At 70.7% G+C, this 42,178-nt stretch carries 49 protein-coding genes (1 of these 49 running past the window's edge); 4 read left to right on the top strand and 45 right to left on the bottom strand.

The features are described 5' to 3' along the window. Positions 1-470: 470 nt before the first annotated feature. From truA to rpsJ, 36 genes are all read right to left on the bottom strand, one after another. Positions 471-1,316 (bottom strand): tRNA pseudouridine(38-40) synthase TruA, encoded by an 846-nt coding sequence (truA, locus tag J3473_RS17800; RefSeq protein ID WP_207025167.1) that lies wholly within the window; start codon positions 1,314-1,316, stop codon positions 471-473. Between the two features lie 92 nt (positions 1,317-1,408). Beyond that, the gene (gene rplQ, locus J3473_RS17795) at positions 1,409-2,107 is read right to left on the bottom strand and encodes a 50S ribosomal protein L17 (protein ID WP_207025161.1); all 699 of its coding nucleotides are present in this window, start codon (positions 2,105-2,107) and stop codon (positions 1,409-1,411) included. A 38-nt stretch (positions 2,108-2,145) separates the two neighbouring features. After that, the gene (locus J3473_RS17790) at positions 2,146-3,180 is read right to left on the bottom strand and encodes a DNA-directed RNA polymerase subunit alpha (RefSeq protein ID WP_030526859.1); all 1,035 of its coding nucleotides are present in this window, start codon (positions 3,178-3,180) and stop codon (positions 2,146-2,148) included. A 152-nt stretch (positions 3,181-3,332) separates the two neighbouring features. Further along, positions 3,333-3,941, bottom strand: a complete 609-nt coding sequence (gene rpsD / locus J3473_RS17785) for a 30S ribosomal protein S4 (protein WP_030526858.1) — start codon at positions 3,939-3,941, stop codon at positions 3,333-3,335. A gap of 35 nt (positions 3,942-3,976) precedes the next feature. Continuing rightward, entirely contained in the window at positions 3,977-4,381 is a 405-nt protein-coding gene (rpsK, locus tag J3473_RS17780; RefSeq protein WP_030526857.1) for a 30S ribosomal protein S11, read from the bottom strand. 58 nt (positions 4,382-4,439) lie between these two features. Continuing rightward, positions 4,440-4,817, bottom strand: coding sequence for a 30S ribosomal protein S13 (gene rpsM / locus J3473_RS17775; protein ID WP_030526856.1), 378 nt, complete (start codon positions 4,815-4,817; stop codon positions 4,440-4,442). A gap of 214 nt (positions 4,818-5,031) precedes the next feature. After that, on the bottom strand, positions 5,032-5,145 hold the full coding sequence (rpmJ, locus tag J3473_RS17770) for a 50S ribosomal protein L36 (RefSeq protein WP_006592630.1): 114 nt from the start codon (positions 5,143-5,145) through the stop codon (positions 5,032-5,034). Positions 5,146-5,173: 28 nt separating this feature from the next. Continuing rightward, positions 5,174-5,395 carry a translation initiation factor IF-1 gene (gene infA, locus J3473_RS17765; protein ID WP_006946284.1) on the bottom strand — a complete coding sequence of 74 codons (222 nt, stop codon included), beginning with the start codon at positions 5,393-5,395 and terminating at the stop codon, positions 5,174-5,176. A 412-nt stretch (positions 5,396-5,807) separates the two neighbouring features. Then, positions 5,808-6,833 carry a methylmalonyl Co-A mutase-associated GTPase MeaB gene (meaB, locus tag J3473_RS17760; RefSeq protein WP_207025160.1) on the bottom strand — a complete coding sequence of 342 codons (1,026 nt, stop codon included), beginning with the start codon at positions 6,831-6,833 and terminating at the stop codon, positions 5,808-5,810. After that, the gene (gene scpA, locus J3473_RS17755) at positions 6,830-8,998 is read right to left on the bottom strand and encodes a methylmalonyl-CoA mutase (protein ID WP_207025159.1); all 2,169 of its coding nucleotides are present in this window, start codon (positions 8,996-8,998) and stop codon (positions 6,830-6,832) included. Before scpA ends, meaB begins: the two co-directional genes overlap by 4 nt. Further along, complete coding sequence (locus J3473_RS17750) at positions 8,995-10,812, bottom strand: methylmalonyl-CoA mutase family protein (protein ID WP_207025158.1); 1,818 nt, start codon at positions 10,810-10,812, stop codon at positions 8,995-8,997. Before J3473_RS17750 ends, scpA begins: the two co-directional genes overlap by 4 nt. A 102-nt stretch (positions 10,813-10,914) precedes the next feature. After that, positions 10,915-11,769, bottom strand: a complete 855-nt coding sequence (gene map, locus J3473_RS17745) for a type I methionyl aminopeptidase (protein ID WP_207025157.1) — start codon at positions 11,767-11,769, stop codon at positions 10,915-10,917. A 119-nt stretch (positions 11,770-11,888) separates the two neighbouring features. After that, positions 11,889-12,830 (bottom strand): DUF559 domain-containing protein, encoded by a 942-nt coding sequence (locus J3473_RS17740; RefSeq protein WP_207025156.1) that lies wholly within the window; start codon positions 12,828-12,830, stop codon positions 11,889-11,891. A gap of 212 nt (positions 12,831-13,042) precedes the next feature. Further along, positions 13,043-13,603: an adenylate kinase gene (locus tag J3473_RS17735; protein ID WP_207025166.1), complete on the bottom strand. Its 561-nt coding sequence runs from the start codon at positions 13,601-13,603 to the stop codon at positions 13,043-13,045. A 64-nt stretch (positions 13,604-13,667) separates the two neighbouring features. Further along, complete coding sequence (gene secY / locus J3473_RS17730; RefSeq protein WP_207025155.1) at positions 13,668-14,981, bottom strand: preprotein translocase subunit SecY; 1,314 nt, start codon at positions 14,979-14,981, stop codon at positions 13,668-13,670. 175 nt (positions 14,982-15,156) lie between these two features. Beyond that, positions 15,157-15,648: a 50S ribosomal protein L15 gene (gene rplO, locus J3473_RS17725; RefSeq protein ID WP_051750200.1), complete on the bottom strand. Its 492-nt coding sequence runs from the start codon at positions 15,646-15,648 to the stop codon at positions 15,157-15,159. A gap of 2 nt (positions 15,649-15,650) precedes the next feature. Beyond that, positions 15,651-15,833, bottom strand: a complete 183-nt coding sequence (gene rpmD / locus J3473_RS17720) for a 50S ribosomal protein L30 (protein WP_030526847.1) — start codon at positions 15,831-15,833, stop codon at positions 15,651-15,653. Continuing rightward, positions 15,833-16,474, bottom strand: a complete 642-nt coding sequence (rpsE, locus tag J3473_RS17715; protein WP_030526846.1) for a 30S ribosomal protein S5 — start codon at positions 16,472-16,474, stop codon at positions 15,833-15,835. Before rpsE ends, rpmD begins: the two co-directional genes overlap by 1 nt. 46 nt (positions 16,475-16,520) lie before the next feature. Continuing rightward, a complete protein-coding gene (rplR, locus tag J3473_RS17710) occupies positions 16,521-16,895 on the bottom strand; it encodes a 50S ribosomal protein L18 (RefSeq protein WP_030526845.1) in 375 nt (124 codons plus the stop codon). A 3-nt stretch (positions 16,896-16,898) separates the two neighbouring features. Continuing rightward, a complete protein-coding gene (rplF, locus tag J3473_RS17705) occupies positions 16,899-17,435 on the bottom strand; it encodes a 50S ribosomal protein L6 (protein ID WP_030526844.1) in 537 nt (178 codons plus the stop codon). Positions 17,436-17,447: 12 nt separating this feature from the next. Beyond that, a complete protein-coding gene (gene rpsH, locus J3473_RS17700; protein ID WP_030526843.1) occupies positions 17,448-17,846 on the bottom strand; it encodes a 30S ribosomal protein S8 in 399 nt (132 codons plus the stop codon). Between the two features lie 109 nt (positions 17,847-17,955). Further along, the gene (locus J3473_RS17695; protein WP_030526842.1) at positions 17,956-18,141 is read right to left on the bottom strand and encodes a type Z 30S ribosomal protein S14; all 186 of its coding nucleotides are present in this window, start codon (positions 18,139-18,141) and stop codon (positions 17,956-17,958) included. Position 18,142: 1 nt separating this feature from the next. Continuing rightward, complete coding sequence (gene rplE / locus J3473_RS17690; RefSeq protein ID WP_207025154.1) at positions 18,143-18,703, bottom strand: 50S ribosomal protein L5; 561 nt, start codon at positions 18,701-18,703, stop codon at positions 18,143-18,145. Positions 18,704-18,708: 5 nt separating this feature from the next. Beyond that, positions 18,709-19,053: a 50S ribosomal protein L24 gene (gene rplX / locus J3473_RS17685; RefSeq protein WP_030526840.1), complete on the bottom strand. Its 345-nt coding sequence runs from the start codon at positions 19,051-19,053 to the stop codon at positions 18,709-18,711. 3 nt (positions 19,054-19,056) lie between these two features. Next, positions 19,057-19,425: a 50S ribosomal protein L14 gene (rplN, locus tag J3473_RS17680; protein ID WP_030526839.1), complete on the bottom strand. Its 369-nt coding sequence runs from the start codon at positions 19,423-19,425 to the stop codon at positions 19,057-19,059. An 80-nt stretch (positions 19,426-19,505) separates the two neighbouring features. Beyond that, positions 19,506-19,793 (bottom strand): 30S ribosomal protein S17, encoded by a 288-nt coding sequence (rpsQ, locus tag J3473_RS17675; protein ID WP_051750125.1) that lies wholly within the window; start codon positions 19,791-19,793, stop codon positions 19,506-19,508. Beyond that, positions 19,790-20,026, bottom strand: coding sequence for a 50S ribosomal protein L29 (gene rpmC / locus J3473_RS17670; RefSeq protein WP_030526837.1), 237 nt, complete (start codon positions 20,024-20,026; stop codon positions 19,790-19,792). Before rpmC ends, rpsQ begins: the two co-directional genes overlap by 4 nt. After that, positions 20,026-20,445, bottom strand: coding sequence for a 50S ribosomal protein L16 (gene rplP / locus J3473_RS17665; RefSeq protein WP_030526836.1), 420 nt, complete (start codon positions 20,443-20,445; stop codon positions 20,026-20,028). The genes rpmC and rplP overlap by 1 nt, the downstream gene beginning before the upstream one ends. Positions 20,446-20,448: 3 nt before the next feature. Beyond that, on the bottom strand, positions 20,449-21,246 hold the full coding sequence (gene rpsC, locus J3473_RS17660) for a 30S ribosomal protein S3 (protein ID WP_207025153.1): 798 nt from the start codon (positions 21,244-21,246) through the stop codon (positions 20,449-20,451). After that, positions 21,246-21,623, bottom strand: coding sequence for a 50S ribosomal protein L22 (rplV, locus tag J3473_RS17655; RefSeq protein WP_084696563.1), 378 nt, complete (start codon positions 21,621-21,623; stop codon positions 21,246-21,248). Before rplV ends, rpsC begins: the two co-directional genes overlap by 1 nt. Before the next feature lie 20 nt (positions 21,624-21,643). Continuing rightward, on the bottom strand, positions 21,644-21,925 hold the full coding sequence (gene rpsS / locus J3473_RS17650; RefSeq protein WP_030526833.1) for a 30S ribosomal protein S19: 282 nt from the start codon (positions 21,923-21,925) through the stop codon (positions 21,644-21,646). Positions 21,926-21,940: 15 nt separating this feature from the next. Then, complete coding sequence (gene rplB / locus J3473_RS17645) at positions 21,941-22,777, bottom strand: 50S ribosomal protein L2 (RefSeq protein ID WP_030526832.1); 837 nt, start codon at positions 22,775-22,777, stop codon at positions 21,941-21,943. Between the two features lie 20 nt (positions 22,778-22,797). Beyond that, positions 22,798-23,097 (bottom strand): 50S ribosomal protein L23, encoded by a 300-nt coding sequence (gene rplW / locus J3473_RS17640; RefSeq protein ID WP_030526831.1) that lies wholly within the window; start codon positions 23,095-23,097, stop codon positions 22,798-22,800. Next, a complete protein-coding gene (gene rplD, locus J3473_RS17635) occupies positions 23,094-23,777 on the bottom strand; it encodes a 50S ribosomal protein L4 (protein ID WP_051750122.1) in 684 nt (227 codons plus the stop codon). Before rplD ends, rplW begins: the two co-directional genes overlap by 4 nt. Before the next feature lie 2 nt (positions 23,778-23,779). Further along, entirely contained in the window at positions 23,780-24,433 is a 654-nt protein-coding gene (gene rplC, locus J3473_RS17630; RefSeq protein WP_030526830.1) for a 50S ribosomal protein L3, read from the bottom strand. 8 nt (positions 24,434-24,441) lie between these two features. Further along, entirely contained in the window at positions 24,442-24,750 is a 309-nt protein-coding gene (rpsJ, locus tag J3473_RS17625; RefSeq protein ID WP_012867945.1) for a 30S ribosomal protein S10, read from the bottom strand. Between the two features lie 424 nt (positions 24,751-25,174). On the opposite strand from rpsJ, the gene J3473_RS17620 reads away from it, so the two are divergent. Both J3473_RS17620 and J3473_RS17615 read left to right on the top strand, forming a co-directional pair. Continuing rightward, positions 25,175-25,699, top strand: coding sequence for a helix-turn-helix transcriptional regulator (locus J3473_RS17620; protein ID WP_207025152.1), 525 nt, complete (start codon positions 25,175-25,177; stop codon positions 25,697-25,699). Continuing rightward, positions 25,696-26,961, top strand: coding sequence for an MFS transporter (locus J3473_RS17615; protein ID WP_207025151.1), 1,266 nt, complete (start codon positions 25,696-25,698; stop codon positions 26,959-26,961). Before J3473_RS17620 ends, J3473_RS17615 begins: the two co-directional genes overlap by 4 nt. On the opposite strand, the gene J3473_RS17610 is transcribed toward J3473_RS17615, so the two are convergent. After that, positions 26,861-27,793, bottom strand: a complete 933-nt coding sequence (locus J3473_RS17610; protein ID WP_207025150.1) for an EamA family transporter — start codon at positions 27,791-27,793, stop codon at positions 26,861-26,863. The genes J3473_RS17615 and J3473_RS17610 overlap by 101 nt on opposite strands. 73 nt (positions 27,794-27,866) lie before the next feature. On the opposite strand from J3473_RS17610, the gene J3473_RS17605 reads away from it, so the two are divergent. Together J3473_RS17605 and J3473_RS17600 are read left to right on the top strand one after the other, a co-directional pair. Further along, entirely contained in the window at positions 27,867-28,784 is a 918-nt protein-coding gene (locus tag J3473_RS17605; protein ID WP_030526826.1) for a LysR family transcriptional regulator, read from the top strand. A 102-nt stretch (positions 28,785-28,886) separates the two neighbouring features. Beyond that, on the top strand, positions 28,887-29,729 hold the full coding sequence (locus J3473_RS17600; RefSeq protein WP_207025149.1) for a hypothetical protein: 843 nt from the start codon (positions 28,887-28,889) through the stop codon (positions 29,727-29,729). Positions 29,730-29,818: 89 nt separating this feature from the next. Here the strand turns inward: J3473_RS17600 and tuf are convergent, their stop codons facing one another. From tuf to rpoB, 8 genes are all read right to left on the bottom strand, one after another. Then, on the bottom strand, positions 29,819-31,015 hold the full coding sequence (tuf, locus tag J3473_RS17595; RefSeq protein ID WP_030526824.1) for an elongation factor Tu: 1,197 nt from the start codon (positions 31,013-31,015) through the stop codon (positions 29,819-29,821). Between the two features lie 120 nt (positions 31,016-31,135). Further along, positions 31,136-33,250 (bottom strand): elongation factor G, encoded by a 2,115-nt coding sequence (fusA, locus tag J3473_RS17590; protein WP_030526823.1) that lies wholly within the window; start codon positions 33,248-33,250, stop codon positions 31,136-31,138. 106 nt (positions 33,251-33,356) lie between these two features. Next, complete coding sequence (gene rpsG / locus J3473_RS17585) at positions 33,357-33,827, bottom strand: 30S ribosomal protein S7 (RefSeq protein WP_030526822.1); 471 nt, start codon at positions 33,825-33,827, stop codon at positions 33,357-33,359. After that, the gene (rpsL, locus tag J3473_RS17580) at positions 33,827-34,201 is read right to left on the bottom strand and encodes a 30S ribosomal protein S12 (protein WP_030526821.1); all 375 of its coding nucleotides are present in this window, start codon (positions 34,199-34,201) and stop codon (positions 33,827-33,829) included. The genes rpsG and rpsL overlap by 1 nt, the downstream gene beginning before the upstream one ends. A gap of 301 nt (positions 34,202-34,502) precedes the next feature. Then, positions 34,503-35,030 (bottom strand): GNAT family N-acetyltransferase, encoded by a 528-nt coding sequence (locus J3473_RS17575; RefSeq protein ID WP_207025148.1) that lies wholly within the window; start codon positions 35,028-35,030, stop codon positions 34,503-34,505. 4 nt (positions 35,031-35,034) lie between these two features. Beyond that, positions 35,035-35,730 (bottom strand): spermidine synthase, encoded by a 696-nt coding sequence (locus J3473_RS17570; RefSeq protein ID WP_207025147.1) that lies wholly within the window; start codon positions 35,728-35,730, stop codon positions 35,035-35,037. A 92-nt stretch (positions 35,731-35,822) separates the two neighbouring features. Beyond that, positions 35,823-39,710: a DNA-directed RNA polymerase subunit beta' gene (locus tag J3473_RS17565; RefSeq protein WP_207025146.1), complete on the bottom strand. Its 3,888-nt coding sequence runs from the start codon at positions 39,708-39,710 to the stop codon at positions 35,823-35,825. 101 nt (positions 39,711-39,811) lie between these two features. Beyond that, positions 39,812-42,178 carry the 3' portion of a DNA-directed RNA polymerase subunit beta gene (gene rpoB / locus J3473_RS17560; protein WP_207025145.1) on the bottom strand. The gene runs 1,119 nt beyond the window's last position, so 2,367 of the gene's 3,486 nt are visible here — the last part of the coding sequence; its start codon lies off the right edge, out of view — the gene reads right to left on this strand; the stop codon is at positions 39,812-39,814.

The following is a 42,178-nucleotide window of genomic DNA, read 5'->3' as shown; positions in this document are numbered from 1 at the left end:
GCGATGCGACGAGGTAAAAATTGGCATCGATTCTTGACACGCTGTTGAGTTCTCAAGGTCCGGACGCGCACCCACGATCTGTTCTGCGAACATCTCGCCGGGGCTGTTCCGTGTTGTCCCAGTCGCGCTGGGGCAACTATTCAAACTTACCCGCGTCCATGCTTGGGCGTCAAATCCGTGACCCGCTCTTGGAGCGGCCGGCGTTGATCGCGCTTGGATCTCTGCGGTGTGTCCCACACACTCTAGCACCCGTTCCGGGCCCTTCTCCACTCACCCCGGTCCGTGCGGACCTCGTGCGGGTGGAGCTGGTGGGAGCCAACCCCGGGACCGGCCTCCGCGAGGTCTCCCTGCGGTGTCCGTTCCTCCCTCTCGGGCTGACGTCGAGAACAGTAGATGACTCCTCGCGCAGAACACAAATCCGCTCCTCGGTCCCCGGCCGCCGGGGCGCTCCTCCAGGTCGTCCGTGCAGGTCAGCCGGCCTGACCCGGCAGCACCCGTACCGCGCGGGCCTCCTCCGCCCGCGCCGCGAGCCCGTCGTCGTCGGGGTAGGTGACCTCCTCGAGCGAGAGGCCGTGCGCCGGCATCACCTTCACCCGCGGGTCCCGCACCCCCGCGAGCAGCACCTCGCGCGGCCACGCCGCGTGGTGGCGCCCCTCCCCCACGGGCACGACCGCGCCCACGAGCGCCCGCACCATCGAGTGGCAGAACGCGTCGGCCACGACCGTCGCCTCCAGGACGCCGTCCGCCCCGCGCTCCCAGGCGTAGTGGAGCAGCGTGCGCACGGTGCTCGCCCCCTCCCTCCGCTTGCAGAACGCGGCGAAGTCGTGCAGCCCGACGAGCGAGCCGGCGGCGGCGTCCATCGCGGCCACGTCGAGCCGGTCGCGGACGAGCACGGTGTCGCGCCGCCGGAGCGGGTCCATCCCCCCGGGGTCGTCGCACACCCGGTAGCGGTAGCGCCGCTGCAGTGCGGAGAAGCGCGCGTCGAACCCCTCGGGCGCGACCCGGACGTGCTGCACGACGACGTCCGCCGGCAGCACTCCCCCGAGCCGGGTCCGCGCCGCCTCCTCCGGCGAGCGGTCCGAGCGCCCCGGCAGCCGCTCGAAGGCCTCCCGGTCGACGTCGGCGTGCACCACCTGCCCCCGCGCGTGCACCCCCGCGTCCGTCCGTCCCGCCACGGTGACGCGCACCGGCGCGTCGGCGCGCAGGACCGTGGTGAGCGCGGCCGACAGCTCCCCCTCGACGGTTCGCAGCCCCGGCTGCGCCGCCCATCCCGAGAAGTCGGTGCCGTCGTAGGCGAGGTCGATCCGCAGGCGCACCGTCACGCCGTCCAGCGTACGGGCGCCCGGGACACGACGAGGGCCGCCTCCCTCACGGGAGACGGCCCTCGTCGGTTAAGTCTTGGGGAGGCTCAGGCCTCGTCCTCGACCTGCTGCTTCGCGGCGCCACCGGCCGGCTCGAAGCCGGCGGCCTCGGCGGCCGCGGCGTCCTTGAACCAGAACTCGGCGACGGTCTGCTCGAACCACTGCGAGCCCTCGACGTGGTACTTGCCCGAGTCGGCGTTGCCCTTGACGGTGTAGCCCTCGGGGCCGGAGCCGTCCTCGTTGGCCGCGACGGCACCCTCGGGGAGCTCGGCCGCAGCGGTCTCCTCGGTGGTGGTCTCCCCGACGGGAGCCTCCTCGGCCTTCGCCGCGTCCTTGGCCGCACGCTTGGTGGCGGCCTCGGCCTCCTTGACGGTGGCCTTCTTGGCGACGGGCTCGCGGACGAGCTCGATGACCGCCATCGGGGCGTTGTCGCCCTTGCGCGGGCCGACCTTGGTGATGCGGGTGTAGCCGCCGTTGCGCTCCGCCATGTCGGGGGCGATCTCGACGAAGAGGCGGTGGACGACGCCCTTGTCGCGGACGACGGTCAGCACGCGACGGCGGGCCGAGAGGTCACCGCGCTTGGCGAAGGTGACGAGGCGCTCGGCGAGGGGGCGCAGGCGCTTGGCCTTGGCCTCCGTCGTCGTGATGCGGTCGTGCTCGAAGAGCGACGTCGCGAGGTTGGCGAGGATGAGCCGCTCGTGAGCGGGACCGCCTCCGAGACGGGGACCCTTGGTGGGGGTAGGCATTGCTGTTCTCCTTGAGTGACGTGCCGGGAGGCGTTAGGTCAGAGCTGCTCGTCCTCGGCGAACGCCGAGTCGTCCTCGCCCTCACCGAAGGTGAAGTCGTCATAGCGGTCGGCGATCATGCTCGGGTCGAACCCGGGGGGGCTGTCCTTGAGCGCCAGGCTCATGCCGGCGAGCTTGGCCTTGACCTCGTCGATCGACTTCGCACCGAAGTTGCGGATGTCGAGCAGGTCGGCCTCGCTGCGGCCCACGAGCTCACCCACGGTGTGGATGCCCTCGCGCTTGAGGCAGTTGTAGGACCGGACGGTGAGGTCGAGGTCCTCGATCGGCAGCGCGAGGTCGGCGGCCAGGGCGGCGTCGGTCGGCGACGGGCCCATGTCGATGCCCTCGGCCTCGACGTTGAGCTCACGGGCCAGGCCGAAGAGCTCGACGAGGGTCTTGCCCGCCGAGGCGAGCGCGTCGCGCGGGGCCATCGAGGACTTGGTCTCGACGTCGACCACGAGGCGGTCGAAGTCGGTGCGCTGCTCGACACGGGTGGCCTCGACCTTGTAGGTCACGGTGAGGACCGGGCTGTAGATGGAGTCGACCGGGATGCGGCCGATCTCCTGGTCGCCGGCCTTGTTCTGCACGGCGGAGACGTAGCCGCGGCCGCGCTCGACCGTCAGCTCCATCTCGACGGTGCCCTTGTCGTTGAGCGTCGCGATGTGCAGGTCGGGGTTGTGCACCTCGACACCGGCCGGCGGCGCGATGTCCGCGGCGGTGACGGCGCCCGCACCCTGCTTGCGCAGGTACATGACGACCGGCTCGTCGTGCTCCGAGGAGACGACGAGGCTCTTGACGTTGAGGATGATCTCGGTGACGTCCTCCTTGACCCCGGGGATCGTGGAGAACTCGTGGAGCACGCCGTCGATGCGGATGCTCGTGACCGCGGCACCCGGGATGCTCGAGAGCAGGGTGCGACGGAGGCTGTTGCCGAGCGTGTAGCCGAAGCCGGGCTCGAGGGGCTCGATGCTGAAACGGCTCCGGTACTCGGAGACGACGTCCTCGGAGAGGACGGGACGCTGTGCGATGAGCACGGTGGTTCTTCCTTCCCACGGGCGACCGCCATATGACGCCGCGTGAACGCCGGGCACCATCCCGGCACCCGCCCCGGCTCGGTCCCCGGGACGGGCTTCGTCCGCGGTCGCCGGCCCCTCGCGAGGAGGGGCCGGCAGCCGCGGACCTCAGGTCAGTTCTTCGAGTAGAACTCGACGATGAGCTGCTCGGTGAGCACCGTGTCGATCTGCGCACGGGTCGGCAGCGAGTGGATGAGGATCTGCAGCGAGCCCGGGACGACCTGCATCCAGGCCGGGGTCGGACGCTCGCCGAAGGTCTCGCGGGCGAGCTGGATCGGGAACGACTCCACCGACTGCTTGCGCACGGTGATGATGTCGAACTGCTCGACCCGGTAGCTCGGGACGTCGACGCGCACGCCGTTGACCTCGAAGTGGCCGTGCGTCACGAGCTGGCGCGCCTGACGACGGGTGCGGGCGAGGCCGGCACGGTAGACGACGTTGTCGAGACGGGACTCGAGGATCGTCAGGATGTTCTCGCCGGTCTTGCCGGGGCGGTTGGCCGCCTCCTTGTAGTACCGACGGAACTGCTTCTCCATGACCCCGTAGGTGAAGCGGGCCTTCTGCTTCTCCTGGAGCTGGGTCAGGTACTCCTTCTCCTGGATCCGGCGACGGCCGTGCTGGCCGGGCGGGAACGGGCGGAGGTCGAAGTTCTTGTCACCGCCGACGAGGTCGGTCTTCAGGCGACGCGACTTCTTGGTGATGGGACCGGTGTAACGGGCCATGTCTCTCTCTTACCTTTCGCGAAGTCTTGTGTCGCTCAGACGCGGCGGCGCTTGGGCGGACGGACGCCGTTGTGCGGCTGGGGGGTGACGTCCTGGATCGAGCCGACCTCGAGGCCGGCCGCGGTCAGGGAGCGGATGGCGGTCTCGCGACCGGACCCCGGGCCCTTGACGAAGACGTCCACCTTGCGCATCCCGTGCTCCATGGCACGGCGCGCAGCGGCCTCGGCGGCGGTCTGCGCGGCGAACGGCGTGGACTTGCGCGACCCCTTGAAGCCCACCTGGCCGGCGGAGGCCCAGGAGATGACGGCACCGGTGGGGTCGGTGATCGAGATGATCGTGTTGTTGAACGTGCTCTTGATGTGGGCCTGGCCCACGGCGACGTTCTTCTTCTCCTTGCGGCGCACCTTCTTGGCGCCGGTGTTGCGTCCCTTGGGAGGCATGTGTTTCTCCTACGAAGTCTTCGGAAGCGGTGGTGGCGTGACGCGCGTCAGGCGCAGGTCACTTACCGGCCTTCTTCTTGCCGGCCACGGTGCGCTTGGGGCCCTTGCGGGTCCGCGCGTTGGTCTTGGTCCGCTGGCCCCGGACGGGGAGGCCCCGGCGGTGACGCAGGCCCTCGTAGGACCCGATCTCGACCTTGCGGCGGATGTCCGCGGCGACCTCGCGCCGCAGGTCACCCTCGACCTTGAGGTTCTCCTCGATCCAGTCGCGGAGCTTGACCAGGTCGTCGTCACCGAGGTCCTTGACCCGGGTGTCGGCGGAGACGCCGGTGGCCGCGAGGGCCTTCTGCGCGCTGGTCTTCCCGACTCCGAAGATGTAGGTCAGTGCGACCTCGGCGCGCTTGTCGCGCGGGAGGTCGACGCCCATCAGACGTGCCATGTGGGGATGTTCCTTCTCGTGGTGTCCGGAGGTCTGGAGCAGCACCGGTCCGGCCATCCTGGTCCGGTCCCCGGCCTCCGGGCCGGGGGTGACGTCCCGCGTCCACCTGCCATCCAGGTGACCCGTCGGGGGTCGGGTGCTGCGTGCTTCTCTTCTGCGTGCTCGGATCGTCGACCCGTGCGGCCCTCGCGGGCGGTGGTGCGTCTGACTCGCGTCAGCCCTGGCGCTGCTTGTGGCGCAGGTTCTCGCAGATCACCATGACCCGGCCGTTGCGGCGGATCACCTTGCACTTGTCACAGATCTTCTTGACGCTCGGCTGAACCTTCATGTCGCCTTTGCTGTCTCGTCGATGTGTCTCAGCGGTAGCGGAAGACGATGCGGCCGCGAGTCAGGTCGTACGGGCTCAGCTCCACCACCACACGGTCCTCGGGGAGGATCCGGATGTAGTGCTGCCGCATCTTGCCGGAGATGTGCGCGAGCACCTTGTGACCGTTCGTGAGCTCAACCCGGAACATCGCGTTCGGGAGTGCCTCGACGATCGTGCCCTCGATCTCGATGACGCCGTCCTTCTTGGCCATACCCTCTCAATCCGCCGTTGGGCAGCCCTTCGTCAGGTCGGACCGCCCATGGAAATCGGCCCCGTGCTGCTTCGCAGGACGCACCATGCAGAACGCACACGTGACCGACGTTCAATGCTACGCGAGGAGGGGGCACATCACGAAATCCGCGGGGACGCCGTGGGAAGCCCGGAGACACGCCACCGGGCCGGCCGATGCAGGGGGGTGGCCGGCCCGGTGGGCTGTTCGAGTGGGCGTCCGGTGCAGGGGTGGACTCCCGTCTCCACGCCCCGGTGGACAGGGGCCTGGACTCGAGGTCCGGCGTCACCGGGGTGCGAGGACGACTCTTCCCTCTTTGTCAACGACCCACCAACCCCACGCGTCCCGCGTGCCTTTTCGGCCCCGCGGTCACGGACGACCGGCCGGGCCGCCATCAGCCGTTCGGACGAACCGTGGGCGGGTCCTCGGCGGCGCGCAGCTGCGCGGCGTACAGGGAGAGCACGCGGGCGGCGCCCTCGACCGCGCTCGTCGTCCCGGCACGCACGGCCTTTTCGATGGCCGCGCGCTCGGCCTGCACCGCCGGCGCGGACCGCACGCCGTCGGTCAGCTCGGCGTCGACGAGCGCCCACATCCAGTCCTGCTGCTGCTGCGCCCGGCGGGCGGCCAGCGAGTGCCGCTCCTCGAGGTGCGCGCGGTGCTCGAGCACCGCCTGCCACACCTCGTCCAGCCCCGCCCCGGTGAGGGCCGAGCAGGTGAGCACCGGGGGGCGGCGTACGTCTCGGCCCGGCATCATCAGGCGCATCGCACCCATGAGCTCGCGCGCCGCGGCCCGGGCCGGGAGCTCGCCGTCGCCGTCGGCCTTGTTGACCGCGATGACGTCGGCGAGCTCGAGAATGCCGCGCTTGATGCCCTGCAGCTGGTCGCCGGCGCGGGCGAGGGTGAGCAGGAGGAAGGTGTCGACCATCTCGGACACCGCGATCTCGTTCTGCCCCACCCCGACCGTCTCGACGACGACGACGTCGAAGCCCGCCGCCTCGAGCACGAGCATCGACTCGCGGGTGGCCCGGGCGACGCCGCCGAGGTGGCGGCCCGAGGGGCTCGGGCGCACGAACGCGTCGTCGGAGGCGGCCAGCCGCGCCATCCGCGTGCGGTCGCCGAGGATGGAGCCGCCGGTGCGCCGGGAGCTCGGGTCGACCGCGACGACCGCGACCCGGTGCCCCTGCTCGACGAGCCGCACGCCGAGGGCGTCGATGAACGTCGACTTGCCGGCGCCGGGGACCCCGCTGATGCCGACCCGGACCGCTCCCCCGGTGCGGTCCGCGAGGCGCCCGAGCAGCGCCCGGGCGCTCTCGCGGTGGTCCGGGCGCCGCGACTCGAGCAGGGTGATGGCCCGCGCCACGTGCTGGCGCGAGCCCTCCCGCACGCCGGCGACGAGGTCGTCGACGTCGACGGGCTTCACCCGAGCCGCTCGCGCAGCTCGTGGACGAGGGCGACGGCCGCCTTGCTGATGACGGTGCCCGGGGGGTAGATCGCGTCGGCGCCGGCCGCGCGCAGGGCCTCGTGGTCCTGGTCGGGGATGACGCCGCCGATGACGATCATCAGGTCGTCGCGGCCGAGGTCGTCCAGGGCGGCGCGCAGCGCCGGGACGAGGGTCAGGTGGCCGGCCGCGAGCGAGCTGACGCCGACGACGTGGACGTCGGCCTCGACGGCCTGCCGGGCGACCTCCTCCGGCGTCTGGAAGAGCGGGCCCACGTCGACGTCGAACCCGAGGTCGGCGAACGCGGTGGCGATGACCTTCTGGCCGCGGTCGTGGCCGTCCTGGCCCATCTTCGCGACGAGGATGCGCGGGCGGCGGCCCTGCTCCTCCTCGAACTCCTCGACGGCGGCCTGGGCCTCGCGGACGGTCGCGTCCTCCCCCGCCTCGGCGCTGTACACGCCCCCGATCGTACGGATCTGGGCGGTGTAGCGACCGAACGCCTCCTCCATCGCGAGCGACATCTCGCCGACCGTGGCCTTGGCACGGGCCGCCTCGATGGCGAGCGCCAGGAGGTTGGTCGCCATCGTCCCGTCGGAGCCGGCCCGGGCGGCCTCGGTCATCCGGGCGAGCGCGGCGCGGCAGACGTCCTCGTCGCGCTCGGCGCGCAGCCGCTCGAGCTTGGCGACCTGGCTGGCGCGCACGGCGGCGTTGTCGACCTTGAGCACCTCGATCGGCTCGTCCTCGTCGACGGGGTAGGTGTTGACGCCGATGACCGGCTGGTGCCCGGAGTCGATGCGCGCCTGGGTGCGGGCGGCCGCCTCCTCGATGCGCATCTTCGGGATGCCGGCCTCGATCGCCTTGGCCATCCCGCCGGCCGCCTCGACCTCCTCGATGTGCTGCCACGCGCGCTCGGCGAGGTCGCGGGTCAGCCGCTCGACGTAGGCCGAGCCGCCCCACGGGTCGATCGTGCGGGTCGTGCCGGACTCCTGCTGGAGCACGAGCTGGGTGTTGCGGGCGATCCGGGCCGAGAAGTCCGTCGGCAGCGCGATCGCCTCGTCGAGGGCGTTGGTGTGGAGAGACTGCGTGTGCCCCTGCGTCGCGGCCATCGCCTCGACGCAGGTGCGCACGACGTTGTTGAAGACGTCCTGCGCCGTGAGGCTCCAGCCGGAGGTCTGGCTGTGGGTGCGCAGGCTGAGCGACTTGGGGTTGGTCGCCCCCTGCTCGCGCACGAGCCGCGCCCAGAGCAGGCGCGCGGCCCGCATCTTCGCGACCTCCATGTAGAAGTTCATCCCGATCGCCCAGAAGAACGACAACCGGGGCGCGAACCGGTCGACCTCGAGGCCGACCGCCTGCCCCGCGCGCAGGTACTCGACGCCGTCGGCGAGGGTGTACGCGAGCTCGAGGTCCTGCGTCGCCCCGGCCTCCTGCATGTGGTACCCGGAGATCGAGATCGAGTTGAAGCGCGGCATCTCCTGGCTCGTGAAGGCGAAGATGTCGCTGATGATCCGCATCGAGGGCTCGGGCGGGTAGATGTAGGTGTTGCGGACCATGAACTCCTTGAGGATGTCGTTCTGGATGGTCCCGGTCAGCTGCTCCGCCTTCACCCCCTGCTCCTCCGCCGCGACGACGTAGAGCGCGAGGACCGGCACGACGGCGCCGTTCATCGTCATCGACACCGACATCCGGTCCAGCGGGATGCCGTCGAAGAGGGTGCGCATGTCGTAGATGGAGTCGATGGCGACGCCGGCCATCCCGACGTCGCCGGCGACGCGGGGGTGGTCGGAGTCGTAGCCGCGGTGGGTCGCGAGGTCGAACGCGACGCTCAGGCCCTTCTGGCCGGCGGCGAGGTTGCGCCGGTAGAACGCGTTCGACTCCTCGGCCGTGCTGAAGCCGGCGTACTGGCGGATGGTCCACGGCTGGGTCGTGTACATCGTCGGGTAGGGGCCGCGCAGGTACGGCGGGGCGCCGGGCACGGTGTCGAGGAAGTCGAGGCCCTCGAGGTCGTGCTCGGTGTAGAGCGGCGGGACCTCGATGCCCTCTGGGGTGGTCCAGGCGGGGGCGTCGGCCGGGGTCGCCGGGGCGGTGGCCCCGTCCGGCGGGGTCGCCGGGCCGAGGTCGAGGCCGGTGAAGTCGGGGACGGTCGTCATCGGGTCTCTCCCTCGGTCGGGGCGCCGAGCCGGTCGAGCAGGTCGGTGAGCAGGGCGACGACGTCCATGCCGTCGTACACCTCGCCGTCGACGAGGCCGGCGGCGTCGCCGAGCTCGCGGGCGCGGCCGGCGAGCAGGACGCGCTCGGCGCCGGCGGCCCGCAGCTCCGCGACGGCCTCGGCGCCGTGCGTGGCGTACTGCTCGCGGCTGCTCGCGAGGACGGCCACCGGGCCGACCTCGTCGGTGGCGGCGAGGCCGCCGGCCGCGAGGAGGTTGAGGACGAAGCCCTGCCGGGCGCCGAAGTCGCGCTGGGCGCCGAGCGTCCGGACGGTGACCTGCGGGGCGTCGAGCGTGCGGGCGCGGTCGCGCAGCGCCTCGAAGACGGCGGCGTCGCGGCGCGGGACGAAGGCGCCGTCGGACGTCGCGAGCCCGGCGCGGGGGCGCCGCTCGGGCGCGGTGTCGGCGAGGTTGGGGAACATCGAGACGCCGGTGATGGGACGGCGACGGGTGGCGAGGAGCGGGTCGCGCTCGGCCGTGGCGGCGTCGACCCACTCGCGCAGGAGCCCGTCGCGCAGGGCGGCGAGCACTCCCCCGGCGCGCTCGACCTCCTGGAAGCGGGCCCAGGCGCGCTCGGCCACCTCGTCGGTCAGCGACTCGAGGTACCACGAGCCGCCACCGGGGTCGGTGACCCGGCCGACGTTGGACTCGTCGGCGAGGAGGATCTGCGTGTTGCGGGCGAGCCTGCGCGAGAACCGTTCCGGGAGACCGGCCACCGTGTCGTGCGGCAGCACCGTGATGGCGTCGGCGCCGCCGATCGAGGCGCCGAAGGTCGCGAGGGTGTTGCGCAGGACGTTGACGAACGGGTCCTCGCGGGTGGCCATCCGCAGGCTCGTCACCGCGTGGGTGCGGGCGCCGCGGTCGGCCTCGGGCACACCGACCGCCTCGCCGATGCGCGCCCAGGTCCGGCGGAGCGCGCGCAGGACGGCGGCGGTGAGGAACTGGTCGGCGGTGGCGCTGACGCGGAACTCGATGTGCCGGAACGCTGTTGCCACGTCGATGCCGGCCTGCTCGAGGTGGCGCAGGTACTCGACGCCGGTCGCGAGGGCCACCGCGAGGGCGTCGACCTCGCTGGCCCCGGCGTCGTGCAGCACGCGCGCGTCGACGGTGACGGCGCGCCAGCCGTCGCGGCCGTCGAGCGCGGCGACGAAGCCGGCCATCGGCTCGAGGTCCGGGGCGGTGCCGGTGCGCAGGGCCGCGCCGACCGGGTCGAGGCCGAGGTTGCCGCCGACGGACCCACTGTCGCCGACGACGTCGAGCACCGCCCGGGCGGCGCCGGGCTGATCGGTGGCCGACGAGACGACGACCGGTGCGAGGTCGAGCCGGACGTCGGCCAGGACCTGGGCGAGGTCCGCGGGCGCGACGCCGTCGTCACCGACGTGCACCCACACCGAGGTGACGCCGTGCTCGAGGTCGTCGAGGACGCCCGTGCGGCTGCGCGTGACATCCGGGTCGTCGTGCAGCTGACGGACGTCCCACGGCAGGGTGGCCTCGCGCAGGGCGCGTCCGCGGGTGAAGGGCATCGCCCCGGGGACCCCGAGCGGGCGGTCCTCGCGGAGGTAGAGACCGGCCGTCGTGAGCCCGCCGTCGAGCGCCGTGACGAGCGCCGCCTCGGCTGCCTCCGGCTCGGTCCGCGCGTCGTCGGTCCGGCGCTTGTCCAGCACGTCCGCGACGAGCCGCTGCCAGTCCTCGCGCGTGCGGGGGTCGAACCCCTCGGCGAGCGGCAGGTGGCCCTGCGGAGGCGACGACGTCGTCATCGGGCACTCCTGGGGTCGGTGGTCTGCTCCACCTCCACCCTAGCCAGCGGCAGGGTCCGGCTCACCGAGACGTCGGTCACCCGGCGCCCGGTCCGAGCGCCGTCAGACGGGCGTGATGTCGGCGAAGGGGACGCCCAGCGCGGCGAGCCGCTCGCGGCCGCCGTCGAGGGCCGTGAGGACGCAGGTGCCGGCCGCCGTGACGGCGACGGAGTGCTCCCAGTGGGCGGCGCGCGAGCCGTCGCGGGTGACGACGGTCCACTCGTCCTCAAGCACCGTGTTGTCCTGGTCGCCGAGGGTCACCATCGGCTCGATGCAGATCGTCATCCCGTCGACGACGGACGGGCTGCGGCCGTCGACCCGGTAGTTCGGGACCTGCGGGTCCATGTGCATCGAGGTGCCGATGCCGTGGCCGACGTAGTCCTCGACGATGCCGTACTCGCGGCCGCGGGCGTCACCGGAGGTGGTCAGCGAGTCCTCGACGGCGGCGCCGACGTCGTAGAGCGGGCGGCCGACCCGCAGCGCGGCGATGCCGGCCCAGAGCGAGGTCTCGGTGTCGTCGCTCAGCTCGAGGTCCTCGGGGCGCCCGGCCTCGCGGCCGCCGACGACGAGGGTGAGCGCGGCGTCGCCGTTCCAGCCGTCGACCTCGGCGCCGCAGTCGACCGAGAGCAGGTCGCCGGCCTCGAGCACACGGCCGCGCGGGATGCCGTGGACGATCTCGTCGTTGACGCTCGTGCAGAGCGTGTGGCGGTAGCCGGGGACGAGCTGGAAGTTGGGGATGCCCCCGTGGTCGCGGATGTGCGCCTCGGCGAGGGCGTCGAGGTCGAGCGTCGTCATCCCCGGGCGGACCTGCGCGCTGACGAGCTCGAGGGTGCGGGCGACGAGCAGGCCGGCCGTCCGCATCTTCGCGAGCTGCTCCGGGGTCTTGCCCTCGACGCGGTCACGGCTGAACAAACCCATGGCGCGAACCCTACCCGCGCCCCGCCGCACCCCCGGAATCGCGCACCTCCACCCGTCGAGTGAACAGAACACGCCGTCGGCACCCCGCCTCGGACGGCGTGTTCTGTTCACTCGACGGGTCAGATGGCCAGACCGCGCGGGTCGAGCCCGAGAGCGCGGGCGAAGCGCAGGAGGCACGCCGCGCGTCGCCCGCCCACCTGGACGTCCTCCGCCCAGATCTCCAGCACCGACCACCCCTCGTCCTCGAGCGCCGCACGACGGGAGGCGTCCATGCTCCGACGCCGCCTGCTCGCGTGGTCCGCCCCCTGGTACTCGCCGACGACCCGGGACTCCCGCCACACGAGGTCTCCCTCGGCCAACCACTCCCCGGCCCGGTCGACGATGTCGGCGTTGACCTCCGGCTCCGGGAAGCCGGCCCGCGCGAACATCAGGCGGGCGCGGCTCTCCATCGGAGACCTGACCCCCGGCCTCACGTCCTCGAGCGCCTGCAGCAGCATCACCTTCCCGCGCGGGCGCACCCGCTGCTCCAGTGGCTGCCGCAGCATCCACTGCGCGTCCCTGGTCCCGGTCGTCACCGACGCCACGACGGCGTCGCCCGCCACGACCAGGTCGTCCACGGTGAGGTGCCGCCGACCCATCTCACCGAGGTCGCACCACGTCTCTTCCGGCGCCACCACCGTCACCCCGTGCACGACCGCGAGGCGTCTGGACTCCAGGCCACGGTGGCCGAGGCAGCCACGACGTCGCGCCTGTCCGTCAGCAGTGGGAGCCATGACGTGCAGCGGGCCTTCGAGGGCCAGGGCTTCGAGACGTGACGGCAGCGGGATGCCGAGAAGGGCCGCGGCCGTGACGTGGGAGTAGGCACGGTCGCTCGGCAGTCCGACGGCGAACGCCGCAGCCCGGTCGACGAGACCGACGGGCACCGCCCGCGCGTGGACACCACGAGTGGGATGCACGAGGTCGCCCCGCCGCAGGCGCGCCGGCGTGACTCCGGCCTCACGCGCGGCCGCGGTGCTGAACGGACCACCCACGAGGGCGGCAGGCAAGGTCGCGGGCTCCATGCCCGGAGGGTGCCGAAATCCGGCGGCGCGACCGCGAACTTCTCCACAGCATCCCGTCGAGTGAACAGAACACGCCGTCTGCACATGGGCTCGGACGGCGTGTTCTGTTCACTCGACGGGTGGAAGGGGGCGGGGGGGGGGGGGGGCAACGCAGGAGCCCCCGCGGCTCCGGGGTGGTTCCGGGTGCCGCGGGAGCTCCTACGTGAGGGGGGTCAGGCGAGGGCGGAGGTGATCCGCTCCGTCACCGCGTCGACCTCGCCGTCGCCGTCGACCTCGACGAGGAGGCCACGCTCCCGGTAGGTGTCGGACAGCGGCTTGGTCTCGCGGTGGTAGATGGCCATCCGCTCGCGGATGACCTCCTCGGTGTCGTCGGCGCGACCCTCGATCTCGGCGCGCTTGAGGAGCCGGCCCACGACGACGTCGTCGTCGACGGTCAGCTCGAGCACGCGGTCGAGGGAGCCGCCGGACGCGCCGAGCATCCCGTCGAGGGCCTCGACCTGGGCGAGGGTGCGCGGGTAGCCGTCGAGCAGGAAGCCCCGTGCGCAGTCGTCCTGGCCGAGGCGGTCCTCGACGATGGCGTTGGTGATCTCGTCCGAGACGTAGCCGCCGGCGGCGAGGATCGCCTTGACCTGCTGCCCGAGCTCGGTCTCGTTCTTGATGTTGGCGCGGAAGATGTCGCCGGTGGAGATGGCGGGGATGCCGAAGTGCTCGGCGATGCGGGAGGCCTGCGTGCCCTTACCGGCACCGGGCGGACCCAGGATGATCAGGCGCATCATGACGGGGACCCCGCGAAGTATCGGGGGGAGCGGAGCGGAGGGAGAACTTCGTGGGGTGTCATCAACGGAGGAACCCTTCGTAGTGACGCTGCTGCAGCTGGGCCTCGATCTGCTTCACGGTCTCGAGTCCGACACCGACGATGATGAGGATCGACGTGCCACCGAACGGGAAGTTCTGGTTGGCGTTGACGAGGACCAGCGCGACGAGCGGGAGGAGCGAGATGAGCGCGAGGTAGATCGCGCCGGGCACGGTGATCCGGGTCAGGACGTAGTTGAGGTACTCGGCCGTGGGTCGCCCGGCACGGATACCCGGGATGAAGCCGCCGTACTTCTTCATGTTGTCGGCGACCTCGGTGGGGTTGAACGTGATCGACACGTAGAAGAACGTGAAGAACAGGATGAGCGCGGTGTAGAGCGCCATGTAGATGGGGTGGTCGCCGCGGGTCAGGTAGCTCTGGATCCAGTCGACCCAGCCCGGGTTGACGCCGTTGGGGCCCTGGTTGAACTGCGCGACGAGCGTGGGCAGCGTCAGCAGCGAGCTCGCGAAGATGACCGGGATGACGCCGGCCATGTTGACCTTGAGCGGGATGTACGTCGAGGTGCCGCCGTAGACGCGCCGCCCGACCATCCGCTTGGCGTACTGCACCGGGATGCGCCGCTGGCTCTGCTCCACGAAGACGACGAGGGCGATGACGACCAGGCCCAGGAGGATGACGAGGAGGAAGACGCCCCAGCCGCTGCGCTGCTGGATGTCCCACAGCGAGGTCGGGAACTGCGCGGCGATCGAGGTGAAGATGAGGAGCGACATGCCGTTGCCGACGCCCTTGTCGGTGACGAGCTCGCCCATCCACATGATGACGCCGGTCCCGGCGGTCATCGTGAGGACCATGATGAGGATCGTCACGACCGAGCTGTCGGACAGGATGTTCGTGCACGACGGGTTGTTGAACAGCGTCTGCGGGTTCTGCGCGAAGGTGATGAGCGTCGAGCTCTGGAGGATCGCGAGACCGATCGTCAGGTAGCGCGTGTACTGCGTCATCTTCGTCTGCCCGGCCTGGCCCTCCTTCTTGAGGGCCTCGAACCGCGGGATGACCACCGTCAGCAGCTGGATGATGATGCTCGCCGTGATGTACGGCATGATCCCCAGCGCGAAGATCGACAGCTGGAGGAGCGCTCCCCCGCTGAAGAGGTTGATCAGCCCGAGCAGCTGGTTTCTGTTGTCGGCGCCGGCGATGCAGCGCTGGACGAGCGGGTAGCTGACCCCGGGGGTCGGCACGTGCGAGCCGAGCCGGAAGAGCACGATGATGAACAGCGTGAACAGCAGCTTCCTGCGCAGGTCGGGCGTCTTGAACGCGCGGCCGAAGGCGGTGAGCACAGGGTCCTCCGTAGGTGGCGGCCGGAAGGTGGTGGCCGCGTCGGTCAGCGATCCGTCACAACATACCCGGTGACCCGGCGGGGGCCGGGATGCACGGGTGGGGTGAACGCGCGGCAGGGCCGGCTCCGGGGGATGTCCCGGAGCCGGCCCTGCGACACGCGGTCATGCGGGGGCGTCAGGCGGTCGTCGCCGAGCCGCCTGCCGCCTCGATCTTCTCCTTGGCGCTGCCGGAGAACGCGTGGGCCGTGACGTTGACGGCCGACGTGATCTCGCCGCTGCCGAGCACCTTCACGAGGTGCCCGTCGCGGACGGCGCCCTTGGCGACCAGGTCCTCGACCGTCACGTCGCCACCCTGCGGGTAGTGCGTGTTCAGCCAGTCGAGGTTGACGACCTGGTACTCGGTCTTGAACGGGTTCTTGAAGCCGCGGAGCTTCGGGAACCGCATGTGCAGCGGCGTGGTGCCGCCCTGGAAGCCGGCAGGCACCTGGTACCGGGCCTTGGTGCCCTTGGTACCGCGACCCGCGGTCTTCCCGCGCTTGCCACCCTCACCGCGACCGACGCGGATCTTGGCCTGCTTGGCGCCGGGCGCCGGACGCAGGTGGTGGACCTTGAGCGCCGAGGCGCCCTCGGACGCCGCAGCCTTGGCGGCCTTCGTGGTGTCGGCCATGATCACTCAACCTCCTCGACGGCGACAAGGTGCGTCACCGTCCGGACCATGCCACGGATCTCCGGGCGGTCCTCCTTGACGACGACGTCGCCGATGCGCTTCAGACCGAGGGTGCGCAGCGTCTCACGCTGGTTCTGCTTGCCCCCGATCCCGGAACGGGTCTGGGTCACCTTGAGCCGTCCCATCACGCACCGGCCTTCGCCTCGGCCAGGCCGGCGGCCTGGGCGCGGAGCATCGCGGCGGGCGCGACCTGGTCGACCGGGAGGCCACGGCGGGCCGCGACGGCCTCCGGGCGCTCCAGGCCGCGCAGGGCCTCGACGGCCGCGTGCACGATGTTGATCGCGTTGTCCGAGCCGAGGCTCTTGGACAGCACGTCGTGGATGCCGGCGCACTCGAGCACCGCACGCACCGGGCCACCGGCGATGACACCGGTACCGGGGCTGGCGGGGCGGAGCATGACGACACCGGCGGCGGCCTCACCCTGGACGGGGTGGGGGATGGTGCCCTGGATGCGCGGGACGCGGAAGAAGTTCTTCTTCGCCTCCTCGACACCCTTGGCGATCGCCGCGGGCACCTCCTTGGCCTTGCCGTAGCCGACGCCCACGGTGCCGTCGCCGTCGCCGACGACGACGAGCGCGGTGAAGCTGAAGCGGCGGCCACCCTTGACGACCTTGGCGACGCGGTTGATGGTCACGACGCGCTCGAGGTACTGGTTCTTCTCGGCCTCGCGGGAGTCACGGCCGCCGCGACGGTCGTCGCGGCCTCCACGACGGTCGCCGCGCTCGGCGCCGCCGGTCCCGGTGCCTCGACGCTGGGGTCCTGGCATCAGATGTTCCTCTTCTCGACGTTCGTGGTGGTACGAGCAGCGTGGGTCACAGGGCCAGCCCGCCTTCCCGAGCGCCGTCCGCGATGGCGGCGACGCGACCGTGGTACTTGTTGCCACCACGGTCGAACACGACGGCCTCGACACCCGCGGCCTTGGCGCGCGACGCGACGAGCTCGCCGACCTTTTTGGCCTTCTCGCGCTTGTCGCCCTCGAGGGCGCGCACGTCGGCCTCCATGGTCGACGCCGACGCGACGGTCTTGCCGACGGTGTCGTCGACGACCTGGACGAAGACGTGGCGCGAGGAGCGCGAGACGACGAGGCGGGGCCGGACGGCGGTGCCGGTGACCAGCTTGCGGAGTCGGGTGTGACGGCGCGTGCGCGCGGCCGTCTTGCCCTTGGCGCGCTTGACGATCATGGCCATCGGTTACTTACCAGCCTTTCCGACCTTGCGGCGGATCTGCTCGCCCGCGTAGCGGACGCCCTTGCCCTTGTACGGGTCGGGCTTGCGGAGCTTGCGGATGTTCGCGGCGACCTCGCCGACGAGCTGCTTGTCGATGCCCTGGACCGAGAACCGGGTCTGGTTCTCCACCGCGAAGGTGATGCCGGCCGGCGGCTCGACGGTGATCGAGTGCGAGTACCCGAGCGCGAACTCGAGGTTCGAGCCCTTGGCCAGCACGCGGTAACCGGTGCCGTGGATCTCGAGCTTCTTCTCGTAGCCCTCGGTGACACCGAGGACCATGTTGTTGATGAGCGAGCGGGTCAGGCCGTGGAGCGAGCGCGAGGTGCGCTCGTCGTCGGGGCGCTTGACCTCGAGCACGCCGTCGGTCTGCTCGACGGTGATCGGCTCGGCGACGGTGTGCGAGAGCTCGCCCTTCGGGCCCTTCACGGTGACGTGCTGACCGGAGACGGTCACGTCGACACCCGAGGGGACGGTGACGGGGAGACGTCCGATTCGAGACATGTCTGCTACCCCTTACCAGACGTAGGCGAGGACTTCCCCACCCACACCCTTGTTGGCGGCCTGACGGTCGGTCAGCAGGCCGGACGACGTCGAGATGATCGCGACACCGAGACCACCGAGCACCTTGGGAAGGTTGGTGGACTTGGCGTACACGCGCAGCCCGGGCTTGCTCACGCGGCGCAGGCCGGCGATGGAACGCTCACGGTTGGGGCCGTACTTGAGGTTCACCGTGAGGGTCTTGCCCACCTCGGCGTCCTCGACGGACCAGCCGGCGATGTAACCCTCGGCCTCGAGGATCTCGGCGACGTGGCTCTTGAGCTTCGAGAACGGCATGGAGACTGCGTCCTTGTGCGCCGAGTTGGCGTTCCGGACGCGGGTCAGCATGTCCGCGATCGGGTCGGTCATGGTCATTGGGCTTCTCCGCCCTCTCTCACCGTGGTTTCTGCCGGGGATCCCGGCGGACCTGCGATGTAGATGGTCTGTGGATGGGGTGCCGCCCGGGGGCGGCGGAGGTGAGGACTTACCAGCTGGACTTGGTCACACCGGGGAGCTCGCCCGCGTGGGCCATCTCCCGCAGGCAGATCCGGCACAGGCCGAACTTGCGGTAGACCGAGTGCGGGCGCCCGCAGCGCTGGCACCGCGTGTAGCCGCGGACCGCGAACTTCGGCTTCTTGTTCGCCTTGTTGACCAGGGCGGTCTTGGCCATGTCAGTTCTCCTTGAACGGGAAGCCGAGCGCCTTGAGCAGCGCGCGTCCCTCGTCGTCGTTCGTCGCCGTGGTGACGACCGTGATGTCCATGCCGCGGACGCGGTCGATCTTGTCCTGGTCGATCTCGTGGAACATCGACTGCTCCGTGAGGCCGAAGGTGTAGTTGCCGCGGCCGTCGAACTGCTTCGGCGAGAGGCCGCGGAAGTCGCGGATGCGCGGCAGCGCGATGGTGACGAGCCGGTCGAGGAACTCCCACATCCGGTCGCCGCGCAGCGTGGTGTGCGTGCCGATCGGCATGCCCTCACGCAGCTTGAACTGGGCGATGGACTTGCGGGCCTTCGTCACGACCGGCTTCTGGCCGGTGATGGCGGTGAGGTCGCGGACGGCACCCTCGATGAGCTTGCTGTCCTTGGCGGCGTCGCCGACACCCATGTTGACGACGACCTTGACGACACCCGGGACCTGCATGACGTTGGCGTAGCCGAACTGGTCACGCAGGGCGCCCTTGATCTTGTCCTGGTAGCGCGCCTTGAGGCGGGGCTTGGTAGCGGTCTCGGCCATCTCTCTCACAGGTCCTTGCCCGAGCGCGCGCCGACGCGGACACGGCTCGTCTTCTGACGGCCGTCACGCTCGACGGTCTCGACGCGGGTCTTGATCCGGGTGGGCTTCTTGTCCGAGGGGTCGACGATGGCCACGTTGCTCACGTGGATCGGCGCCTCCTGGACGACGAGGCCACCGGTGCGGCTGCCCCGGGTCGACTCGCCGGCCTTGGTGTGCCGGGTCACCCGGTTGACACCCTCGACCGTGACGCGGCCGGTCTCGCGGTTGACCGCGATGACCTTGCCGGTCTGGCCCTTGTCCTTGCCGGCGAGCACCTGGACGGTGTCGCCCTTCTTGATCTTCGAGGCCATGGTTCAGAGCACCTCCGGGGCCAGGCTGATGATCTTCATGAACTTCTTCTCGCGCAGCTCGCGCCCGACCGGGCCGAAGATGCGCGTGCCACGGGGGTCACCGTCGTTGCGGAGGATGACCGCGGCGTTCTCGTCGAAGCGGATGTAGGAACCGTCGGGACGACGGCGCTCCTTGCGCGTCCGGACGATGACGGCCTTGACGACGTCGCCCTTCTTCACGTTGCCGCCCGGGATCGCGTCCTTGACGGTGGCGACGATGGTGTCGCCGATGCCGGCGTACCGGCGACCGGAACCACCGAGAACACGGATGCAGAGGATCTCCTTCGCACCGGTGTTGTCGGCGACACGCAGTCGCGACTCCTGCTGGATCACTGTCTAACTCCTACTCGTCGTGCTGGTTCTCGCCGGGGGCGAGCCTGGCCGAACTGACTGGATTGCCTTGCGGCAGAGGCTTACTTGGCCTTCTCGAGGATCTCGACGACGCGCCAGCGCTTCGTCGCGGACAGCGGCCGGGTCTCCATGATGAGGACGCGGTCGCCGATGCCGGCGGCGTTGGCCTCGTCGTGGGCCTTGACCTTGCTCGAGCGGCGCATGACCTTGCCGTAGAGCGCGTGCTTGACGCGGTCCTCGACCTCGACGACGACGGTCTTGTCCATCTTGTCGCTCACCACGTAGCCCTGGCGGGTCTTGCGGTCGTTGCGGCTGACGGTGGTCACGGTCTCGTCCTTCTTCTCGCTCACTTGGCCTCACCCTTCACGCCGATGCCGAGCTCGCGCTCACGCATCTCGGTGTAGATCCGGGCGATGTCCTTGCGGACGGCGCGGAGCCGACCGTGGTTGTCCAGCTGCCCGGTGGCGGACTGGAAGCGGAGGTTGAACAGCTCCTCCTTGGCCTTGCGCAGCTCGTCGACGAGACGCTCGTCGTCGAAGCCCCGCATCTCCTTGGGGCTCAGGTCCTTGGAACCGACTGCCATCAGAAGTCACCACCCTCACGCCGGACGAAGCGGCACTTCATCGGCAGCTTGTGCATCGCGAGACGCAGGGCCTCGCGCGCGACGTCCTCCGGGACACCGGAGAGCTCGAACATGATCCGACCCGGCTTGACGTTGGCGATCCACCACTCGGGGGACCCCTTGCCGGAGCCCATGCGGGTCTCGGCCGGCTTCTTGGTCAGCGGGCGGTCCGGGTAGATGTTGATCCAGACCTTTCCGCCACGCTTGATGTACCGGGTCATCGCGATACGCGCGGACTCGATCTGGCGGTTGGTGACGTAGGCGGGCTCGAGGGCCTGGATGCCGTAGTCACCGAACGCGATGGTCGTACCGCCCTTGGCCATACCCGAGCGACCCGGGTGGTGCTGCTTGCGGTGCTTGACTCGACGGGGAATCAACATGGGTCAGGACTCCTCGGTGCTCGGAGCGGCCGGGGCCTGCTCCTGCTGGGCCTGGGCGACGGGGGCCTCGGTGCGACGGGCGCGGGCCGGGCGGTCGGCGCCGTCACGACGCGGGCCGCGACCCTGGCGCGGAGCCGTGGCCTGCTGGGCCGCGAGCTCGCGAGCGGTCATGTCGCCCTTGTAGATCCACACCTTGACGCCGATGCGCCCGAACGTGGTCTTGGCCTCGTACAGGCCGTAGTCGATCTGCGCGCGGAGGGTGTGCAGCGGCACGCGACCCTCGCGGTAGAACTCGGTGCGGCTCATCTCCGCGCCGCCGAGGCGGCCGGAGACCTGCACGCGGATGCCCTTGGCGCCGGCGCGGGTGGCGGACTGCATGCCCTTGCGCATGGCGCGACGGAACGAGACGCGGGCCGACAGCTGCTCGGCGATGCCCTGCGCGACGAGCTGGGCCTCCTGCTCGGGGTTCTTGACCTCGAGGATGTTCAGCTGCACCTGCTTGCCCGTGAGCTTCTCGAGCTCACCGCGGATGCGGTCGGCCTCGGCGCCGCGGCGGCCGATGACGATGCCCGGGCGGGCGGTGTGGATGTCGACGCGGACGCGGTCACGCGTGCGCTCGATGTCGACACGGGCGATACCGGCGCGGTCCATGCCCGTGGACATGAGCTTGCGGATCGCCACGTCCTCCTTGACGTAGTCGCGGTAACGCTGACCCTCCTTGGTGGAGTCGGCGAACCAACGGCTCTTGTGCTCCGTCGTGATCCCGAGACGGAAGCCGTGCGGGTTGACCTTCTGACCCATCAGCGGGTGCCTCCGTTCGTGGTCTTGGCGGGCTTGGGAGCGACGACCACCGTGATGTGGCTCGTGCGCTTGTTGATGCGGCCGGCGCGGCCCTGGGCGCGCGGACGGAACCGCTTCATGGTCGGGCCCTCGTCGACGAAGGCCGCGGAGACGACGAGCTCGCGCTCGTCGAACCGCTCGGCCGTCTTGTCGGCGCGGACGCGGGCGTTGGCGATCGCGGACTCGAGGACCTTGAGGACCTGCTCGCTCGCCGCCTGGGGCGCGAAGCGCAGGACCGACACGGCGTCGGGCGCAGCCTTGCCGCGGATGAGGTCGACGACGCGACGCGCCTTCATCGGCGTGATGCGGGTGTGGCGGGCGGTCGCCCGCGACTCCAGCGTGGTGTTGTCGGTGGCCATCAGCGACGACGCCCCTTCTTGTCGTCCTTCACGTGACCCTTGAAGGTGCGGGTCGGTGCGAACTCGCCGAGCTTGTGGCCGACCATCGCCTCGGTGACGAACACCGGGGCGTGCTTGCGGCCGTCGTGGACGGCGAAGGTGTGGCCGAGCATGTCCGGGCTGATGACCGAACGGCGCGACCAGGTCTTGATGACGTTCTTGGTGCCCGCTTCGTTCTGGACATCCACCTTCTTCTGAAGGTGGTCGTCGATGAAGGGGCCCTTCTTCAGGCTACGAGGCATTCCACAGGCTCCTTATCAGCGCTTCTTGCCAGTACGACGGCGACGCACGATGAGCTTGTCGCTGGGCTTGCCGGGGCGGCGGGTGCGGCCCTCGGGCTGGCCCCAGGGGCTCACCGGGTGACGACCACCGGAGGTGCGGCCCTCGCCACCACCGTGCGGGTGGTCGACCGGGTTCATGACGACACCACGGACGGTCGGGCGCTTGCCCTTCCAGCGCATGCGGCCGGCCTTGCCCCAGTTGATGTTCGACTGCTCGGCGTTGCCGACCTCGCCGACGGTGGCGCGGCAGCGCACGTCGACGTTGCGGATCTCACCGGACGGCATGCGCAGCTGCGCGTAGGGGCCGTCCTTGGCGACGAGCTGCACGCGGACACCGGCGGAGCGGGCGATCTTCGCACCGCCACCGGGCTTGAGCTCGACGGCGTGGATGACCGTACCGGTCGGGATGTTGCGCAGCGGCAGCGTGTTGCCCGGCTTGATGTCGGCCGAGGGGCCGTTCTCGATCGTCGCGCCCTGCTCGAGGCCCTTGGGGGCCAGGATGTAGCGCTTCTCGCCGTCCGCGTAGTGCAGCAGCGCGATGCGGGCGGTGCGGTTGGGGTCGTACTCGATGTGAGCGACCTTGGCCGGCACGCCGTCCTTGTCGTGGCGACGGAAGTCGATGACGCGGTAGGCGCGCTTGTGGCCACCACCGATGTGACGGGTGGTGATGCGGCCGTTGCTGTTGCGACCACCGCTCTTGGTCAGCGGACGGACGAGGGACTTCTCGGGGGTGGAGCGGGTGACCTCGACGAAGTCGGCCACGCTCGACCCGCGACGCCCCGGCGTCGTCGGCTTGTACTTGCGGATACCCATGGTGTAAGTCCTCAGCTTCCTCAGGCGCCGGCGCTGCCGAAGATGTCGATCGAGCCCTCGCGGAGGGTGACGATCGCGCGCTTGGTGTCCTTGCGCTTGCCGGTGCCGAACCGCGTGCGACGGGACTTGCCCTGGCGGTTCATCGTGTGCACGGAGTCGACCTTGACCTTGAAGATCTCCTCGACGGCGATCTTGATCTCGGTCTTGTTCGACCGCGGGTCGACGAGGAAGGTGTACTTGCCCTCGTCGAGGAGGCCGTACGACTTCTCGGACACGACCGGCGCGATCAGGATGTCGCGGGGGTTCTTGCCCTGGCTCACTTCTCGTCCTCCACATCGGCCTCGGCGGCCTTCTTGGCCGGAGCCTTCTTCGCCGCGGCCTTCTTGGCGGGCTTCGCGGCGGCGACGGTCTCACCGGTGAACGCCTCGTAGGCGGCCTGGGTGAAGACGACGTCGTCGGCGCAGAGCACGTCGTAGGTGTTGAGCTGGTCGACCGCGAGCACGTGGACCTCGGCGAGGTTGCGCACCGACTTCAGCGACACGATGTCGCTGCGGTCGAGGACGACGAGCAGGTTCGGGCGCTCGGTGAGGCCGGCGAACAGGGCCTTGGCGTCCTTGGTCGAGGGGGCCTCGCCGGTGGCGATGGACTCGACGACGTGGATGCGGCCGTGGCGCGCCCGGTCGGAGAGGGCACCGCGCAGGGCGGCGGCCTTCATCTTCTTGGGGGTGCGCTGGTTGTAGTCACGCGGCTGCGGGCCGTGCACGGTGCCACCGCCGGCGAACTGCGGCGCACGGGTCGAGCCCTGGCGGGCGCGGCCGGTGCCCTTCTGGCGGTAGGGCTTCTTGCCACCGCCGCGGACGTCGCCGCGGGTCTTGGTGGCGTGCGTGCCCTGACGGGCCGCCGCGAGCTGCGCGACGACGACCTGGTGGATCAGCGGGACGTTGGTCTGGACGTCGAAGATCTCCGAGGGGAGGGTGACGTCGAGCGTCGTGGTAGCCATGGTCAGGCCCCCTTCGCGGCCGAGCGGACGAGGACGACCGCACCGCGGGGACCGGGGACGGCGCCCTTGACGAGCAGCAGGCCCTTGTCGGCGTCCACGGCGTGGATCGTGAGGTTCTGCGTGGTGTGGCGCACGCCGCCCATGCGGCCGGCCATGCGCATGCCCTTGAACACGCGGCCCGGGGTGGCGCAGCCACCGATGGAGCCGGGCTTGCGGTGGTTCTTGTGCGCACCGTGCGAGCTGCTGACGCCGTGGAAGCCGTGACGCTTCATGACACCGGCGAAGCCCTTGCCCTTGGTGGTCGCGCTGATGTCGACCGAGGAGCCGGACTCGAAGGTGTCGGCGCCGAGCTCCTGGCCGAGCGAGTACTCGCCCGCGTCGGCGGTGCGGATCTCGATGAGGAAGCGGCGCGGGGTCACGCCGGCCTTCTCGAAGTGGCCGGCCAGCGGCTTGGTGACCTTGCGGGGGTCGATGGCGCCGTAGCCGAGCTGGACGGCCGCGTAGCCGTCGACGTCGGCCGCGCGGACCTGGGTCACGACGTTCGGGCCGGCCTGGATCACGGTGACGGGCACGAGTCGGTTGTTCTCGTCCCACACCTGGGTCATGCCGAGCTTGGTGCCCAGCAGACCCTTCTGGGTCTTCGTGGCAGTAGTCATCGCGAGCCTCAGAGCTTGATCTCGATGTTGACGTCAGCCGGGAGGTCGAGACGCATCAGCGAGTCGACGGCCTTCGGCGTCGGGTCGATGATGTCGATGAGGCGCTTGTGCGTGCGCATCTCGAAGTGCTCGCGGCTGTCCTTGTACTTGTGCGGCGACCGGATGACGCAGAAGACGTTCTTCTCCGTCGGCAGCGGCACGGGGCCAACCACGGTCGCACCCGCGCGGGTCACGGTGTCGACGATCTTGCGCGCCGAGCTGTCGATGACCTCGTGGTCATACGACTTCAACCGGATGCGGATCTTCTGTCCCGCCATCTGTTGTTCCGTCTCTCTCTCGCCGTCCATCTGTCAAAGTGCCGGCCCGTGGACCTCCGACCCCCGCGGTCGGGCGTGTCGCCCTTGTTCCGCAGTTCGGGCGCAGGCGATCTCTCGCGTTCGTCCGTGGGTCCGGCTGTCCGGTGGAACCGGGCCTGGCTCTTCGCCGACGAGCCGCCCCGCCGTCCGGCGGTTCAGTACCTCGTCGCGGTGGGCTCCCGGTCCCGGTCTGGGACGCGGGGGCACGCCAAGCAACCCGGCTAGTCTGCCAGAGCCCTCGCGCCTGACCAAATCGGCCGCTACACCGCCGGGGCCCCCTCCCCCGGCACCCCCGTCGCCGTGGCGCGTCGAGGACTCCCCAACAAGTCTTTGACACTTCGGCCGCCGCGGTGCCACACTCCCCAAGAACCCTTTGGAGGTAGTGATGACCGACCCCGGCCACCTGCGGGCCCTCGCCCACCCCACCCGGCTGCGCATCCTGTCGCTGCTGACCGGCAGCGCCCTCACCGCTGCGGACGTCGCGCGAGAGCTCGGGCTCACGCACGCCAACGCCTCCTACCACCTGCGCCTCCTGCGCGACGCGGGCGAGCTCGTCGTCGCCGGGGAGGAGAGCATCCGCGGCGGCCGTGCCGTCCGCTACCGCCACCCCTGGCGGGAGGAGGACCGGCCGGGCGGCGCATCGACCGGTGAGGTGGACCCCGGCGCGGCCGAGCTCGTCGTGCGCGCCGCCACCCAGGAGCTGCAGCGTCGCCACCGCGACCGGCGCCGGGACCTGCCCGGGATCGTGACCGACGCCGAGCTGTGGGTCGAGGAGGAGACGTGGGTGCGCGCCCGCGAGCTGCTGCTCGAGGCCGCGGCGCTCGTGCACGACGGGGCGAGGGCGCCGCGTGCGGAGGGCACGACGCTCGTCAACCTCTCGCTCTTCGCCTTCGCGATGGACCCACGGTGAGCGCCGGCGGCGCCGCCCTCGCGCCGCTGCGCGTGCGCGGGTTCTCGTGGTACCTCGCCTCACGGACGGCGAACCTCGTCGGCACCTCGGCCGCGACCGTCGCCCTCGCCTTCGCGGTCCTCGACCTCGGCGGCTCGGCCACCGCCCTGGGCCAGGTCCTCGCGGCACGGGTGGTGCCGATGACCGCGCTCCTGCTCTTCGGGGGCGTGCTCGCCGACCGGCTCCCCCGCTCGCTGGTCCTCCAGGGCTCGAACCTCGCGAGTGCGCTGCTGCAGGGGCTCACGGGGGCGCTGCTCCTCGCCGGGGTGCGCGAGCTCTGGCCCGTCGTCGTCCTCCAGGCGCTCCAGGGCGCGGCGTCCGGGACGGGCTTCCCGGCGATGGCCGGCATGGTGCCGACCCTCGTCCCCGCCGAGCAGCTCCAGCGAGCCAACGCCCTCGTGAGCATGACCCGCGGGCTCGCGACCGTCGTGGGCCCCGGGCTCGGGACCCTCCTCGTCGTGACGGTCGGCTCCGGCTGGGCCGTGCTCGCCGACGCGGGCCTGTGGGCCCTCGCCGCACTCCTGCTGCTGCCGGTCCGCCGAGCCGTGGCCCGGCCGGCCCCGCCGACCTCCCGCCCCTCGGTCGTCCGCGACCTGCGCGAGGGGTGGCAGACCTTCCGGGGCACCCCGTGGCTGTGGGTCGTCGTCACCGCCTTCGCGCTCCTCAACGCGGTCTGGGGCGGTGCGTGGCTGACGCTCGGTCCGGCCCTGGCCGAGGACACGGTCGGTCGACCCGCCTGGGGCTGGGTGCTGTCGGCCGAGGCGGCCGGCGCGCTCGTCGCGACCGCCGTCCTGCTGCGCGTCCCGCTCGGCCGGCCGCTGCGGGTCGGCATGCCGGCCGTCGCCCTGCTCGGCCTCCCCCTCGTCCTGCTCGGCGGGGGGTCCCCGGCCTGGCTGCTCGTGCTCGCCGCGGTCGTGGCCGGCGTCGGGCTCGAGGTGTTCGGCATGGGCTGGAACCTCGCCGTGCAGGAGCACGTCGAGCCGGCCCAGCTCTCCCGGGCCTACTCCTACGACGCGCTGGGCTCGATGGCGCTCGTGCCCGTCGGGCAGCTCGTCGCGGGGCCGGTCGCCGAGCGGTTCGGCCTCGCGCCCGTGGTCCTCGCGGGCGGGCTCGCCGTCGCCGTCATCGCGCTGGCGACGCTGGCGTCACCCGACGTGCGCCGCCTGCCACGTGCACCGTCGCTCCACGGCGCGGCCGACCCCGCCACCGTGGCCCCAGGGTGACCAGCGCGACGCCGAGCACGAGCAGGACGCCCCCGCCGACGGCCAGCGCGGTGGGGACCTCGCCGTCGGCGACCCACGCCGTCGCGATGCCGATGGGCGGGACGAGCAGCGTGAACGGCGCGACGTCCGAGGCCGGGTGCCGCTCGAGGAGGCGGTTCCAGATCCCGTAGCCGACGAGGCTCGCGAGCACCGCGGTGTAGGCGGTCGAGAGCCAGTTGACGACCGAGAGGTGGGTCAGGGCCGTGCCGACCGCGGCCGGCCCGTCGACGAGGAGGCTGAGGCCGAGCGCGGGCACCGGCACGACCAGCGCCGACCACACCGTGAGGCCCAGCCCGCCGGGCACCCCGAGCCGGCGCACGAGCACGTTGCCGGTCGCCCACGACAGCGCCGCGAGGACGCAGACGACGAGGGCGACGACGGGCACGCTGCCACCGCGCCCGAGCGCGACCACCCCGAGGCCGAGCGCGCCGACCCCGACACCGGCCAGCTGCACGCGCAGCGGTCGTTCGCCGAGGACGAGTGCGGCCAGCCCGACGGTGAGGACCGCCTGCGCCTGGAGCACCAGCGAGGCCAGGCCCGGCGGCATGCCGAGGGCCAGGGCGGAGTACAGGAGGCCGAACTGCCCCAGGCTCATGCAGGCGCCCACGGCGAGCACGCGCCGCAGCGGGGCGTCGGGCCGTGCGACGAAGGGCAGGGCGAGGAGGACGACGGCGAAGCGGAGTGCGACGAAGAGCAGCGGCGGGACACCGTCGAGCCCGCGCTCGATGACGACGAAGTTCATCCCCCAGACGAGCATGACGAGGACGGCGGAGAGCGTGTCGCGCAGCGGCATGCCCCCATCCTCGCGCCGGAGCTCCGTTCAGCACCAGCGCACGATCGTGCGACGTTCCGTGTAGCGTCGCTACATGATCGAGCTCGAGCACCTCGCCACCCTCGCCGCCGTCCGACGCACCGGGTCGGTCGGCGGGGCCGCGGCCGAGCTCGGCTACACCCCCTCGGCCGTCTCGCAGCAGGTCAAGCGGCTCGAGCGACGGGTCGGCGGCCCGGTCCTCGAACGCGTCGGGCGTGGCGTGATGCTCACCGAGCTGGGTCGCCACCTCGTCGACGAGGGCGGCGACATCCTCGCCCGCCTCGAGCGGCTGGAGTCCGGGCTCGGGCGGGTGACCGGGGGCCCGGTCGCCGGCGGGGTCCGGCTCGTCGCGTTCTCGACGGCCGTGCGCGGGCTCCTCGCCCCGGCGCTGCGCACGCTCGGCGTCGACGAGCCCGACCTCACCGTCACCCTCGTCGAGCGTGACCCGCACGAGGCGATCGACCTCGTCGCCGCCGGCGGGGCCGACGCCGCCCTCGTCCACAACTGGGGTGACCTCCCCCTGCCCTTCCCCGAGCACGTCGAGGTCGTCACGCTCGGGGTCGACACCGCCGACGTGCTCGTCCACCGGGACCACCCGCTCGCCGGCGCCGCCGGCGCGACCGCCCTCGACCTCGTCGCCGACGACTGGGTCTGCGCACCCGAGGGCTCGGTCTGCCACGGCTGGCTCACCCACATGTTCGACCTCCACGGCGCCCGCCCGCGCATCCGGCACTGGTCGTGGGAGTTCGCCTCGCACGTCGGCCTCGTCGCCGAGGGCGTCTGCGTCAGCCTCGTCCCCCGCCTCGGGCGCGAGCAGCTGCCGGCGTCGGTCGTCGCCGTCCCGCTGACCGACCCCGTGCCGACCCGCCGCGTCATGATGACGTGGCGCCGGAGCATGGCCCCCTCGCCCGCCATCGCCCGGGTCCGCGAGGAGCTCGCGCGCGTCGGTGCGGAGCGGCTGACCCCGGCCTGAGCGGCGTGGCGGCGTCACGGCGTATCACCGCGGGCCGTGCCGCCCTCCTGAGGAGCACGCGACGGGTCCCCGTCGCCCACCCCACGGAAAGGTGCTCCCCCCATGCGCACGTCACCCCTCCTGCGCCGGGCGGCCGTCGCCGCCGCCGGCGCCGCCCTCCTCGTCCTCGGCGCCGCCGGCGCCGACGCGGGTGGTCCGCAGCCGGGCACCGCGCAGAGCCGGTCGGCCGCGCCCCGGCTGGCTCTCGTCACCCCGTCGACCGCCGCGGGCTCCGAGCTGCGCTTCGTCGCGGTCGCCCCCTGCCGGATCATCGACACCCGCGTCGCGGGCGGTCGGCTCACGGCCGCCTCCCGCACCTTCGACACCACGGCGACGAGCTACGCCGCCCAGGGCGGCAAGGCCGGGTCGTGCGACGTCAGCGCCGTCGCGACGGCGGTGCAGCTCAACCTCGGGGCGATCTCGCAGAGCGGGAGCACGAGCGACCTCAAGGGCTGGGCGACGGGCACGGCCGAGCCGACCGCCTCGCTCGTCAACTACAACCCGTCCGGCCCGGTCGCCAACATGGTCACCGTGCCCGTCGACACCAGCGGCCGGCTCACGCTCAGGACCCCCGGCTCGGCCCACGTCTTCGCCGACGTCGCGGGGTACTGGGTCAGGCCGCTGTACGTCTCGGTCGACGCGACCAGCGCGCCGCCGACCGTCCACGCCGGCGCCTCGTCTGGGTTCGTCGGCGTCGTCAAGGACGGGACGGGTTCGTACCGGGTGACCTTCGACCGCAACGTCAGCCGCTGCGCCCCGGCCGCCACCGACTACCTCTTCGGGGCGGTGCACGAGATCTCGGTCGACAGCGACTTCTCGCACGACAGCACCGTCTACGTCTCGGTCAAGAACTCCGCCACGGGCGTCGCCGAGGACACGATCTTCCACCTCGTCCTCACCTGCTGACCCGCCGAGTGCGCGCACGGCGAAGGGCCCGCAGCCCCCGGGGGGTGCGGGCCCTTCGACGAGCTGCCGGTCAGGTGACCGGCGTCAGGTCACTTCGTGATCTTGGTGACCCGGCCGGCGCCGACGGTGCGGCCGCCCTCGCGGATGGCGAACTTGAGGCCCTCCTCCATCGCGATGGGCTGGATGAGCTCGACGGCCATCTCGGTGTTGTCGCCGGGCATGACCATCTCGGTGCCCTCGGGCAGCGTGACGACGCCGGTGACGTCCGTGGTCCGGAAGTAGAACTGCGGACGGTAGTTGTCGTAGAACGGGGTGTGACGGCCACCCTCGTCCTTGGACAGGATGTAGACGTTGGCGTCGAACGCCGTGTGCGGCGTGATCGAGCCCGGCTTGACGACGACCTGGCCGCGCTCGACGTCCTCGCGCTTGATGCCACGCAGGAGCAGGCCGACGTTCTCGCCCGCACGGCCCTCGTCGAGGAGCTTGCGGAACATCTCGATGCCGGTGGCCGTGGTCTTGGTCGGCGGGCCGGTGTGGATGCCGACGATCTCGACCTCCTCGTTGACCTTGAGGACACCGCGCTCGATGCGGCCGGTGACGACGGTGCCACGACCGGTGATCGTGAAGACGTCCTCGACGGGCATGAGGAACGGCTTGTCGGTGTCGCGCTCCGGCTCCGGGATGTAGTTGTCGACGGCGTCCATGAGGTCGAGGACGGTCTGGCCCCACTCGGCGTCGCCCTCGAGCGCCTTGAGCGCCGAGACCTTGACGACGGGGAGGTCGTCACCGGGGAACTCGTAGGAGCTCAGCAGCTCGCGGACCTCCATCTCGACGAGCTCGAGGATCTCCTCGTCGTCGACCATGTCGGCCTTGTTGAGCGCCACGACGACGTAGGGGACGCCGACCTGGCGGGCCAGGAGGACGTGCTCCTTCGTCTGCGGCATCGGACCGTCGGTGGCGGCGACGACGAGGATCGCGCCGTCCATCTGCGCCGCACCCGTGATCATGTTCTTCACGTAGTCGGCGTGGCCCGGGCAGTCGACGTGGGCGTAGTGACGGCCCTCGGTCTGGTACTCGATGTGCGCGATGGAGATCGTGATACCGCGCTGCTTCTCCTCGGGCGCCTTGTCGATGTCGTCGAACGCGAACTGGGGGTTCAGGTCCGGGTACTTGTCGTGCAGGACCTTGGAGATCGCAGCAGTCAGCGTCGTCTTACCGTGGTCGATGTGACCGATGGTGCCGATGTTGACGTGCGGCTTGGTCCGCTCGAACTTTGCCTTCGCCACTTGATGTCCTCCTCAGGACTGATTTCTCGGTAACGCCGTTACGACCGGGCAGGACGTGGCGTCGTCTGGGGGTTGGTTGGAAGTGCTTCTCTCAGGCGAGATCAGCGACCACTGTAGCGGTCACTCGCCCCGGGTCTTCTTGATGATCTCCTCGGCCACCGACTTGGGGACCTCGGCGTAGGAGTCGAACTCCATCGAGTAGTTCGCGCGACCCTGGGTCTTGGACCGCAGGTCACCGACGTACCCGAACATCTCCGACAGCGGGACCAGGCCGCGGACGACCTTGGCGCCGGAGATGTCCTCCATCGCCTGGATGTGGCCACGCCGCGAGTTGATGTCGCCGATGACCTCACCCATGTAGTCCTCGGGGGTGCGGACCTCGACGGCCATCATCGGCTCGAGGAGGACCGGCTCGCACTTGCGGACGGCCTCCTTGAGCGCCATCGAGCCGGCGATCTTGAACGCCATCTCCGAGGAGTCGACGTCGTGGTACGCACCGTCGAGGAGCGTCGCCTTGATGCCGACCAGCGGGTAGCCGGCGAGCACGCCGTACTGCATGGCGTCCTGGATGCCGGCGTCGACCGACGGGATGTACTCGCGCGGGATGCGGCCACCGGTGACCTTGTTGGAGAACTCGTAGAGCTCGCCCTCGGCGGTGTCCAGCGGCTCCAGCGCGATCTGGACCTTCGCGAACTGGCCCGAGCCACCCGTCTGCTTCTTGTGGGTGTAGTCGTAGCGCTCGAGGGTCCGCTTGATGGTCTCGCGGTAGGCGACCTGCGGCTTGCCGACGTTGGCCTCGACCTTGAACTCGCGACGCATGCGGTCGACGAGGATGTCGAGGTGGAGCTCGCCCATGCCGGCGATGATCGTCTGGCCGGTGTCCTCGTCGAGGTGCACCTGGAAGGTCGGGTCCTCCTCGGCCAGCTTCTGGATCGCGGTGCCGAGCTTCTCCTGGTCGCCCTTGGTCTTGGGCTCGATGGCGACCTGGATGACGGGCTCCGGGAAGGTCATCGACTCGAGCACGACCGGCTTGTCGATGTCGCAGAGGGTGTCACCGGTGGTCGTCGTCTTCAGACCGATGGCGGCGTAGATGTGGCCCGCCATGGCGTCCTCGACCGGGTTCTCCTTGTTGGCGTGCATCTGGAAGAGCTTCCCGATGCGCTCCTTCTTCACCTTGGTGCTGTTGAGCACCTGGGTGCCGGCGGAGATGTGGCCGGAGTAGACGCGGATGAAGGTCAGCGTGCCGAAGAACGGGTGCGAGGCGACCTTGAAGGCGAGCGCGGAGAACGGCTCGTCCTTGCTGGGCTTGCGCTCGACCTTCTCGTCCTCGTTGCCCGGGGCGTGACCCTCCATCGCCGGCACGTCGAGCGGCGAGGGGAGGTAGTCGACGACCGCGTCGAGCATCGGCTGGACGCCGCGGTTCTTGAACGCGGAGCCACACAGGACCGGGTAGACCTCGGAGGCGATGGTCAGGCGGCGGATGCCGGCCTTGATCTCCTCGGGGGTGAGCTCGCCACCCTCGAGGTACTTCTCCATGAGGGCGTCGTCGGACTCGGCGACCCGCTCGATGAGCTGGTGGCGGTACTCCTCCACGCGGTCGACGAGGTCGGCCGGGATGTCCTGGATGTCGTACTTGGCACCCATGGTGACGTCGCCCTTGGCGTCGCCCTCCCACACGAGCGCGCGCTTGTAGATGAGGTCGACGACACCGACGAAGTCGTTCTCGGCGCCGATCGGGAGCTGGAGCACGAGCGGCTCCGCACCGAGGCGGTCCTTGATGGTGTCGACGGTGAAGTAGAAGTCCGCGCCGAGCTTGTCCATCTTGTTGACGAAGCAGATGCGGGGGACGTTGTACTTGTCCGCCTGGCGCCAGACCGTCTCGGACTGGGGCTCGACGCCCTCCTTGCCGTCGAAGACGGCGACGGCGCCGTCGAGGACGCGCAGCGAGCGCTCGACCTCGACCGTGAAGTCGACGTGACCGGGGGTGTCGATGATGTTGATCTGCGACCCCTCCCAGAAGGAGGTGACGGCGGCGGAGGTGATGGTGATCCCCCGCTCCTTCTCCTGCTCCATCCAGTCGGTGGTGGAGGCGCCGTCGTGCGTCTCGCCCATCTTCCGGTTGACACCGGTGTAGAAGAGGATGCGCTCGGTCGCCGTGGTCTTGCCGGCGTCGATGTGCGCCATGATGCCGATGTTGCGGACCTTCTTGAGGTCCGTCAGGACGTCCTGTGCCACGTTCTGTGCTCTCGTCTCGTCGCGTCGGGGGTGGTGCGGGGTGGTGCGGTCGTGCACCGGTGGCCCGGGGAGCCGGCCGCGGGGCGGCGCGGCTCCCCGGACGGGGTCACCAGCGGTAGTGCGCGAAGGCCTTGTTGGACTCGGCCATCTTGTGCGTGTCCTCGCGACGCTTCACCGCGGCGCCGAGGCCGTTGGACGCGTCGAGGATCTCGTTCATGAGGCGCTCGGTCATCGTCTTCTCACGACGCTGGCGCGAGTAGCCGACGAGCCAGCGCAGCGACAGCGTCGTGGCGCGGTTCGGCTTGACCTCGATCGGGACCTGGTAGGTCGCACCGCCGACGCGGCGGGACTTGACCTCGAGCGTCGGCTTGATGTTGTCGAGCGCGCGCTTGAGCGTCTGCACCGGATCGGTGCCGGTCTTCTCGCGGCAGCCCTCGAGCGCGCCGTAGACGATGCGCTCGGCGGTGGACTTCTTGCCGTCGAGGAGGACCTTGTTGACCAGCGAGGTCACCAGCGGGGACTGGTGGACCGGGTCGATGACGAGCGGCCGCTTCGGAGCGGGACCCTTGCGCGGCATCAGCTCTTACCCTTCTTCGCGCCGTAGCGGCTGCGCGCCTGCTGACGGTTCTTGACGCCCTGGGTGTCGAGGGCGCCGCGGATGATCTTGTAGCGCACGCCGGGGAGGTCCTTCACACGACCGCCGCGGACGAGCACCATCGAGTGCTCCTGGAGGTTGTGGCCGACACCGGGGATGTAGGCGGTGACCTCGATGCCGCTCGTGAGGCGCACGCGGGCGACCTTGCGGAGGGCGGAGTTCGGCTTCTTGGGGGTGGTCGTGTACACACGCGTGCACACGCCGCGGCGCTGCGGGGAGCCCTTGAGGGCAGGGGTCTTGGCCTTGACGGCCTTGTCCTGCCGGCCCTTGCGCACCAGCTGGTTGATGGTAGGCAACCTGGATCCTTCGGTCTGGTCTGGTCAAGCGACGGCGGTCGCGCCGTCACTCCTTGTCATGGCCGCTGCTCGACCCCCGCGTTCGGGTGTGTCGCACCGGCTGCTCCTCCCTGCACTCCCCATGCGCCATTCCCCGGGGGGATGTGGTGTGGTGGGGCGCCCGGCAGGAGGTGGGCGAGGCCGTGCCCGTCGCCTCGCGGCGCCGGTCCCGGCTCCTGGGTCTGGTCCTAGCCAGACACAACACCCAAGGATACCGGGCCGCGCGTGGCCACCCAAATCGGTTGCCGGCGCCCTCCCCGCCTCAGAGCCGGTCGAACGCCGGGGCGTAGCGGAAGGGGCCCGCGAGCCCCGGGCGCCAGGCCCGCAGCCGCAGCAGCTGGAAGAACCGGTCCTCCCACGGCCCGGGCGAGGCCACCCCGTGGGCGGCGGCGGTCTCGAACCCGAACGCGCCGTAGAACCCCGGGTCGCCGAGGAGCACGACCGAGGGCTCGGCGAGCTGCTCGGCGGTCGCGACGACCGACGCGACGAGGGCCGAGCCGATGCCCTGCCCCATGTGGTCCGGGCGCACCGCGAGCGGCCCGAGCCCCACCGAGGGCCCCTCCCCCATCGAGGCCCGGCTGCACACGACGCTGCCGACGACACCGCCGTCGAGCTCGGCGACGAAGGTCAGCGCGGGCAGCAGGTCTCCGTCGGCCCGCAGCCCGTCGACGAGCCGGGCCTCCGGCACGCCGTCGGAGAAGTCCGTCGTCGCGAAGGCGGCGAGGACGAGGTCGCGGACCGGCCCGGCGTCCTCGGGACGCTCCGGACGGATGACGAGATCGCGGCGCACCGGGTCATCCTCCCCCGGCGGGCGCCCCGGACGCGAACGAGTACAGGGCGTACTCGAGCTCACGACCGTCCCGGTGGACCGGGAGCACCAGCTCGTCGACCACGTCACCGGGCCCGACCACCGAGCGCAGGGCCTCGAGGAGGGCCGGCGCCCGGTGCGAGGACCACACGACGAGCCGGCCTCCCGGGCGCAGCACCCGCCGGGCCGCCGCCAGCGAGCCCGGCTGGTAGAGAGCCGCGTTGGCGGCGTGCACGAGGAAGTCCGGGCCGTTGTCGACGTCGAGCAGCACGAGGTCCCACGGCCCGTCGGGGGCGGCCCTCCCCGCGAGGACGTCCGCGACGTCGGCCACGTGGAGGGTGCACCGCTCCCCCTCGAGACCGGCCAGCTCCTCGACGAGACCCGCCCTGGCCCAGCCCACGAGGGGGGCCGCGAGCTCGACGACGTCGACCTGGCGCACCCGCGCGTCGGCGAGGACGGCCCGGGTGGTGAACCCCAGGCCGAGCCCCCCGACGAGCACACGGGCCGGCGACGGGTGGTGCCGCAGCGCCTCGTCGGCCAGCACCCGCTCGGTGGACGGGTCGGCGGTGTCCATCGCGAAGACCCCGTCGACGACGAGCTGGAGGACCCCCTCGTGCCGACGCAGCACCACCTCGCCCGCCGGCGTGCCGCCCCGCGCGAGCGTCACCGGCGGCTCGTCCATCCGGTCACCCTAGGCGGCGGTCCCCGGGAACGCCGACGGGCGGGCACCCGTGGTCTCCCACGTGGTGCCCGCCCGTGCAACGGTGCGGCGGCTCAGAGCCGGTCGAGACCGAGCTCGCTGTCGTCGAGGCGGACGGCCTCGCCGGAACCCGGGCCGAACGAGAACGCGTAGTCCTCGTAGTTCGGCATCGAGTACATGGCGGCCTTGGCCTCCTCGGTCGGCTCCACCGCGATGTTGCGGTAGCGGGTCAGCCCCGTGCCGGCCGGGATGAGCTTGCCGAGGATGACGTTCTCCTTGAGGCCGAGGAGGGAGTCGGAACGACCCTCCATGGCGGCCTCGGTGAGGACGCGGGTGGTCTCCTGGAAGGAGGCCGCCGACAGCCACGACTCGGTCGCGAGCGAGGCCTTGGTGATGCCCATGAGCTCGGGACGACCCGAGGCCGGCTTGCCGCCCTCGGCGACGACGCGACGGTTCTCCTCCTCGAAGCGCCCGCGCTCGGCGAGCATGCCCGGGAGCAGGTCCGCGTCGCCCGACTCGATGATCGTGATCCGGCGCAGCATCTGCCGGACGATGACCTCGATGTGCTTGTCGTGGATCGACACACCCTGCTGGCGGTAGACGTTCTGCACCTCGTCGACGAGGTGCTCCTGCGTCTTGCGCGGGCCGAGGATGCGCAGCACCTGCTTGGGGTCGATGGACCCCTGCGTCAGCTGCGCACCGACCTCGACGTGCTGGCCGTCCTGCACGAGCAGGCGCGCACGCTTGGTCACCGGGTAGGCGTGCTCCTCGGAGCCGTCGTCCGGCGTGAGCAGGAGGCGACGCGCCTTGTCGGTCTCCTCGATCGTCACGCGGCCGGAGGCCTCGGCGATCGGCGAGACGCCCTTGGGCGTGCGGGCCTCGAAGAGCTCGACGACACGCGGCAGACCCTGCGTGATGTCGTCACCGGCCACACCACCGGTGTGGAAGGTACGCATCGTCAGCTGGGTGCCGGGCTCACCGATGGACTGCGCCGCGATGATGCCGACGGCCTCACCGATGTCGACGAGCTTGCCGGTGGCCAGCGAGCGGCCGTAGCACTTCGCGCAGGTCCCGACCTTGGAGTCGCAGGTGAGGACCGAGCGGACCTTGACCGAGTCGACACCGGCCGCGAACAGCGCGCCGATGACGACGTCCCCGAGGTCGATGCCGGCCTCGGCGAGGACCTCGCCGTCCTTGACGACGTCCTCGGCGAGCGAGCGGGCGTAGACCGAGGTCTCGACGTCGTCGTGGACCGCGCGGGCGCCGGTGCGCTCGTCGGTGCTCGCGATCGGCATCTTGAGGCCGCGCTCGGTGCCGCAGTCGTCCTCGCGGATGATGACGTCCTGCGACACGTCGACGAGACGACGGGTCAGGTAGCCCGAGTCCGCCGTGCGCAGCGCGGTGTCGGCCAGGCCCTTGCGGGAGCCGTGCGTCGAGATGAAGAACTCGAGCACGGTGAGGCCCTCGCGGAAGTTCGCGCGGATCGGCCGCGGGATGATGTCGCCCTTCGGGTTCGACACCAGGCCACGCATGCCGGCGATCTGGCGCAGCTGCATCCAGTTACCGCGCGCACCGGAGGAGACCATCTTGAAGATGGTGTTCGTCCTCGGGATGTTCGCCTCCATCTCCTTGGCGACCTCGTTCGTGGCCTGCGTCCAGATCTCGATGAGCTCCTGGCGGCGCTCGTCGTCGGTGATCAGACCGCGCTCGTACTGCGTCTGGACCTTCGTGGCCTTGGTCTCGTAGCCGTCGAGGATCTCGAGCTTGCGCGGGGGCGTCACGACGTCGGAGATGGCGACCGTGGTGCCCGAGCGGGTCGCCCAGTGGAAGCCGTACTCCTTGAGCGCGTCGAGGCTCGCCGCGACCTGCACCTTGCTGTAGCGCTCGGCGAGGTCGTTGACGATCGTCGAGAGGCGCTTCTTGTCGACCTGGTCGTTGACGAACGGGTAGTCCATCGGGAGCGTCTCGTTGAAGAGCGCGCGACCGAGGGTGGTCTCGACCGTCATCGCCGGCACGTAGCCCTCGGCGTCGAGCTCGATGCCCTCGGGCAGCACGGTCATCGGCGTGGGCACGAGGTGCTCGAGACGGATCTTCACGAGCGAGCCCAGCTCGATCTGGCCGGCGTCGAAGGCCATGCGGGCCTCGGACACCGTCGAGAACGCCCGACCGGCGCCCTTGCCGTCCTCGACCTCGGAGGTGAGGTGGTAGAGGCCGATGATCATGTCCTGGGTGGGCATGGTCACGGGACGGCCGTCGGCCGGCTTGAGGATGTTGTTCGAGGACAGCATGAGGATGCGGGCCTCGGCCTGGGCCTCCGCCGACAGCGGCACGTGCACGGCCATCTGGTCACCGTCGAAGTCCGCGTTGAACGCGGTGCAGACGAGCGGGTGGATCTGGATGGCCTTGCCCTCGACGAGCTGCGGCTCGAAGGCCTGGATGCCGAGGCGGTGCAGCGTGGGCGCACGGTTGAGCAGCACCGGGTGCTCGGTGATGACCTCTTCGAGGACGTCCCAGACCTGGGGGCGCTGACGCTCGACCATGCGCTTGGCCGACTTGATGTTCTGGGCGTGGTCGAGGTCGACGAGCCGCTTCATGACGAAGGGCTTGAAGAGCTCGAGCGCCATCTGCTTCGGCAGGCCGCACTGGTGCAGCTTGAGCTGCGGGCCGACGACGATGACCGAGCGGCCGGAGTAGTCGACGCGCTTGCCGAGCAGGTTCTGGCGGAACCGGCCCTGCTTGCCCTTGAGCATGTCGGACAGCGACTTGAGCGGACGGTTGCCGGGGCCCGTCACCGGGCGGCCACGACGGCCGTTGTCGAAGAGGCTGTCGACGGCCTCCTGGAGCATCCGCTTCTCGTTGTTGACGATGATCTCGGGCGCACCGAGGTCGAGCAGCCGCTTGAGGCGGTTGTTGCGGTTGATGACGCGGCGGTACAGGTCGTTGAGGTCCGAGGTCGCGAAGCGGCCACCGTCGAGCTGCACCATCGGGCGCAGGTCCGGCGGGATGACCGGGATCGCGTCGAGGACCATGCCGGCCGGCTGGTTCGTCGTCGTCTGGAAGGCGGAGACCACCTTGAGGCGCTTGAGGGCGCGGGTCTTGCGCTGGCCCTTGCCCGTGGCGATGATCTCGCGCAGCGACTCGGCCTCGGCGTCGAGGTCGAAGGTCTCGAGGCGCTTCTGGATCGCCGCGGCGCCCATCCCGCCCTCGAAGTAGAGACCGAAGCGGTCGCGCATCTCGCGGTAGAGGACCTCGTCGCCCTCGAGGTCCTGGACCTTGAGGTTCTTGAAACGGTCCCAGACCTGCTCGAGGCGCTCGACCTGCTGGTCGGCGCGTCGGCGGATCGCGTTCATCTCGCGCTCGGCGGAGTCGCGGACCTTGCGCTTGGCGTCGGACTTGGCGCCCTCGGCCTCGAGGGCGGCGATGTCGTCCTCGAGCTTCTTGGCGCGGCCCTCGACGTCGGCGTCGCGGCGGTTCTCGATCTCCTTCTTCTCGACCTGGATCTGGGCCTCGAGCGAGGGCAGGTCGGCGTGCCGCTGGTCCTCGTCGACGGACGTGATCATGTAGGCCGCGAAGTAGATGACCTTCTCGAGGTCCTTCGGGGCGAGGTCGAGCAGGTACCCGAGGCGGCTCGGGACACCCTTGAAGTACCAGATGTGGGTGACGGGGGCGGCGAGCTCGATGTGGCCCATCCGCTCACGACGCACGGCGGCGCGGGTCACCTCGACGCCGCAGCGCTCGCAGATGATGCCCTTGAAGCGGACCCGCTTGTACTTGCCGCAGGCGCACTCCCAGTCCCGGGTCGGGCCGAAGATCTTCTCGCAGAAGAGGCCGTCCTTCTCGGGCTTGAGGGTGCGGTAGTTGATCGTCTCGGGCTTCTTGACCTCACCGTGGCTCCAGGCGCGGATCGAGTCCGCGGTGGCGAGGCCGATCCGGAGCTCGTCGAAGAAGTTGACGTCGAGCACGTGGTTCCTTCTTTCGTTTCTTACGTCAGTCGTGGTCTGTCAGGTGGTGTGTCGAGCGGGTGGTGGGCCGGGGCGCGCACGGCGCCCCGGCCCCGCACCTGTCAGACCTCTTCGACGCTGCTCGGCTCGCGCCGGGACAGGTCGATGCCGAGCTCCTCGGCGGCGCGGAAGACGTCGTCCTCCGCGTCGTGCATCTCGATGGTGGACCCGTCGCTGGACAGGACCTCCACGTTGAGGCAGAGGGACTGCATCTCCTTGATGAGCACCTTGAAGGACTCGGGGATGCCGGGCTCGGGGATGTTGTCGCCCTTGACGATCGCCTCGTAGACCTTGACGCGGCCGTTGACGTCGTCGGACTTGATGGTGAGCAGCTCCTGCAGCGCGTAGGCCGCGCCGTAGGCCTCGAGGGCCCAGACCTCCATCTCACCGAAGCGCTGGCCACCGAACTGGGCCTTACCGCCGAGCGGCTGCTGGGTGATCATCGAGTAGGGACCCGTGCTGCGCGCGTGGATCTTGTCGTCCACGAGGTGGTGCAGCTTGAGGATGTACATGTAGCCGACCGAGACGGCCTCCGGGAACGGCTCGCCGGAGCGGCCGTCGAAGAGGCGGGCCTTGCCCGAGCCGTCGATGAGGCGGACGTCGTCGCGGGTCTTGCGCGTGCTGTCGAGCAGACCGACGATCTCGTTCTCGCGGACACCGTCGAACACCGGCGAGGCGACGCGGGTGCCGGCCGGGGCCTGGCGCGCGTCCTCGGGGATGAGCTCGGCCCACTCGGGCTTGCCCTCGATCTCCCAGCCGCGGCTGGCGGCCCAGCCGAGGTGGAGCTCGAGGATCTGCCCGACGTTCATGCGGCCGGGGACACCGAGCGGGTTGAGCACGACGTCGACCGGGGTGCCGTCCTCGAGGAAGGGCATGTCCTCGACCGGGAGGATCTTGGAGATGACGCCCTTGTTGCCGTGGCGGCCGGCGAGCTTGTCGCCGTCGGTGATCTTGCGCTTGTTCGCCACGTAGACGCGGACCAGCTGGTTGACGCCCGGGGGCAGCTCGTCGCCCTCGTCCTTGTCGAAGACCTTGACGCCGATGACGGTGCCGGTCTCGCCGTGGGGGACCTTGAGGGAGGTGTCGCGGACCTCGCGCGCCTTCTCGCCGAAGATCGCGCGCAGCAGGCGCTCCTCCGGGGTCAGCTCGGTCTCGCCCTTGGGCGTGACCTTGCCGACGAGCAGGTCGCCGTCGCGGACCTCCGCACCGATGCGGATGATGCCGCGCTCGTCGAGGTCGGCGAGGACGTCCTCGGAGACGTTCGGGATGTCCCGGGTGATCTCCTCGGGGCCGAGCTTGGTGTCGCGGGCGTCGACCTCGTGCTCCTCGATGTGGATCGAGGAGAGGACGTCGTCCTGGACCAGGCGCTGGCTGAGGATGATCGCGTCCTCGTAGTTGTGGCCCTCCCACGGCATGAACGCCACGAGGAGGTTGCGCCCGAGCGCCATCTCGCCACCGTCGGTCGCGGGACCGTCGGCGATGAGCTGGCCGGCCTCGAGGCGCTGGCCCTCGTCGACGCGCACGACCTGGTTGTAGCTGTTGCCCTGGTTCGAGCGGTCGAACTTCGCGATGCGGTAGGTGCGCGAGGTGCCGTCGTCGGCGGCGACGGTCACGAGGTCGGCGGAGACCTCGGTGACGACACCGGCCTTCTCGGCGACGACGACGTCACCGGAGTCGACCGCGGCGCGGAACTCCATGCCGGTGCCGACGAGCGGGGCCTCGGCCCGCACGAGCGGGACGGCCTGGCGCTGCATGTTCGAGCCCATGAGCGCGCGGTTGGCGTCGTCGTGCTCGAGGAACGGGATGAGCGCGGTGGCCGCGGACACCATCTGGCGCGGGGAGACGTCGATGTAGTCGACCTCGGCCGCCGGGACGTACTCGACCTCGCCACCCTTGACGCGCACGAGCACGCGCTCGTCGGCGAAGTGGGTGCCGTCCTCGGAGAGCGTCGCGTTCGCCTGGGCGATGACGTGCTCGTCCTCCTCGTCGGCGGAGAGGTAGTGGACGTCGTCGGTCACGCGACCCTTGTCGACCTTGCGGTACGGGGTCTCGATGAAGCCGAAGGAGTTGATCCGCCCGTAGGACGCGAGCGAGCCGATGAGGCCGATGTTCGGGCCCTCAGGGGTCTCGATCGGGCACATGCGGCCGTAGTGCGACGGGTGGACGTCGCGGACCTCCATGCCGGCGCGGTCACGGGAGAGACCACCCGGGCCGAGGGCCGACAGACGCCGCTTGTGCGTCAGGCCCGCGAGCGGGTTGTTCTGGTCCATGAACTGGGAGAGCTGGCTGGTGCCGAAGAACTCCTTGATGGACGCCACGACCGGGCGGATGTTGATGAGCGTCTGCGGCGTGATCGCCTCGACGTCCTGGGTCGTCATCCGCTCGCGGACGACGCGCTCCATCCGGGACAGGCCGGTGCGGACCTGGTT

It is taken from the genome of Phycicoccus sp. DTK01 (assembly GCF_017312765.1).
Lineage (GTDB): Bacteria > Actinomycetota > Actinomycetes > Actinomycetales > Dermatophilaceae > Phycicoccus > Phycicoccus jejuensis.
This window is presented reverse-complemented; position numbering and strand designations above follow the sequence as displayed.

Bases quoted from the DNA above. Each gene is read 5' to 3' on its own strand.
- rpsS (WP_030526833.1), bottom strand. From the start codon at position 21,925: ATGCCTCGTAGCCTGAAGAAGGGCCCCTTCATCGACGACCACCTTCAG.
- J3473_RS17740 (WP_207025156.1), bottom strand. From the start codon at position 12,830: ATGGAGCCCGCGACCTTGCCTGCCGCCCTCGTGGGTGGTCCGTTCAGC.
- rplB (WP_030526832.1), bottom strand. From the start codon at position 22,777: ATGGGTATCCGCAAGTACAAGCCGACGACGCCGGGGCGTCGCGGGTCG.
- rplX (WP_030526840.1), bottom strand. From the start codon at position 19,053: ATGGCCTCGAAGATCAAGAAGGGCGACACCGTCCAGGTGCTCGCCGGC.
- rpsK (WP_030526857.1), bottom strand. From the start codon at position 4,381: ATGCCTCCCAAGGGACGCAACACCGGCGCCAAGAAGGTGCGCCGCAAG.
- rpsM (WP_030526856.1), bottom strand. From the start codon at position 4,817: ATGGCACGTCTGATGGGCGTCGACCTCCCGCGCGACAAGCGCGCCGAG.
- J3473_RS17605 (WP_030526826.1), top strand. From the start codon at position 27,867: ATGATCGAGCTCGAGCACCTCGCCACCCTCGCCGCCGTCCGACGCACC.
- rplC (WP_030526830.1), bottom strand. From the start codon at position 24,433: ATGACTACTGCCACGAAGACCCAGAAGGGTCTGCTGGGCACCAAGCTC.
- J3473_RS17750 (WP_207025158.1), bottom strand. From the start codon at position 10,812: ATGACGACGTCGTCGCCTCCGCAGGGCCACCTGCCGCTCGCCGAGGGG.
- J3473_RS17620 (WP_207025152.1), top strand. From the start codon at position 25,175: ATGACCGACCCCGGCCACCTGCGGGCCCTCGCCCACCCCACCCGGCTG.
- rpsC (WP_207025153.1), bottom strand. From the start codon at position 21,246: ATGGGTCAGAAGGTCAACCCGCACGGCTTCCGTCTCGGGATCACGACG.
- rpsD (WP_030526858.1), bottom strand. From the start codon at position 3,941: ATGGCCCGTTACACCGGTCCCATCACCAAGAAGTCGCGTCGCCTGAAG.
- rplP (WP_030526836.1), bottom strand. From the start codon at position 20,445: ATGTTGATTCCCCGTCGAGTCAAGCACCGCAAGCAGCACCACCCGGGT.
- infA (WP_006946284.1), bottom strand. From the start codon at position 5,395: ATGGCCAAGAAGGACGGCGTCATCGAGATCGAGGGCACGATCGTCGAG.
- rpsG (WP_030526822.1), bottom strand. From the start codon at position 33,827: ATGCCGCGCAAGGGTCCCGCTCCGAAGCGGCCGCTCGTCATCGACCCG.
- scpA (WP_207025159.1), bottom strand. From the start codon at position 8,998: ATGACGACCGTCCCCGACTTCACCGGCCTCGACCTCGGCCCGGCGACC.
- J3473_RS17570 (WP_207025147.1), bottom strand. From the start codon at position 35,730: ATGGACGAGCCGCCGGTGACGCTCGCGCGGGGCGGCACGCCGGCGGGC.
- map (WP_207025157.1), bottom strand. From the start codon at position 11,769: ATGGGTTTGTTCAGCCGTGACCGCGTCGAGGGCAAGACCCCGGAGCAG.
- rpmD (WP_030526847.1), bottom strand. From the start codon at position 15,833: ATGGGACGGCTCAAGGTGACCCAGACCCGTTCCGGGATCGGGGGCAAG.
- J3473_RS17695 (WP_030526842.1), bottom strand. From the start codon at position 18,141: ATGGCCAAGACCGCCCTGGTCAACAAGGCGAACAAGAAGCCGAAGTTC.
- J3473_RS17600 (WP_207025149.1), top strand. From the start codon at position 28,887: ATGCGCACGTCACCCCTCCTGCGCCGGGCGGCCGTCGCCGCCGCCGGC.
- rpmC (WP_030526837.1), bottom strand. From the start codon at position 20,026: ATGGCAGTCGGTTCCAAGGACCTGAGCCCCAAGGAGATGCGGGGCTTC.
- rplR (WP_030526845.1), bottom strand. From the start codon at position 16,895: ATGGCCATGATCGTCAAGCGCGCCAAGGGCAAGACGGCCGCGCGCACG.
- rplF (WP_030526844.1), bottom strand. From the start codon at position 17,435: ATGTCTCGAATCGGACGTCTCCCCGTCACCGTCCCCTCGGGTGTCGAC.
- rpsJ (WP_012867945.1), bottom strand. From the start codon at position 24,750: ATGGCGGGACAGAAGATCCGCATCCGGTTGAAGTCGTATGACCACGAG.
- J3473_RS17735 (WP_207025166.1), bottom strand. From the start codon at position 13,603: ATGCGCCTGATCATCCTGGGTCCGCCCGGTGCCGGTAAGGGCACGCAG.
- rplQ (WP_207025161.1), bottom strand. From the start codon at position 2,107: ATGCCTACCCCCACCAAGGGTCCCCGTCTCGGAGGCGGTCCCGCTCAC.
- rplO (WP_051750200.1), bottom strand. From the start codon at position 15,648: ATGGCCGACACCACGAAGGCCGCCAAGGCTGCGGCGTCCGAGGGCGCC.
- rplE (WP_207025154.1), bottom strand. From the start codon at position 18,703: ATGGCCGAGACCGCTACCAAGCCCCGCCTCAAGGCGCGCTACCAGGAC.
- rplD (WP_051750122.1), bottom strand. From the start codon at position 23,777: ATGGCTACCACGACGCTCGACGTCACCCTCCCCTCGGAGATCTTCGAC.
- J3473_RS17610 (WP_207025150.1), bottom strand. From the start codon at position 27,793: ATGCCGCTGCGCGACACGCTCTCCGCCGTCCTCGTCATGCTCGTCTGG.
- rpsH (WP_030526843.1), bottom strand. From the start codon at position 17,846: ATGACCATGACCGACCCGATCGCGGACATGCTGACCCGCGTCCGGAAC.
- rpmJ (WP_006592630.1), bottom strand. From the start codon at position 5,145: ATGAAGGTTCAGCCGAGCGTCAAGAAGATCTGTGACAAGTGCAAGGTG.
- rpsE (WP_030526846.1), bottom strand. From the start codon at position 16,474: ATGCCAGGACCCCAGCGTCGAGGCACCGGGACCGGCGGCGCCGAGCGC.